The 51,292-nt window shown below is 68.0% G+C and carries 43 protein-coding genes and 6 pseudogenes (1 of these 49 running past the window's edge); 24 read left to right on the plus strand and 25 right to left on the minus strand.

What is annotated here, in order from left to right:
• A protein-coding gene (gene dpgC / locus FNH09_RS02110) for a (3,5-dihydroxyphenyl)acetyl-CoA 1,2-dioxygenase DpgC (RefSeq protein WP_152884454.1) crosses the window boundary here: on the plus strand, window positions 1-1,077 show its 3' portion. The gene continues 267 nt to the left of window position 1, outside the view; 1,077 of the gene's 1,344 nt are visible here — the last part of the coding sequence; its start codon lies off the left edge, out of view; its stop codon occupies window positions 1,075-1,077.
• 256 nt (window positions 1,078-1,333) lie between these two features.
• A complete protein-coding gene (locus FNH09_RS02115) occupies window positions 1,334-2,506 on the plus strand; it encodes an NB-ARC domain-containing protein (protein WP_152884456.1) in 1,173 nt (390 codons plus the stop codon).
• 189 nt (window positions 2,507-2,695) lie between these two features.
• On the opposite strand, the gene FNH09_RS02125 is transcribed toward FNH09_RS02115, so the two are convergent.
• The 6 genes from FNH09_RS02125 to FNH09_RS02150 all read right to left on the minus strand — a co-directional run bounded on the left by FNH09_RS02125 (window position 2,696) and on the right by FNH09_RS02150 (window position 8,548).
• The gene (locus FNH09_RS02125) at window positions 2,696-2,899 is read right to left on the minus strand and encodes a hypothetical protein (RefSeq protein WP_152884461.1); all 204 of its coding nucleotides are present in this window, start codon (window positions 2,897-2,899) and stop codon (window positions 2,696-2,698) included.
• A gap of 15 nt (window positions 2,900-2,914) precedes the next feature.
• On the minus strand, window positions 2,915-3,325 hold the full coding sequence (locus FNH09_RS02130) for a diguanylate cyclase domain-containing protein (RefSeq protein WP_152884464.1): 411 nt from the start codon (window positions 3,323-3,325) through the stop codon (window positions 2,915-2,917).
• A 129-nt stretch (window positions 3,326-3,454) separates the two neighbouring features.
• Window positions 3,455-4,903 carry a GH1 family beta-glucosidase gene (locus FNH09_RS02135; RefSeq protein ID WP_152884467.1) on the minus strand — a complete coding sequence of 483 codons (1,449 nt, stop codon included), beginning with the start codon at window positions 4,901-4,903 and terminating at the stop codon, window positions 3,455-3,457.
• Window positions 4,904-4,964: 61 nt separating this feature from the next.
• Window positions 4,965-5,885 (minus strand): carbohydrate ABC transporter permease, encoded by a 921-nt coding sequence (locus FNH09_RS02140; protein ID WP_152884469.1) that lies wholly within the window; start codon window positions 5,883-5,885, stop codon window positions 4,965-4,967.
• A 14-nt stretch (window positions 5,886-5,899) separates the two neighbouring features.
• Window positions 5,900-6,781, minus strand: a complete 882-nt coding sequence (locus FNH09_RS02145) for a carbohydrate ABC transporter permease (RefSeq protein WP_152884570.1) — start codon at window positions 6,779-6,781, stop codon at window positions 5,900-5,902.
• 444 nt (window positions 6,782-7,225) lie between these two features.
• The gene (locus FNH09_RS02150; RefSeq protein WP_152884472.1) at window positions 7,226-8,548 is read right to left on the minus strand and encodes an ABC transporter substrate-binding protein; all 1,323 of its coding nucleotides are present in this window, start codon (window positions 8,546-8,548) and stop codon (window positions 7,226-7,228) included.
• Between the two features lie 491 nt (window positions 8,549-9,039).
• Here FNH09_RS02150 and FNH09_RS02155 point away from each other — a divergent pair, with 491 nt between their 5' ends.
• A complete protein-coding gene (locus tag FNH09_RS02155; RefSeq protein WP_152884474.1) occupies window positions 9,040-10,083 on the plus strand; it encodes a LacI family DNA-binding transcriptional regulator in 1,044 nt (347 codons plus the stop codon).
• A 1,039-nt stretch (window positions 10,084-11,122) separates the two neighbouring features.
• On the opposite strand, the gene FNH09_RS02160 is transcribed toward FNH09_RS02155, so the two are convergent.
• Entirely contained in the window at window positions 11,123-12,142 is a 1,020-nt protein-coding gene (locus FNH09_RS02160) for an alpha/beta fold hydrolase (protein WP_152884477.1), read from the minus strand.
• Between the two features lie 363 nt (window positions 12,143-12,505).
• Between FNH09_RS02160 and FNH09_RS50005 the strand changes: the two genes are divergently transcribed.
• Complete coding sequence (locus FNH09_RS50005; RefSeq protein WP_420802731.1) at window positions 12,506-12,973, plus strand: transposase family protein; 468 nt, start codon at window positions 12,506-12,508, stop codon at window positions 12,971-12,973.
• Between the two features lie 74 nt (window positions 12,974-13,047).
• On the opposite strand, the gene FNH09_RS02170 is transcribed toward FNH09_RS50005, so the two are convergent.
• Complete coding sequence (locus FNH09_RS02170) at window positions 13,048-14,013, minus strand: ArsR/SmtB family transcription factor (protein ID WP_152884482.1); 966 nt, start codon at window positions 14,011-14,013, stop codon at window positions 13,048-13,050.
• A gap of 71 nt (window positions 14,014-14,084) precedes the next feature.
• Here FNH09_RS02170 and FNH09_RS02175 point away from each other — a divergent pair, with 71 nt between their 5' ends.
• A complete protein-coding gene (locus FNH09_RS02175; RefSeq protein WP_152884485.1) occupies window positions 14,085-14,921 on the plus strand; it encodes an alpha/beta fold hydrolase in 837 nt (278 codons plus the stop codon).
• Between the two features lie 409 nt (window positions 14,922-15,330).
• On the opposite strand, the pseudogene FNH09_RS02180 reads toward FNH09_RS02175, so the two are convergent.
• A pseudogene (locus FNH09_RS02180) lies at window positions 15,331-15,888 on the minus strand (AMP-binding enzyme); the annotation flags it as partial.
• Window positions 15,889-16,199: 311 nt separating this feature from the next.
• Here FNH09_RS02180 and FNH09_RS48110 point away from each other — a divergent pair.
• Both FNH09_RS48110 and FNH09_RS50010 read left to right on the plus strand, forming a co-directional pair.
• Window positions 16,200-16,457, plus strand: a pseudogene (locus FNH09_RS48110) (transposase family protein); the annotation flags it as partial.
• Window positions 16,458-16,517: 60 nt separating this feature from the next.
• A pseudogene (locus tag FNH09_RS50010) lies at window positions 16,518-16,706 on the plus strand (threonine/serine dehydratase); the annotation flags it as partial.
• 79 nt (window positions 16,707-16,785) lie between these two features.
• Here FNH09_RS50010 and FNH09_RS02195 read toward each other — a convergent pair.
• The 6 genes from FNH09_RS02195 to FNH09_RS02220 form a co-directional block, all read right to left on the minus strand.
• Window positions 16,786-17,772: a zinc-dependent alcohol dehydrogenase family protein gene (locus tag FNH09_RS02195; protein WP_152884487.1), complete on the minus strand. Its 987-nt coding sequence runs from the start codon at window positions 17,770-17,772 to the stop codon at window positions 16,786-16,788.
• 303 nt (window positions 17,773-18,075) lie between these two features.
• Window positions 18,076-18,660 carry a TetR/AcrR family transcriptional regulator gene (locus FNH09_RS02200; RefSeq protein ID WP_152884489.1) on the minus strand — a complete coding sequence of 195 codons (585 nt, stop codon included), beginning with the start codon at window positions 18,658-18,660 and terminating at the stop codon, window positions 18,076-18,078.
• Window positions 18,661-18,841: 181 nt separating this feature from the next.
• The gene (locus tag FNH09_RS02205) at window positions 18,842-19,609 is read right to left on the minus strand and encodes a LysE family transporter (RefSeq protein WP_152884491.1); all 768 of its coding nucleotides are present in this window, start codon (window positions 19,607-19,609) and stop codon (window positions 18,842-18,844) included.
• Between the two features lie 30 nt (window positions 19,610-19,639).
• A complete protein-coding gene (locus FNH09_RS02210; protein ID WP_152884493.1) occupies window positions 19,640-20,149 on the minus strand; it encodes a cupin domain-containing protein in 510 nt (169 codons plus the stop codon).
• 483 nt (window positions 20,150-20,632) lie between these two features.
• Complete coding sequence (locus FNH09_RS02215) at window positions 20,633-22,966, minus strand: ATP-binding SpoIIE family protein phosphatase (RefSeq protein ID WP_152884495.1); 2,334 nt, start codon at window positions 22,964-22,966, stop codon at window positions 20,633-20,635.
• Between the two features lie 108 nt (window positions 22,967-23,074).
• The gene (locus FNH09_RS02220; RefSeq protein ID WP_338017441.1) at window positions 23,075-23,830 is read right to left on the minus strand and encodes an SDR family oxidoreductase; all 756 of its coding nucleotides are present in this window, start codon (window positions 23,828-23,830) and stop codon (window positions 23,075-23,077) included.
• 432 nt (window positions 23,831-24,262) lie between these two features.
• Here FNH09_RS02220 and FNH09_RS02225 point away from each other — a divergent pair, with 432 nt between their 5' ends.
• Window positions 24,263-25,201: an AraC family transcriptional regulator gene (locus FNH09_RS02225; protein ID WP_152884498.1), complete on the plus strand. Its 939-nt coding sequence runs from the start codon at window positions 24,263-24,265 to the stop codon at window positions 25,199-25,201.
• 115 nt (window positions 25,202-25,316) lie between these two features.
• Here the strand turns inward: FNH09_RS02225 and FNH09_RS02230 are convergent, their stop codons facing one another.
• On the minus strand, window positions 25,317-26,012 hold the full coding sequence (locus tag FNH09_RS02230) for a class I SAM-dependent methyltransferase (protein WP_338017439.1): 696 nt from the start codon (window positions 26,010-26,012) through the stop codon (window positions 25,317-25,319).
• Window positions 26,013-26,303: 291 nt separating this feature from the next.
• Between FNH09_RS02230 and FNH09_RS02235 the strand changes: the two genes are divergently transcribed.
• Window positions 26,304-27,575, plus strand: coding sequence for a ParA family protein (locus FNH09_RS02235; RefSeq protein ID WP_152884500.1), 1,272 nt, complete (start codon window positions 26,304-26,306; stop codon window positions 27,573-27,575).
• Window positions 27,572-28,708 (plus strand): ParB/RepB/Spo0J family partition protein, encoded by a 1,137-nt coding sequence (locus FNH09_RS02240; RefSeq protein ID WP_152884503.1) that lies wholly within the window; start codon window positions 27,572-27,574, stop codon window positions 28,706-28,708. Before FNH09_RS02235 ends, FNH09_RS02240 begins: the two co-directional genes overlap by 4 nt.
• A gap of 430 nt (window positions 28,709-29,138) precedes the next feature.
• On the opposite strand, the gene FNH09_RS02245 is transcribed toward FNH09_RS02240, so the two are convergent.
• On the minus strand, window positions 29,139-30,026 hold the full coding sequence (locus tag FNH09_RS02245) for a pyridoxamine 5'-phosphate oxidase family protein (protein ID WP_152884506.1): 888 nt from the start codon (window positions 30,024-30,026) through the stop codon (window positions 29,139-29,141).
• A gap of 110 nt (window positions 30,027-30,136) precedes the next feature.
• Window positions 30,137-30,595 (minus strand): VOC family protein, encoded by a 459-nt coding sequence (locus FNH09_RS02250; protein WP_152884508.1) that lies wholly within the window; start codon window positions 30,593-30,595, stop codon window positions 30,137-30,139.
• Between the two features lie 108 nt (window positions 30,596-30,703).
• Between FNH09_RS02250 and FNH09_RS02255 the strand changes: the two genes are divergently transcribed.
• The gene (locus FNH09_RS02255; protein WP_152884510.1) at window positions 30,704-31,240 is read left to right on the plus strand and encodes a CGNR zinc finger domain-containing protein; all 537 of its coding nucleotides are present in this window, start codon (window positions 30,704-30,706) and stop codon (window positions 31,238-31,240) included.
• A 47-nt stretch (window positions 31,241-31,287) separates the two neighbouring features.
• Window positions 31,288-31,440: pseudogene (locus tag FNH09_RS02260) on the plus strand (DUF1348 family protein); the annotation flags it as partial.
• A gap of 504 nt (window positions 31,441-31,944) precedes the next feature.
• Here FNH09_RS02260 and FNH09_RS02265 read toward each other — a convergent pair.
• Window positions 31,945-32,589: a TetR/AcrR family transcriptional regulator gene (locus tag FNH09_RS02265; RefSeq protein WP_152884511.1), complete on the minus strand. Its 645-nt coding sequence runs from the start codon at window positions 32,587-32,589 to the stop codon at window positions 31,945-31,947.
• Between the two features lie 34 nt (window positions 32,590-32,623).
• On the opposite strand from FNH09_RS02265, the gene FNH09_RS02270 reads away from it, so the two are divergent.
• Entirely contained in the window at window positions 32,624-34,006 is a 1,383-nt protein-coding gene (locus FNH09_RS02270) for a dihydrolipoyl dehydrogenase family protein (protein WP_152884512.1), read from the plus strand.
• 242 nt (window positions 34,007-34,248) lie between these two features.
• Here the strand turns inward: FNH09_RS02270 and FNH09_RS02275 are convergent, their stop codons facing one another.
• On the minus strand, window positions 34,249-34,611 hold the full coding sequence (locus tag FNH09_RS02275; protein WP_152884513.1) for a nuclear transport factor 2 family protein: 363 nt from the start codon (window positions 34,609-34,611) through the stop codon (window positions 34,249-34,251).
• A gap of 39 nt (window positions 34,612-34,650) precedes the next feature.
• Window positions 34,651-35,433, minus strand: a complete 783-nt coding sequence (locus FNH09_RS02280) for an SDR family oxidoreductase (protein WP_152884514.1) — start codon at window positions 35,431-35,433, stop codon at window positions 34,651-34,653.
• A gap of 100 nt (window positions 35,434-35,533) precedes the next feature.
• Between FNH09_RS02280 and FNH09_RS02285 the strand changes: the two genes are divergently transcribed.
• Window positions 35,534-36,058 carry a winged helix-turn-helix transcriptional regulator gene (locus FNH09_RS02285; RefSeq protein ID WP_152884518.1) on the plus strand — a complete coding sequence of 175 codons (525 nt, stop codon included), beginning with the start codon at window positions 35,534-35,536 and terminating at the stop codon, window positions 36,056-36,058.
• 318 nt (window positions 36,059-36,376) lie between these two features.
• Here FNH09_RS02285 and FNH09_RS02290 read toward each other — a convergent pair whose 3' ends face one another.
• Window positions 36,377-36,709 (minus strand): hypothetical protein, encoded by a 333-nt coding sequence (locus FNH09_RS02290; protein ID WP_152884519.1) that lies wholly within the window; start codon window positions 36,707-36,709, stop codon window positions 36,377-36,379.
• A gap of 677 nt (window positions 36,710-37,386) precedes the next feature.
• Between FNH09_RS02290 and FNH09_RS50015 the strand changes: the two genes are divergently transcribed.
• Entirely contained in the window at window positions 37,387-37,464 is a 78-nt protein-coding gene (locus FNH09_RS50015; protein ID WP_420802732.1) for a tryptorubin family RiPP precursor, read from the plus strand.
• Between the two features lie 130 nt (window positions 37,465-37,594).
• Entirely contained in the window at window positions 37,595-38,587 is a 993-nt protein-coding gene (locus tag FNH09_RS02295; RefSeq protein ID WP_238426398.1) for a cytochrome P450, read from the plus strand.
• 213 nt (window positions 38,588-38,800) lie between these two features.
• Here FNH09_RS02295 and FNH09_RS47515 read toward each other — a convergent pair whose 3' ends face one another.
• Both FNH09_RS47515 and FNH09_RS02300 read right to left on the minus strand, forming a co-directional pair.
• Complete coding sequence (locus FNH09_RS47515; protein ID WP_202919568.1) at window positions 38,801-38,959, minus strand: hypothetical protein; 159 nt, start codon at window positions 38,957-38,959, stop codon at window positions 38,801-38,803.
• Between the two features lie 795 nt (window positions 38,960-39,754).
• Window positions 39,755-40,861, minus strand: a complete 1,107-nt coding sequence (locus FNH09_RS02300) for a Gfo/Idh/MocA family protein (RefSeq protein WP_152884521.1) — start codon at window positions 40,859-40,861, stop codon at window positions 39,755-39,757.
• Between the two features lie 268 nt (window positions 40,862-41,129).
• Here FNH09_RS02300 and FNH09_RS02305 point away from each other — a divergent pair, with 268 nt between their 5' ends.
• From FNH09_RS02305 to FNH09_RS02335, 7 genes are all read left to right on the plus strand, one after another.
• Window positions 41,130-41,447 carry a winged helix-turn-helix transcriptional regulator gene (locus FNH09_RS02305; protein WP_338017440.1) on the plus strand — a complete coding sequence of 106 codons (318 nt, stop codon included), beginning with the start codon at window positions 41,130-41,132 and terminating at the stop codon, window positions 41,445-41,447.
• A 304-nt stretch (window positions 41,448-41,751) separates the two neighbouring features.
• Window positions 41,752-41,985: a hypothetical protein gene (locus FNH09_RS48120; RefSeq protein WP_152884522.1), complete on the plus strand. Its 234-nt coding sequence runs from the start codon at window positions 41,752-41,754 to the stop codon at window positions 41,983-41,985.
• Between the two features lie 587 nt (window positions 41,986-42,572).
• On the plus strand, window positions 42,573-43,553 hold the full coding sequence (locus FNH09_RS02315; RefSeq protein WP_152884524.1) for a zinc-dependent alcohol dehydrogenase family protein: 981 nt from the start codon (window positions 42,573-42,575) through the stop codon (window positions 43,551-43,553).
• Between the two features lie 876 nt (window positions 43,554-44,429).
• A complete protein-coding gene (locus FNH09_RS02320; protein ID WP_152884526.1) occupies window positions 44,430-45,407 on the plus strand; it encodes an SDR family NAD(P)-dependent oxidoreductase in 978 nt (325 codons plus the stop codon).
• Window positions 45,408-46,297: 890 nt separating this feature from the next.
• Window positions 46,298-47,332: a quinone oxidoreductase family protein gene (locus FNH09_RS02325; protein ID WP_238426400.1), complete on the plus strand. Its 1,035-nt coding sequence runs from the start codon at window positions 46,298-46,300 to the stop codon at window positions 47,330-47,332.
• Between the two features lie 363 nt (window positions 47,333-47,695).
• Window positions 47,696-48,388 (plus strand): alpha/beta hydrolase, encoded by a 693-nt coding sequence (locus tag FNH09_RS02330; protein ID WP_152884531.1) that lies wholly within the window; start codon window positions 47,696-47,698, stop codon window positions 48,386-48,388.
• Between the two features lie 397 nt (window positions 48,389-48,785).
• Window positions 48,786-49,253 carry a hypothetical protein gene (locus FNH09_RS02335; RefSeq protein WP_152884532.1) on the plus strand — a complete coding sequence of 156 codons (468 nt, stop codon included), beginning with the start codon at window positions 48,786-48,788 and terminating at the stop codon, window positions 49,251-49,253.
• Between the two features lie 539 nt (window positions 49,254-49,792).
• Here the strand turns inward: FNH09_RS02335 and FNH09_RS02340 are convergent.
• A pseudogene (locus FNH09_RS02340) lies at window positions 49,793-50,237 on the minus strand (IS701 family transposase); the annotation flags it as partial.
• Between the two features lie 213 nt (window positions 50,238-50,450).
• Here FNH09_RS02340 and FNH09_RS02350 point away from each other — a divergent pair.
• Window positions 50,451-51,204, plus strand: a pseudogene (locus tag FNH09_RS02350) (IS256 family transposase); the annotation flags it as partial.
• Window positions 51,205-51,292 lie beyond the last annotated feature (88 nt).

Genomic DNA, 51,292 nt, shown 5'->3' on the forward strand with positions numbered 1-51,292 from the left:
GCCGAGGCCTTTCCCGGCCTGGTGCCCTCACCGGAACAGCTCGCGCAGGAGGCTCGGCTGGCCCAGCCGGACAAGGAGGGCCGCGAGATCGACCAGGGCATCCTGTTCGGCGCCCTGCTGGCGGCACCGCGGGCAGGCATCCATCTCATGGAGTCCATGCGCCTGCCGACTCCCCGCGCGCTCGAACTGCTCGCAGAGTTCCGGCGTACGGGCGAGATCGTGCTCGACGCGGCTCGCCTCGAACGGCGTGCCGCGGCCGGACACGTGACCATCACCAACGGTCACTGCCTCAACGCCGAGGACAATCAGCACGTCGCGGACATGGAGACACTCGTCGACCTGGTCCTGCTCGACCCACAGGTACGGGTCGGTGTGCTCAGAGGCGGTGTGATGACCCATCCACGCTACGCCGGACGCCGCGTGTTCAGCGCCGGCATCAATCTCAAGGCGTTCAAGGCAGGCGCCATCTCGTTCGTCGACTTTCTGCTCACCAGGGGACTCGGCTACATCAGCAAGCTCATGCGCGGGCTCGCGGCCACGGACGCGATGTGGCCCGCAAGCCCCGTGCAAAAGCCCTGGCTCGCGGCCGTGGACACATTCGCCATCGGCGGCGGCGCCCAGATCCTGCTGGCCTGTGACCAGGTCGTCGCCGCCGCCGACGCCTATTTCAGCCTGCCCGCGGCCAACGAGGGCATCGTGCCGGGCGTGGCCAACCTGCGACTGACCCGTTACCTCGGCGCACGTCCTGCCCGCCAGGTCATCCTGGGCGGACGCGCGATCCGGGCGGAGGAGCCGGACGCGCGGCTGCTGTTCGACGACGTGGTCGACCCCACCGGGATGGACCTCGCCGTCGAAGCGGCGGCGGAGCGGCTGGACAACCCGGCCGTGATCGCGAACCGCCATATGCTCAATCTGGCCGACGAGCCTGAGGACAGCTTCCGCCGCTACCTCGCGGAGTTCGCGGTGCAGCAGGCGATGCGGGCCTACAGCCCCGACGTGCTGGCGAAGATGGCGGCGCCCGCCGATGCAGCGTCCGGCCCCGGGGAGGAACGTGATGGACGTACGTCCGTACAGTGAGATGAATCGGCGCTGATCACCGTGCCCCTGGGCGGGAGTTGGATCTGGGGCAGAACCGCACCGCCAACCGCTCTCCCCGCGACGCCGGTATGTCTGTCTTCTTCGCGGAATTCAGCACGAGGGTCTGGAACGGCCTGACGCCGACCTGCCGGGAGTCTGCCTGATATCAGCGCATTCGGCGTGGGGTATGTGTTCGCCCTACTACGGTCGAGGCGTTGGGCTCGGCTATGTCGTGGGGGATGCAGTGGTGAGAGGAATGGATCGGGAAGAGGTTGAGGGCGGGCGCGGGGACCACATCGATTTCCGCGGCGGCCACTTCCACGGCCCGGTTGTCGGCGTCCAGCGCAGCCAGCAGGCCGCGCCTGTGCGGCCGCCCGCCGAGGTGGACGCGCCCGTTGGCCTGGACGATCTGCCGTACCGGCCGGGGTACTTCGTCGGTCGCAGCGAAGAGATGGACTGTCTGGACGCCGCTTTGAATGTTCCCGGGGTAGTGCTGGTGCAGGCGGTGCACGGGCTGGGAGGGATCGGCAAGAGCACCCTGGCCGCGCACTGGGCGGCCACCCGCTCCCACGGCCGGGCCCCGGTCCGGTGGATCACCGCCGACACTCCCGCCGGTATCCAGCAGGGCTTGGCCGGCCTGGCCACCGCGCTGCAACCCGACCTGGACCGGACACTGACCGCCGAGGCCCTAGCCGAGTACGGTCTGCAGTGGCTGGCCAGTCACACCGGCTGGCTGATCATCCTGGACAACGTCAACGACCCCGCCGACATCGCCCCGCTGATCGCCCGGGCCCGAAACGGCCGGTTCCTGATCACCAGCCGTCTCGCCACCGCATGGACCGACGGCAATACCCTCATCCGCCTCGACACCCTCGACCCGGCCGAATCCCTCGCCCTACTCACCCGCACCATCACCGCAGCCGGCCCCCGCGACCTCGACGGCGCAGCCGAACTCTGCGAAGAACTAGGTCACCTGCCCCTGGCCGTCGAACAGGTTGCTGCCTACCTCTCACAAAACCTGTTCACCAGCCCTCGCGCCTACCTCGCCCTGCTCGCCGAATACCCAGCGGGCATGTACCGCGCGGGCGCGGTCACCACCCCCGCCGAGCGCACCATCGCCCGGGTCTGGACCATCACCCTCGACCGCATCACGGCCCTCCAGCCTCAGGCCGTGGACCTGCTGCGTACCCTGGCCTGGTACGCCCCGGACAGCATCCCCCTCGCCCCGGTCGACGTCGAACGTACGCGGCCCTTGTTGGCACGCGGTCCGGGTCGGAGGCACAGGGAACGGGATGCTCGGAGCGTGGTGGCCGGCGGGGCTCATAGGGTCTCCAGTCCGGGTGTCAGGCATGGTCGTCGTTGCTGTCGCGCTTGGGCTGGATGTCGGGGGCGAACCGTCCGAGGCGGGCCTCGGTCGGGTGGGCGGTGATCCAGTTCTCCGCGCAGGCTTTGTGGGCGGGCTCGCCGCGGTGGGAGCGCATCGGCGTAGGCCTGGCGCAGAGCGCGCATGGTCGGTCTTGCCGGTGGTCGAAGTGGCGGCCGTCGCGCCAGTCCATGAGAGCGCCGGCTGCCGGGATCTCGCCCGGCTCCCATAACGGCTTCTTGCGGGCCCGGCTGGTCATGCGAGGGGCAGGTGGGTGCCGGGCCGTCCGGGGCGGCGCCCGTGGACCGAGGGCGTGTAAGCGTCGTGACGGGTGGCCAGGTAACCGGGCTGCTGCTCGCGGGTCTTGACGCGGTACATGGCCATGTCCGCGCCACGCAGAAGCCGGGCGGGTCCGGCTGTGTCGGGCAGGTCGGCGGCGCGTGCGGTGCCGATGGACACGGCCGGGCGCAGGGTCTACCCGTCGTGGTCGGCGGGCTGTTCCAGCAGCTCGTGTAGCCCGGCGAGCTCCTGGGTGGTCTCGGCCGGGGGCAGCAGCAGGACGGCGCCGAATTCGTCGCCTCCGAGGCGTGCGGCGAGTCCACTGCGGGCGGTGGCCCATGCCCCAAGGCGGTGGCCGATGGCGGCAATGAGGGTGTCGCCGGCGGCGTGCCCGAGGGTGTCGTTGACCCTCTTCAGTCCGTCGGCGTCGGCGACCAGGACGTGCAGCTGCTCGCGGCGGGTGCGGGCGAGCCGGTCGGTGCGGGCCATGAGGGCGTCGCGGCCGGGCAGTCCGGTCAGGGGGTCGCGGCGGGCGGTGTCGAGCCGGCGGCGCACCCGCAGGTCGTCGGCCGCGAGGGCGGCCAGGGCGAGCGGCCCAGCCTCCACGCCTTCGTCAAGGGGCTCGAAAGCGAACGCGGCGGTGCTGTGAAGAACCCGTTGGCGGCGGACGCCGGGGACGGGTCCAGGTCTGTCGCCGGGGCCTGGTGCCGGATCGGAGCCAGGCCCCGGGCGTTGTCAGACTGCGTCCGGCAGTGCGTTGTTGCGGATCACGTCCGAGTACCAGTGGGCGCTGGCCTTGGGGATGCGGCGCTGCGTCAGGTAGTCGACGTAGACGGCGCCGAAGCGCTTCGAGTAGCCGTAGGACCATTCGAAGTTGTCCAGCAGCGACCACAGGAAGTAGCCGCGGACATCGGCGCCGTCGGCGATGGCCCGGCGCACCGCGTCCAGATGGGCGTGGAGGTAGGCGACGCGCTGCGGGTCGTTGACCTTGCCCTCGGGCGAGACGTAGTCGTCGAAGGCGGCGCCGTTCTCGGTGACCATCAGGGGCAGCCGGGGGTGGGAGGCCGCGAGGTCCGTCAGCAGTGTGTGCAGACCGCTCGGGTCGATGGCCCAGTTCATGGCGGTGAGGTTGTCGTTGGCGAGGTGGAAGGCCACGTGGTCCGAACCCGTCCACGGCGAGTGGTCGCTCGCGCCGTGGCCGTCGTTCTTGGTGGTGCCGGCACCTTCGGCGGGGTGGGAGACCACGGTGGGCGAGTAGTAGTTGACGCCCAGCACGTCGATGGGGCGGGAGATCTCCGCCAGGTCGCCGTCGTGGACCAGCTCGTTCCAGTCGACGATGTGCGCGGTGTCCTGGAGGAGGTCGGCGGGGTAGGCGCCGTCGAGGATCGGACCGGTGAAGACCCTGTTGCCCACGGCATCGATGCGACGCGCGGCATCGGCGTCCTGCGCGCTCGAGGTGAGCGGTCGCACCTGGTGCAGGTTGAGGGTGATGGAGGTCTGCGCGGACGACGGGAGCGCCGCACGCAGTGCGCCGATCGCCAGGCCGTGGCCCAGGTTGAGGTGGTGGGCCGCGCGCAGGGTGGCTGCCGGTTCGGTGCGCCCCGGGGCGTGCACGCCGGATCCGTAGCCGAGGAAGGCCGAGCACCACGGCTCGTTCAGGGTGGTCCACACGCCGACGCGGTCGCCCAGGGCGTGGGCCATGATGTCGGCGTAGTCGGCGAAGCGCTGCGCGGTCTCGCGGTGCGGCCACCCGCCCGCGTCCTCGAGCTCCTGGGGCAGGTCCCAGTGGTAGAGGGTGGCGACGGGGGTGATCCCCGCCTCCAGCAGCTCGTCGGTGAGACGGCGGTAGAAGTCCAGACCGCGCTCGACGGCGGGGCCGCGTCCGGTGGGCTGGACCCGCGACCAGGAGATGGAGAACCGGTATGCCTTGAGACCGAGGTCCTTCATCAGGGCGACGTCGTCGCGGTACAGGTGGTAATGGTCGGCGGCGATGTCACCGGTGTCCCCGTTGCGGACCTTTCCGGGGGTGTGGCTGAAGGTGTCCCAGATCGACGGGGTGCGCCCGTCCACGGCGGCGGCACCCTCCACCTGGTAGGCGGCTGTGGCCGCGCCCCAGACGAAGTCCGTGGGGAAAGCGGTGACCGAAGCCGGGTCGGTGTGGGTCTCGGGCTGTACGGCGGTCATGGTGAACGGCTCCAAAAAAGGTACGGATGGTGGACCGAGGGTTCGGTCGATGGCCCCGGTGTCAGCCCTTGACGGCGCCGGCCATGATGCCCCCGACGATCTGCTTGCCGAAGATCACGAAGACCAGGAGCAGCGGCAGCGTGCTGATCAGCGCGCCAGCCATGACGATGCTCTGGTCGGGGGTGTACGAGGCACTGAGCTGGCCGAGCGCCACCTGGATGGTGGGGTTCTCCTGGTTGAGGGCGAGGAAGGGCCAGAAGAAGTCGTTCCATGCCTGCACGAAGGTGAGCATGCCCAGCACCATCATCGCGGGCCGGGCCACCGGCAGGACGACGCTCCACACGATGCGGAAGTTGTTGGCGCCGTCCACCTTGGCCGCTTCGATGAGCTCGTAGGGCAGGGCTTCCAGCAGGTACTGGCGCATGAAGAAGACGCCGAAGGCCCCGACGAGCGTCGGGAAGATCACCGACTCCAGCCTTCCGCCCCAGCCGATGTTCGACATCATCATGAACAGCGGTACCACGCTGAGCTGCGGCGGGATGGTCAGGGTCGCGATGACCGCGGTCATCAGGAAACCGCGTCCCCTGAAGCGCATCTTGGCGAAGGCGTAGCCGGCGAGCGTGCAGAAGAACAGCGTCGCGACGGTGATGCAGCCCGCCACGACGGCGGTGTTGACGATGGCCTTGCCCAGGTGCGCCTGTTCCCACGCCGCCTGGAGGTTGCTCCACAGACGGCCGCCCGGGACGAGCGGGGGTGGGTTGTCGAGGACTCTTTGCTGGTCGTGCGAGGCGGCGACCAGGGTCCAGTACAGCGGGAGCACCGATCCCAGACCCACGATGATCAGAGAGACGTAGGTGAAAGGACCGCCCTTGAGATGCTGGCCGGCGCCGAGCCTGAGACGACGGCCGCGTCCCGTGCCGCCGTGTGTGGGCGAGGAGGACGGTGCAAGGCCGAGGTCGCTGGTGAGACTTGTCGTGGTCATCGAATTCACTCCCATCAGACCGCGCTCTTGCGCATGAACCGGCCGATGATCCAGTTGATCAAGGCGATGAGCAGTAGCAGCGCGAGCATCGTCCAGGCCACGGCTGCGGCCGGACCCAGGTGCCCGAGCTTCCAGCCGTAGTTGTAGAGGTAGATGCTCAACGTCTCGTACTGGTGCTCGCTGCCTCCGATGGAGCCGAGCGTTCCGCCCTGCAGCAGCAGCGGTTCACCGAACAGCTGCATGGACCCGATGGTGGAGATGACGATGGTGAACAGGATCGTGGGCCGCAGCGAGGGAATGGTCACCTTGCGGAACTGCTGCCACCGCGTCGCTCCGTCGATCGAGGCCGCCTCGTACAACTCGGTCGGCACGGACTGCATGGCTGCCAGGTAGATGAGCGCGTTGTATCCGGTCCACCGCCAGATCACGATCACCGAGATGGCGATCTTCGACGTCCATTCCCCGTTGCCCCAGTCGGTGTTGCCGAAGCCGACGAAGTGCAGCACCCAGTTCAGCAGGCCGCCGTCGGCCCGGAAGACCAGGGCGAACACCAGAGCTGCGGTCGCCACCGAGGTGGCGTACGGGGTGAGGATCAGCGTTCGCCAGAACGTGCTGGCGCGCAGCTTGTAGTTGAGCAGATGCGCCAGCCCCAGGGCCACCAGCAGCTGCGGCACGGTCGAGATCACACCGATCACGAACGTGTTGAAGACGGCCGTCCAGAACTCGGAGTCCTGGAGGATCTTCGAGAAGTTCTCCCAACCCACCCACTCGGACTGGTCGAGGCCTGTCATCTCCACCCGGTGCAGGGCGATCCAGCCCGTGTAGAGGAGTGGATAGAGCCCGAAGGCGCCGAAGATGAGGAAGAAGGGGGCGATGTACGCGTACGGCGATGCCATGTCGTCGAAGCGCCACAACCGGGAACGCCAGGCCGAGCGACCCTGTCCCGTCGGTGTCGAGCCGGAGCCACCGGTTGCGGAGGCGTAGACACCCGGTGAGGAGGGCGTTGTTGCCACAGGGGGAGTCCTTCCCTGGAGGTTAAGCCAAGTGCGGAGCACGGGCGGGCGGTCGGCCCGGGCACCTGCTGTGTGGAGTCGTCGGACGATCGGGCCCGTGCTGCGGACCTCGCGGTCCGCGGCGCGGGGTGGCCTGCGGCCGGCGCCGGGCTGCGCGGCCCGGCCGCTCACTCGGATGCGGGCCGGACACGGGCCGGAACCAACCGTCAGCGCCTGGCGTCGGATGCGCGGAGCGCCTGACGCCGTCTCAGAGATGACCGGTGTCGGGCCGGCCGTGGACGGTCTCCCGTCTGCGGCCGGCCCGGGGCACCGGGGCCGCGGCGAGGGTCAGCCGATGGCCTTGTCGATCGTCTCGGTCGCGGCCTTCCACGCGTCGGCGGACTTGGTGCCGCGCTGCTCCATGTTGTTGATCTGCGTGGAGATCGTGTCCTTGATCACGCCGTCCTTCGCGCCCAGCACGGCCTGAGGGATGGCCTTGGCCTCCTCGGCGTAGATCTGGCCGATCGGGGCGTCGTTGAAGTACGGAAGCTTCGCGTCCTTCACGTCGGTGAGCTGGTAGGCACCCTGGTTGGACGGGAAGACACCGATCGCCTTGAAGACGGCCGCCTGCTGCTCGGGCGCCGTCAGCCACTTGACGAGGTCGGCGGCCTCCTTGACGTGCTGGCCGTTCTTGGGGACGGACAGGAACGAGCCTCCCCAGTTGGCCGCGGTCGACCCCGGCGCGTGGGCGATGTCCCACTTGCCCTTGTAGGCGTCACCGGAGTTGGTGGAGATCTGGCCGGCCATCCACGCCGGGCACGCCACGGTGGCGACGGTGCCCTTGCGCAGTGCCGCCGTCCAGGCGTCGGTGAACTGGGGCAGGCCCTGGGTCAGCTTCTTCGACGCCGCCTCGGCGGCCAGGTCCCAGCCCTGCTTCACCGCGGGGCTGTTCTTGTAGATCGCGTCGCCCTTGGCGTCGTAATACTGCTGCGAGCCGGAACTGACGACTGCGTTGAACATGGCACTCGCGGAGTCCATGAAGTAGGTGTCCGAAGGGGCACTCTTCTTGTACTTCTCGCCGAGCTTGAGGTAGTCCTCCCAGCCGCCGGCGACAGCCTTGGCTACAGCGTCACGTTCCGTGGGCAGTCCTGCCTTCTGGAACAGGTCCTTGCGGTAGCACAGCGACATGGGGCCGATGTCGGTGCCGGCGCCGATGACCGTGCCGTCCTTGGCCGTGGCCTGCTTCTCCTTCCACGGCACCCAGTCGGCGACATTGATCGTCTTGCTCAGGTCGGCGAACTTGCCCGCCTGGGTGTCGACGACCTCCTTGATGCGGCCGACCTCGATACCGGTCACGTCCGCGAGACCGCTGCCCGTGTTCAACTGCTGAAGGAGCTTGGGGTAGTAGTCCTGCTCGTTGGCAGTGACTTCTTCCTTCACCGTGATGTTCGGGTGGAGTTCGTGGTACTTGGCGAACAGGCCGGCCTCCTTGTAGCCGAACTGCCCGTAGTCGGCCACCGTGAGGGTGATCTTCCCGTCGCTGCCCGAGGCGTTCGAGCTGCCACCGCCGTTGCCGCAGGCCGTGAGCAACAGGGCCGAGGTGGCCAGGACCGTGATGGCCAGCGGGGCGGTTATGCGGCCGCGGCCGTCAGCAGTGCTGGTGATGCGCATTCCACTACTCCTTGTCCCAGTTTGTACAGGCCTCGGGCAGCAGGTCGCCATGGTTTGCGACCCGGACTGCCCTCCGGGTGCGGGCAGGCGGACAGCGCTCTGTCCAGCACGAGGCGTGCGGGGAGAACGTGTCGGCCGCAGACGTGCCGCACGACGCGGAGGGAAAGGCCGTTGATGCTCTTGAGTCGCCGGGGAAGAGTTCCGGCGAAGCGTGGAACCGCTCCCATGCGGCCTGGCGGAAGACTTCCCTCCGTTACGCTCAGATGTCAAGACTTGAAGTCTCCGCCGTTGCCTCAATGTGTCCGAGGCCACGCCCAGCTGCCCCGGCAAGGCCCGTCACCCGGCGGGCATCTGCTGTCCATGTGGAGTATTTACGCAGTTCAGAGGCGTGGCATCGCGGCTGGAGCCCGCGCCCGACGGATTAGTCAACGGCGTTGCTAAATTGTTGCGCCACAATGAATCGTCATCCATTAGCATCCGGAAGGTGAACGATGCCCGCTGCCGAATCTCCGTCCCGAGCCGCCGCCGGGCGGCGTCCGACGCTGACGGAAGTCGCGGCACGGGCCGGCGTCGGACGGGGCACGGTTTCACGGGTCATCAACGGCTCGCCCAATGTCAGCGATCACTCGCGCACCGTCGTCGAGAGGGCGATAGCCGAGCTCGGCTATGTCCCCAACCTCGCGGCCCGCTCACTGGTCACCCGACGCACCGACTCGGTCGCCCTGGTCGTGCCCGAGGCGGAGACCCGCCTGTTCTCCGAGCCGTACTTCTCGGCGATCATCCGGGGCGTCTCAGCCAGGCTCACCGCCGCCGGCATGCAGCTGCTGCTGGTACTGGTACGTGAGGACGAAGACCACGCAAAGCTCGCGTCGTACCTGACCTCACACCGCGTGGACGGCGTCCTGATGGTCGCGGTCCATTCCGGCGACACGCTTCCCGACCTGCTCGAAGACCTCTCCGTACCGACCGTGCTGGCCGGTCGGCGCAACGACATCGAGCATGTCGGACACGTCCGCGCCGACAACAGCGGCGGAGCCCGGCTCGCGGTCCGCCACCTTCTGGACAAGGGCCGCCGCACCATCGCCACCATCACCGGGCCTCTGGACATGGACGTCGCCCGCGCCCGCCTCGACGGCTACCGCGAAGCGCTGGACAGCGCAGGCGTCACCGTGGATGAGGACCTCATCGCGTACGGCGACTTCACCGAAGAGGGCGGGCGCGCGGCTATGCGCGGTCTCCTCCAGCGCCATCCCCACCTCGACGCGGTCTTCGCCGCTTCCGACGTGACAGCCTCGGGAGCCGTGCTCGAACTGCGCGCCCACGGACGGCGGGTACCCGACGACGTCGCGGTCGTCGGCTTCGACGACTCGATCGTGGCCCGGCACACCGATCCTCCGCTCACCAGCGTCCGTCAGCCGATCGAGGAGATGGGCCACACCATGGCAGGCCTTCTACTGGACGAGATCGATCGACGAGGGAAGGGCCATCGGGAAGTGATCCTGCCGACCGAGCTGGTCGTGCGCGAGTCGGCCTGACCGGGATGCCGAGCCCGAGCGGCTGAGCAGCCGCGTCCGGCCCCCGGCGGGCCGCATGCGTCGGCACAGCCGGGCGGCGGGACGGCGCCGACCTGGATCGCGATCGGCCGTGGCCGGCTGGCCGGCCCGGTACTGGAACGGCGGTAGCGCGCGGAGAGCCCTGGCACTTGCTCGATGGACGTCGTGCGGGTACGGCTTCTTCCAAGAAGAAGCGGACGACGATCGCGGACAGGACCGCGCCGCTCTCACCGGACCTGATCATGCGCGACTTCACCGCGGACACGTCCGCACGAGATCTTCCGTACGGCGCTCTCCACGGTTGACGGCGCTCGCATGCAGGAAGTCCGCCCGCCCCTGACCGGCCGACCGTGATCGACCTCCAGGACGTGCCGAAGGCGGACCGGGAACACGTACCGACGAAGCCCCCCGACTGTCGGCGTGTTGAGTGAGATCACCACACCGACGACGAGGGGCTTCGCCACGCCGCCACCATGCCGGCCGGCCTGGATCAGCCCTCAGGAGCGCGCGGAGTGCTGACACGGGCACGAGCTCTCCACCTCCTCGGCCAGATGCTGGCCAGGGTCGGAGCCGGGCTCACCCGCCCAGCGCCCGCCGGGCAGTGACGCCCCGCCGACGCTGCTGATTCTCGTGAGCATTCACGGGCCTCAAGATCCGCAACTGCTGCCCGAACCCGCGGACAAACGCTGCTTCTGGAAGTGGACAAAGCCAGCCGTGGCGGGGGAATGCGGAGCGCTCTGTCTCCGTTGTGGAGGGTGTGGTTGTGGAAGGGACAGCTCACGACCACACGCACGTCTGCGGCTCCGGCGCTGGCTTCGTGGCCTTGGCCTTCCGGCCGGGGCCGCACGTGTGTCTGCTGTCGTGCACCCGCCGTCAGATCCCGAAGACTCGCGAAGCGGTCCGGAGAGACGGTGAATTGCGCGAGGAGGACGCGGGAGAGTCCGGCGGACTCAGGAAGTCCGCCGAACCCGGCGCGTCGCCCGACGCGCGGGGAGTCCCGTGAGGCACGGCCGCTGTCACGTCAGTGGCCGCAGCCGGCGTCCGACCGGCGTCGCCGGCCGAGAACGACGAGGGCGGAGCCTACGGCCATCGAGCCGACCGCCGCGCCGCCGCCGACGAGGGCCTGCCGGACCTGCCGTCCGGAACCGGTGCTTGCCAGACCCGGGGCGGAGGAGTCGGCGGAGGAATCGGCAGAGGCGGCCGTCCCGGTGGTCGCCCGGGCCGCCTGTTCGACCAGTCGGGCGACCGCGCCGGGCTGGGACACCGCGACGGCGTGCGACGCCTTGATCTCGACGGCATTCGCGTGGGCGCGCTGGGCCATGAAGCGTTGCGAGGCCGGCGGGATGTTGCGGTCCTCCGTGGTGATCAGGGCCCAGGAGGGGATGGTCTTCCAGGCGGCCTTCGTGGCCTTCTCCTGCAGGGCAGAGGCTGCCACGGGACGCTGGGTGGCGGCCATCTGGTCCGTCACCGACATGGGCACGTCGGCGGCGAACTGGTCGTGGAACTTATCGACCTTGATGTACTCGTCGGTCCCGGTGCCACCTCCCGGAAGCGGGAACGACACGCTGCGCAGGGTGGGGCCGAGCGTGCTCCCGGGGAACTTGTTGGAGAGGTCCAGAGCGCTCTCCCCCGCCGCGGGAGCGAACGCAGCGACGTAGACCAGAGCCTTGACCTGGGGGTCACCGACCGCGGCCTCGCTGATCACGGCGCCGCCGTACGAGTGGCCGACGAGCACGACAGGCCCCTGGATGCTCTCCAGCACGCTGTGGATGTACTCGGCGTCACTGGCCAGCCCCCGCAGCGGATTGGCCGGAGCGATCACCGGATAGCCCGCCTGCCGCAGCCGCGTGACCACACCGTTCCAGCTGGATCCGTCGGCGAACGCGCCGTGCACCAGCACGACGGTGGGCTTGCCGCTGCGCGTGTCGCCGTCGGCCGCGGCCGACGAGGCCGGGACCCCGCACAAGGCGACGACGGCACATCCCGCGGCCGCGATACGGAGCCGCCGAGTGCGGGGACGTATGCCGTGTAGCGCTCTCATCACATTCTCGCCTTTCGTCGGGCCATACCCCATTCAGCCTCACCCGGTCGTGGCGACCGACCACCCCGGCCAGGGCAAACGGGTGAATCCGGTACGGCAGACGGGGCAACTGCCGCCACATCAGGCGTGACAAGCGCAACGGGGGGACCGTAGGACGGTCGGCTCTTCCAAGATTTTCGTAGCTGTTGATCCTTCCGGTGATCCGGATCCGGTGATGCGGCGAGGGCGTCGGCGGCAGGCTTGGGTTGTGCTGTCGTACTTGGCGAGCTGTTCCCGCAGCTGGCCTCGGTACAGGTTGAACAGGTGGAGGCCAGCGGGGGCATAGTGCGTATTACGGCTCTGACCAGGGATGACGCGCCCAAAATGTGTCCGGGGTGCCGGCAGGTGTCGGACCGGGTGCACTCCCGGTATGTGCGGCACGTTGCGGACGAGGCAGTGGGCGGCCGCCCTGTGGTGATCGATTTGTCGGTGCGGCGCCTGTACTGCGAGTGGCCGGACTGCCCGAAGACGACGTCTGTCGAGCAGGTCGAGGGACTGACGGAGCGATACCAACGGCGCACCCCGGCGCTGCGGCGGGTGGTCAGGGCCGTTGGCGAGTTCGGCCGGAGCTCGTCTTCTCTCCTTCCTGCACTACACGTTGTCCTGGGCGACCGTGCTGAACTGCCTGATGCGTGTCCCCGATTTCCGCGGCGGACACTTCAACGGCCCGGTTGTCGGCGTCCAGCACAACCACGCGGCGCCCGTGCGTGTGCGGCCTCCTGCCGAGGTGGACGCGCCCGCCGGCCTGGACGATCTGCCGTACCGGCCGGTCGAGGGCCGTCTGGTTTGTAGTGATCTCTTGTCTGGAGATCCTCAATCTTGGGGGGGTGTCGGATGACTGAGGCTTGGGCACTCTGCCAGCGGCGCTACGGAGAGGTGGTGCCCAACAGATGGGTCGCTCGTTCCGTGCGTAGGTGGAGCGCGGTGCGGCCATTGCGTTGTGTCGCTACCAGGCCGGCGCCTCGTAGCGCGCGCAGGTGTTGCGAGACCGCGCTGGGGGTGACGCCCAGGCGTGTGGCCAGGGCCGCGGTCGTCAAGGGTTCGGCCAAAGCGGCCAGCAGCGCCGTCCTCGTGTGGCCCAGCACTGGGGCCAGGCCCGCCAGTGGGGGCGGGGACGGCTCCCAGAGGAGTCCGACGCCCGTGACCGGATAGCGGATCGACGCGGCGGCGACCGGGGACTTGTCGACACCCACGTTCGGCCAGTTGAAGACGCTGGGCAGCACGACCAGGCCATGTCTGCCGGTGTCCACCGTGTAGACGGAGCGCGGGGTCCGTCGGCCGTGCACCACCAGCTGGCCACCGTCCCAAGCGATATCCCGGTGCAACGCGCCAAACAGTGCCTGCACCCCGCCGTCCACCAGGGTCAGCGCTCGCCTGCCGATGTCGGCCTCCAGCACCGCGAACATCCGGCCCCAGTGCGGAGCGATCATCAGCTCGTAGCAGCGGAGGAGCGCCTCCGCCAGCCGCGGCAGCACCGCCGCCGGCTCAGGGGCCTCCTCGGCCGGTACACGCAGGACCGCGCCGTACTCACGCCGGAAGAAGTCCTCCTCTGTCTCCCGCAGCAGGTCCAACTCCGCCGCCATCGACGGCAGCCGCTCTCCCGGTACCGGGAAGAGGAACGACGGCAACGGTCCCGCGATCAGTGCACGCAGCAGCGGCAGTTCTCGTTCGTCCGCCAGCAGCGGCCGCGCCTGGCGCACCCATGGCTGGTGGACCGCGTGCCCGCCGGTGCCCAGCAGGATCCGCAGTGCCAGTACCGTCTCGCCCAGCGGTGAGATGGCGAACCGCACCTTGGCGACGGACGCCGCGGTGAACCTGATCTCGACCGCCATTCGGGCGCCCCTATCGTGTAGCTGTGGCTAAACGATAGCCAACGCTCATCGCCTCCCCCAGGCTGCCGGGCATGGACTTCTTCACCGCGCACGACGGCACCAAGCTCGCCTACCACGTAGTCGGCGACGGCCCGCCTGTGGTCTGTTTGCCAGGAGGGCCGACGGCCTCCGCCTACCTCGGCGACCTCGGCGGGCTGTCCGCGCACCGGCAGTTGATCAGGCTGGATCTGCGCGGCACCGGTCAGTCCGCGGTGCCGGAGGACGCCGCCAGCTACCGCTGCGATCGCCTGGTCGATGACGTGGAGGCCCTGCGTGCGCACCTGCGCCTGGAGCGGATGGATCTGCTCGCGCATTGCGCTGGCGCGAATCTTGCTGCGCTGTATGCGGCCCGCCATGCGGAGCACGTGAGCACGCTTTCGCTGATCACGGCGAGCGTCCGAGCCGTCGGTATCGCGATCCCGGGCGAGCTCCGGCGCGAGACCGCACAGCTGCGCCGGGACGAGCCGTGGTTCCCGGTGGCGTTCGCGGCTCTGGAGGCAATCGTCGCGGGCCAGGCGACCGCCGAGAGCTGGCAGGCCATCGCGCCTTTCTCCTACGGGCGTTGGGACGCGGCGGCACAGGCACATCAGGCGGCTGACCAAGAGCAGCAGGACCTGGAGGTCGTGGCGGCCTATAGCGCCGAAGGCGCTTTCGATCAGGACGCGACTCGTGCCGCTCTCGCCCGGTTTGCACCGCCGGTGCTCGTGCTGGCCGGTGAGGTCGACCTCGGTGCCCCGCCGCGCACCATGGCCGAGCTCGCCAGACTGTTCCCGAACGCCCGGCTCGTTGTCCAGCCCGGAGCCGGGCACTTCCCCTGGCTCGACGACGCGGACCGGTTCGTGGCCACCACCGCGGCGTTCCTTGGATAGGTGACAGCCCCGCTGTTCCTCAGCCGTTGAAGAGCTGTGGCGGCGCCTGGAAGTGTGACAGGCACGGGCTTCCAAGATCATGGAGTTCTCGACGCCCCGTGATTCGAGTGGAAGACCGTGCCTGTTGACGCTTCATCGCTGATCCCGCCTGCTGGGGAGCGGTCGCAGTCTGGACACGCCGCGCTGGCCGTTCGGCCTCTCGCTACCACCCGGAATGAGCGTACGCGTCTCGGACGGACCCGGACCTCCGCATTCGAACATCACGCCAGCCCGGCGTGACGGCTCCCCAATGCTGGAATCCCCTTGAGACCGACGCAGTTGTCCCCCTTCTCCCCTGAATCGGCGTCTGGGCCGGTGATCGTACGCCTCGGGGCGGCGCACAGACGCTGGCGGGGTGTCCGCCCTCAGCTCAGCGGCTCTCCGGGGCGGTGATCTGACGTTTGAGGATCTTGCCGGTGGGGCCCTTGGGTAGAGCGTCGACGAGCCAGACCTCACGCGGGTACTTGTAGGCCGCCACCCGCTCGCGGACGAACTCCCGCAGCTCGTCCGGGCCGGCCGCGCTGCCGTGGCGCAGCGCGACCACGGCGGCGACCTCCTCGCCGAGCGTGACGTGTGGTAGGCCGATCACTGCGGCCTCCGCCACGGCGGGGTGCTCGTACAGCACCTCCTCGATCTCGCGCGGGTAGACGTTGTAGCCGCCGCGGATGATGAGATCCTTCTTACGGTCGACGATGAAGTAGTAGCCGTCCTCGTCGACGCGGGCGAGGTCGCCGGTGCGCAGCCAGCCGTGGACGATGGTCTCGGCGGTCGCCTCGGGGCGGTTCCAGTAGCCGGCCATCACGTTGTGGCCGCGGACACAGAGCTCGCCGACGCCGTCCTGCGGGTCGAGGATGCGCATCTCGACGCCCTCGATGGGCGTGCCGACGGAGCCGGCCCGGCGGGGCCGGTCGGGGTGATTGAAGGAGGCTGCCGTCGTGATCGCCGGGGACGGGGATCACGACGGCGCCGGCGTGATCGGAGACCGCCGGGGTGGACGGCGCCGATGGTCCAAGAGGAACCAGGCACGCGTGGCTTCCGAGCCCGTTCTCTTGGGCTTGGCGGTCCTGGCCGCCTGCAACCGCGTCAAACGCCGACCCAGCACTCGCACGGCCGGCAGCGGCCGCAACAACCGCCCAACGCTGAAACAACCGGCGTGCCCCGAACCGCCACGCACGGAAGACTCCGTCGAGCCGCTCGCATCGTTCAAGGGTGGCCTGGCTGGCCTGGTCGGAGACGGTCGTGGCCAATCGGGCGGTGTTGGCACATCGGCTGTTCACGGGGCTCTGCCGGCATCATCTCGCGGAATCGGTGCAGGAGCTGGCCGTACCGTGGCAGGCCGGGTTCGAGGGTTGCCGCCATGCTGCGCGAGGTGATGTCCGGAAGAGGGCCGAAGGTGCTGGCGCCCGCCATCAGCTGGTTAGCGTCGACCGACTGGTGGCCCCGCTGATCCATCTGCGGCACGACCTGCCGCACTCACCTACGGCGCCGACGTCCGGCTGATCGGCACCGAGTACGCAGAGGCGCCGACGGCGTGTGAGTCCTTCGTCGCCGACAGCGGTGCCTTCGGCGGCCGCCGACTCCCTGGGCGCCCGTCGTACTTCTGCCATGGCGGTGCATGCCGCCCAACAATACGGCGCGCGCTCGGTACTTGTGCCCGATGCTGAGATCGTCCGAGCCCGCCGCGCGTTGTGCGGGGCCAACGCCGACCCCGGTGACCTGGTGCACGACAGGCCGGACCTTGGGTAGGGGGTCAGGCCTGTCGTTGTGGTCGACGTCGGTTTCGCGGGCCGATCAGGTGGATCGCTGCACGGCAGGTGCGGCGGCTCTAGTGGTTGATGGTGACGACGACCTTGCCGGTGGCGCTGCCGTCGGCCACTGCCGTGTGTGCCTGCGCGATCTCGGCGAGAGTGAAGTGGCGGGGGTCCAGCGTCGGCTTCACCTTGCCGGTGTCGACCAGGCCGGCGATATTGCGCAGGATGTCGCCGTGGTGCTCGCGACCGCGACCGGTGAGCATGGGGGCCAGGGTGAACACACCCGAGTAGGTTGCACCGCGGAAGGACAGCGGAGCGATGCTGTGGGTCCCCCAGCCCAGGGAGCTGAGCACATGACCGGTGTAGGTCCGGGCGATGGCGAAGGACGCGTCGAGGACCGGGCCGCCCACCGTGTCGTAGACGACATCGAATCCTTCACCGTCAGTGAGACGGCCGACGTAGTCCTCCGGAGTCTCGGAGGTGTAGTCGATCGCGGTCGCCCCGAGAGCCTCGACAGCCTTGAGGCGGTGCGGGGCGTCGGTCGCGAAGACCTCGGCGCCACGCGCACGCGCTATCTGGATACTCACGTGACCGACACCGCCGGCGCCGCCGTGGATCAGGACCTTCTGGCCGCTGCGCACCTGCGCCCTGTCGACGAGGCCCTCCCATGCCGTGATCGTGACGAGCGGCAGCGCGGCCGCCTCGCGCATGTCCAAGGTCTTGGGCTTGTGCGCCAGCAGACGGGCGTCGACCGACGCGTACTGAGCCAGTGAGCCCTGCAGATCGCCGACACCGCCGGTCATTCCGTAGACCTCGTCGCCCGGGGCGAACTCACTGACTCCCTGGCCCACTTCCTCGACCACGCCGGCCATGTCCAGACCGAGCACCGCCGGAGGGACGCGCTTGGCGTGCGCTGCCTGGCCTGCAGCGATCTTGATGTCGAGCGGATTGACACCGCTTGCCTCGATCCGCACCAGTACCTGACCGGCGCCGACGGCGGGCTTCTCGATCTCCTTCAGCACCATGGGGGCGCCGAACTGTTCCAGGACTACTGCATGCATGGTGCCACCTTCGGATGTGCGTTGTTGAACCACGTAGGCATGGGTCCAGTACGACCGAACCCGCTTAATCAAACAGACTAGTCCGTTCGATTAAGAGCGGCAAGCGGAGCGCGACACGGGGAGCGAGGCGCCGTGCGGGGAGCTGAATCGCTCGTTGCCGCCAGCCTGACCTGCCCACTTCCTGTAATGTTAGGTACATGACAAATCAATGTCACGGATAGCGACGCGGGATCCGCCGACGGGTTGTTCGCGCTCGCTCATGCCCCGTGTCGGACAGCACGAGCACGGTCTCGGCCGGAGCGGTCAGGCGGCCGTACCGGTATGCGCAGCGACCAGAAGCCTTGCCGCGGCCTTGGCTTCGGCCACGACGCCGCCGTCCTGCAGCAGTCGCCCTGATGTCAGAGCGCCGTCGATCAGGAGCCCGAGGTGCCGGGCGAGTGCCGCGGCGTCCGCCGCCCCTGCCCGTCGGCAGAGTTCCGTCAGCCATGTCTGCCGCCGCAACGCGTGCTCCACGGTCACGGCGTGCGCCTCCGAGTCGGCTTCGGCCTCCACCGCTGCGCTCACGAACGGGCAGCCGAAGAAGCCGTGGCGGTCAAAGGCGTCCGACAGGGCGTCGAACATGCCCACCAGTTGCTCGCGAGGATCGTCGCCCGCCTGCTCGGCGGCTGCCGACAACTGCGCCCTCCAGGAGGTGTCCGTCCTGCGGAGGTATTCCGCCACGAGCTGTTCCTTCGTGCGGAAATGCGCGTAGAGGGTGGACTTCGCGACCCCGGACCTCTCGATGACCTGGTCGATCCCGACCCCACGCAGGCCGTGGGTGTAGAACAAGTCCGCCGCCGCGGTGAGAATCCTGTCCTCGGACTTCGTTCTGCGGAACTTCGTAGCCATGGCCGGCCCTCCCTAATCGGACAGACTAGTACGTCTTTTCCCTGGGAGGCAATCAGGATGCCGGTCGGGTGATCCGTGCGGTGCGGCGCCGAACCCTACCCGTCGCGGACGGCGGGGTCCGCGACCCCAGGCCCGCGCCGAACGGCTCACAGCAGTCTCCAATGCTCTGCCGGCGGGAGGTTCAGCCTTCGAGGCCGATACGGACGGCCAGCCCGGCGAGCATCACGCCGGTCACGCTGTCGATGTACCGGCGCGCACGGCGGTATGCCGCCGCGATCTTCGGGAGGGAGAAGACTCGGGCGACCACGACGGAGAACCAGACACCCGCAATGAAGACGAGGGCGAGACCTGCGCCTGTGCGCTGCCCCCAGCCGAGGTGGGCGGGCAGTATCGCCGCGAAGACACTCGTGAAGAAGACCGCAACCTTGGGGTTGCCCAGGTTGGTCAGGGCCCCGATGCGCCAGGCTGCCACCCGTGAACGGGACTCGGCCTTGACCACGGCGACCTGCGCGGATTCCCCCGGCTGCCTGATCGAGCGCAGCATCTGGAAACTCAGGTAGAGCAGGTAGAGAGCACCGGCGATGCGGATGGTGTCGTAGACGACCTGCACCCGCGTCAGGAGCACGGTGACGCCTGCGAGGCTGGAGAAGATCCATAGGGCGTTCGCAGTCGTCACGCCCAGGCCCACCCACATGGCGTCCCGCCGCGACCTGGCCATCGCCGAGTGCGTGACCGCCAGAAAGTCAGGTCCCGGGCTGGCGAGCGCTAGGAGCCATACAGCCAGAAGAGCAATCATCGATGACACAGGCATGCCTGCCTGAGCACCTGGGTGCCGGGCGTTGTTCCCGGCGTCGGCGACGTGATGTGGCAGAAGGGCGGCCCTGCTCACACGGGGCCGCGGCGGTGACCCGGCCGAAGGGGCCCACCGCCGCGGAAGGCCCCTTCTCATGTGCTCGTTGACGCGCCTGCTCGTCCCCGTTCAGGCAGTCGGTGGCGGGCCGAGGATCTCGATGCCGAACGAGGCCGCTGCCTTGGCCAGCTCGGCGGGATCCAGCGGAGGAAGGTCGCTGGGCATGACGAGGTACGGGGGCGCGGCAGGGGAGCCGGCCTGAAGGGTGAAGGTGTCGAAACCGCCGGGAGTGTGCAGGGTGAGGAAGCGTGCGGTCGGACTCGTCACGACGAAGGCGTGAGGCAGGGCCTTCGGCAGGACGACAATGCTGCCCGGGCCCGCGCTGCGCTTCTCTCCACCGACCTCCACCCGCAGCTCGCCGTCCAGGACGAGGAAGGTCTCGTCGTCATCGTCATGCCGGTGCAGGGGGCTGCTGTAGCCGCGCTCGCCGCGATGCTCCAGGACCGCGAGGGCACCGCCCGTGCTTTCGGAGGACACGCGCTGCGTGACCAGAGCTCCCAGGAACCACACGGCCTTCTGCTCCTCAGGGGCCAGTACGGTCGGCGAAATGAATTCGGCCGGCGTGGAGAACGCTGTCATGAAGAACCTCCATAGGGGAATACCAAGGATGGGGGTGGGTCTCAACGGGCTATTCCCTGTTGCGCTAGCAGTGCTGTATCGTGCGGCCCCGGTCCGGTTCGTAGAATACGGTGGAAGATTTAACGGGAAACCATTCTTGGACTCTCGCGCAAGAAGAGAGGATCCCGAATAAATGGAGAGCGGCCTGCCCGAAGTCCGAGCTGCCGCGGTTCAAGTCCGTGAGCGAATCCGTTGTGCCGCTCTGAGCTGCTCGAACAGCTGCTCTGCCGCACGAGGACGCGCATCGGCGAACGGAGTGCTGTGGAGGTGGCGGAGGTCACACAGGACGAGAGCGGTCGGCGTCCTCGGGAGTTCTGTCTCGCAGAGAGCATTCCGCAGGAGCAGGTACTAGCTAGTACAGTGCGAAGGCGTAGGGTATGTCGTTTCGGCATTCTCTGATGTGTCACAGAAAATTATCCGGGGCCTCTCCTGGCCTCCTGCCGGTCAGGGCGGGCCGGATCCCGTGTCTTTGCCGTCCTCTCTGTCTGCTTCTTTTCTCGGGTTCTGCAGTTCCATCCATACGGTCTTCCCGCGGCCATGAGGCGAACTGCCCCATGTCGTGGCCAGACTGTCGACGATCTGCAGCCCGCGACCGTGCTCGGCCTGGCTCTGCTCGGCCTCGTCGGTGACCGACATGGCCGACGGCAAGGGGGGGTGGGCGTCGGAGTCCCGTACCTCCAGCCGGATGTGGTCCTCGTACTCACGCATACGGATGTCGACGGCGCTGTCTGCGTGGGTGAGGGCGTTGGTCACCGCTTCCGAGGCGATCACTTCCAGTGTGTCCGTGAGTTCCGCGGCGTCCCACCGCCGCAGGCATCCGCGGACGAAGCGACGTGCCGCTGCCACGCCCGCGAGGTCATGCCGCGGTATCTCGAAACGCTCGATGCGCCGGCTGGCCCCCGCGACGCCGCCCTCGAAGCGGGCCAGCAGCAGACTCAGGTCGTCGTGGCCATCGGCAGCGGCTTCCGTCAACTGGTCCGCGAGTTCCTCCAGGTCCCCGTCCGCCTCCGTCAGAAGTTTGAGGACGGACGGCGACAACTCTCCGGTCTTCGCTGCGTACATGCCGTCGGTGTAGAGCATCAGCGTGGATCCGGGCGGGACGATGGTGGACGTGTTCGTCACCGCGCTCTCGCCGACGCCCAGCGGTACGCCGACCACGGTGTCCAGGTGGTGGAGCTGTCCGTCCGGACGGCGCAGCAGGGGAGCGGGGTGACCTGCGCGGGCGACTTCGACCACCCCGTCCGAGAGACTGAGAAAGGCGATGCAGCAGGTGGCGATGAGCTCGGTGTCCAGTTCGGACAACAGTCGCCCGGTCCGGTTGAGGACTGCCGCAGGATCATGGCCCTCTCTGGCGTAGGCCATCACTGCGCTGCGCAGCTGGCCCATGACGATGGCGCTGTCCGTGCTGTGGCCCTCCACATCGCCGACGATCAGCGCGACACGCCCATCCGGAAGCTGCAGCACGTCGTACCAGTCGCCGCCCAGACCGGCTTCTCCTCGCGCGGGGACATAGCGCGCAGTGGTGATCACTCCCGGCAGCGCGGTCAGTGAACGTGGCAGCAGTGTCCGCTGAAGGCTCTCGGCCAGAGTGTGCTCGTAGGCCGAGAGCCTCGCCCGCTCCACCGCCGAGGCGAGCAGGTCCGCGAGCATCATCAGCGCGGCCCGTTCCTCGGTGGTGAGGACCCGTTCGTCGTCGAAGGTGAGACAGCACACCCCCACGTGACGGCTGCCCACCCCGAGAGGCAGGAAGGCCCAGCTGCGTACCGTGTCGTCGGCCTCGTAGACGTCGGGATAGTGGCTCTGGAGCCCGGAGGGACTGTCGAAGAAATAAGGGAAGTGCGCCAGAACCGCGTCGGCCCAAGGACTGCCCGGCGTGAGGTTCGTGGCATGCATCCCCCTGATCAGGGCCGCGCTCACGCCGCTGCTGCCCACGATCCACAGCCGGTCGTCCTTGACGTGTCCCATCATGATCCCGCTCGCGCCGAACGGGACCATCATGTGGGCCCGTGCCGCAGGAAGGATTTCGTCGAGGCTCGTGAGCTGCGTCAGCCGGGTGCTCAGATGGTGCACGTGGTACATGAGCGACAGGCCCGCGGATTCCGGCGCGCCCGGCGCGCCCCACCTGGAAACGTCATGGCCGCCCTGGTCGCCCGGGCTCGGCACCAGAATCGCGCTCGGACCGGGCGCCACGGTCACCCCCCGCGCCGACAGCACGGCAAGTTCCGCCGAGAGACGGCTTGCGACGCCCGACAGCACGTCCCGCTCGTCGGCGTCGAACGCCCAGGCAGGGCCCTGCATCAGTGGACGCACCAGAGTCAAAGCGCCGAACCGTGTGCCGTCCTCGGCCACCAGCGGCACAGAGGCCGCGGAGTAAGGAAAGGGAATCAAGCGGAACGCCTCTTCGGAGCCCGGCCGTGGAGCGGGTGCGCTGGCGACCGTGAAAGCGCCCGTCCGCCACGCCCTCGCGGATGCGTGGTCGGCGTCGACGGATATGACGTCGGGCATGCCGAAGAGGAAGGGAACCGAGCCCTGGATCACTGCCGCCCGCAACCGTGACCGGTCCGCATCGATCAGAAAGAGGATGCCGGCGGGGGCCTCACGGGTGGCCAACGCTTCGGCCAAGGACGACACCAGCACCTTGCGGAGCTCAATGGCGTCGGCTGTGTCCGGCCGGGCTTCCTGCTTCTTCGGAAGGTTTTCCATGACGCCTTCCGCCCTGTCGACACGCCCACGCGGCTGCGACCGCCAGCGAGCCGCTTGCGCTGGGCGGGCGCTCATGCCATCGACACTACCTCCGGCCACCCTGCCCCGCCGTGCGGAAGCGGAGTGGCCTCTGAGGACGGATCCGGAGACTCACCGAATGCCGGACGCCCACTCACGGCTGGCTCAGACCGGTCGGGCGCCGCCGTCCACGTGCACCACGGTGCCGGTCACGAACGGGTTGGTGATGGTGAACGGCACGGCCTGCACCAGGTCGTCGACGGCGCCCACGCGCCGTGTCAGGTTGCTCTCGGCCACGTCACGGAGAAATGCCTGCTCGTTGTCGAGCTTGTCCCAGGCACCGCTGTCGACGATGCCCGGGGAGATCGCGTTGACCCGCACCGGGGCGATCTCCACGGCGAGGGCCTGCACCAGATGGGCCAGCGCTCCGTTGGCCGTGGCCATCACCGTGCGCCCAGGAGCGGGACGCCATCCGACGAAGCCCGAGAAGAAGGTGAACGAACCGCCGTCCCGTACCTGATCCGCGATGTGCTTGGCCAGCAGCAGCGGACCGATCACCTTGGCCGCGAAAGCGCGCTGGACGGCGCCGAGCTCCAGTTCGGCCAGCGGACCGTTGGCGGGTACGGCGGCAGTGGAGACCAGATGATCGAAAGCACCGGCCCGTTCGGCGAGAGCCGCGATCGACTCCTCGTCGGTGATGTCCAGCGGAACGACCTCCGCGGGGCCGGTCAGGCTTTCCGCGGTGCGTTCGACCTTCTGCGGGTCGGGGCCCGCAGAAGGAGCTCGGCGCCGGCGGAGGACGCTGTCCGGGCCAGTTGCCGACCGGTGTGCGAACCGGCCCCGATGACGACCAGACGCTGGCCATCGAATGCTCGGGCCGCGGACGCGACAGACATGAGAAACCCTCCGAAAGAATGTCAGACGGCAGGCCGACGCCTGATTGTGTGCGGCCGCACCTCAGCGTCCACGCTGAATCATCATGACATCTGCATTTACTTGATGCCGTCAGATCCATATATGCCTCCCGGGTGTTCTGTTTCAGGCCTTCGGGAGGCGGCACGCCTACGAGGCTTGAATCGGGATGAACGAACTCGGACGATGGCGCACACATCGTGGAGCCCCGCGCATTGTTCGGAGAGTTTTTCCCGATCAGAATACGAACGGTACGGTTGAGGGGTGTGATTTCCAGGAGGGACTTACGCGGCCGTAAGGATCCGGCCTCGCATCGGCGTGCCCACGCATCCTCCCCCGGATCGCCTGGAGCCGCTACTGGCATATCCTGTCCGACTGTCACTGTTCACTTCGTCCGAAGTCTCACCGTCGAGGCTCCGCCTCAAGCTGACAAGGGAGCCGATGGATCCCCTCAACGATGTTCTCGCTCTTCTGGACATGCGCAGCGCCAATTTCGCGCGCCTGGAAGGGGTAGGTGCGTGGGCGATCTCCTTTGCCGGATATCAGCACATCAAGCTGGGTGCCGTTCTTGAGGGCGAGTGCTGGGTGGAGACCGAAGGTGCTGCACCCGTCCGGGCCGTGGCGGGCGACTGCTATCTGCTGGGCAATGGCCGTCCGTACCGGCTTTCCAGTGATCCAAGGGTCCCCGCCCAGCCCAGCAGTGAGATCTTCACGGGCTTCGTCGAAGGCGGCACCGTCCGTGTCGGACCCTCAGACGGGCCTGTGGACTCGGTCGTTGTCGGCTGCGGGTTCCACCTCGACACCGCGAACGCCGCAGTCCTCCTCGATGTGCTGCCCCCACTGGTGCACGTTCCCGCGGGCTCGGACGAGGCCGGCGCCATCCGCACCGCGCTGAACATGCTGCGCCAGGAGACTGCCACCCCTGAGATCGGCAGTGGCCTGATCGTCGAGCGGCTGGCACACATCGTTCTGGTCCAGGTGCTGCGCAGCTACGTCGCTGCCCAGGGTTCCACCGGACATGCCTGGTTGACCGCCCTGGCCGATCCCGCCATCGGCACCGCGCTCTCCCTCATGCACCAGTTCCCCGCCCACGTGTGGACGGTGGCCGAACTGGCCGCCAAATCCGGTATGTCCCGGTCGCACTTCGCGGCTCGTTTCAACGAGCTCGTCGGCACCCCGCCCCTCGAATACCTCGCCACCTGGAGGATCCGCTCGGCCGCACGAGAGCTGCGCACGGGAAACCGGACGATCTCCTCCATCGCCACGCAGTACGGCTACGGCTCGGAGAGCGCCTTCAGCCACGCCTTCAAGCGGGTCATCGGGCTCGCCCCGGGCCGCTACCGCAGGCAGTCGCGGTCTGCCGTGACTTCCGATCGGTGACGTCACGACGGGTCGGCACGGATCGCCCGCTCGTGCCACGACGGACGGCGTCGGACTCGTAGCGCCCGGCCCGGCAGGGCTGTCACCGGGCCCGTTGTGCCGGCGGGGGACGCGGTCAGCGGCGATGCCCGTGGCGGGCCAGGATCTGGATTCCTTCTGCCTCGTGTCCGTTCATGGTGGCGACGGCGATGCGGCGCGCGCCGGTGATCTCGAAGTCCGCGAGCAGGGAGGTGAACCAGTCGATCGGGTGGTGGCGGCAGACTGCGCCGTCGCCGGTCTCGAAGACTCCGTAGGTGCCATAACGTTCCGCGAATCTGGCGTAGCGGTCACGGTTGCGCTCGTCGTTCTGGAGCAACAGGTCGCTGAGGTAGAGGATTCCGCCCGGTCTGAGAACGCGGCTCAGCTCGCTGGCCAGCCGCCGCTGTGCGTCGTCGCCGGGTATGCAGGTCAGCACCGCGAAGAGGATGACCATGTCGATGCTCGCGTCCGGGTGGGCCAGTGTCGGCGGTGAGTCCAGCACGGTGAAGCGCATCGTGGGATGCAGGGCGCGTGCCCGGGAGATCATTCCCGGTGAGGTGTCGACGCCGCAGACACTGGTGAAGCCCTGCTGTCGCAGGGCGTGCATGGTCCGGCCGTATCCGCAGCCGTAGTCCAGGACTGCGGCCTGCCGGTCGACGTCGTCCAGCCACGGCAAGTGCAGTGGATGCGTGAACGTCTTGGTGGTAGCAGCGGCGTCCCAGTAGGCGGGCTGGCTGTCGAGGTGGGGCATGGCGGACATCTCCAGCGCGTTCGGGAACAGCGGTCGCGCCACCAGGATCTCGGATCCCGTGGCAGACCCGTCGCGTCTGAGTCGACTTCGGACAGGGTGGCGCCCGGTCCTCACCGAACCGGTTTGTGAGTGCCCGGAGTTCGGCGGGCCTGATGGACGGCTCGCTGCGCGCAGCGAGTCCGACCGTCTCGATGGGAACCCCTGGCTGTCGGTGGTGCGAAGGCCCGTTCCCGGCACTGAACGGGACAACTAGTGTCGTTGAGACAGGAAACAACTCTGTCAAACTAACGTGTCAATACGGCGATTGATCATGGACGTTAGTAAGGTGTCCTCATGAGTTCTCCAGCTACTTCCGGCGACCGCGAGAAGGTCGTCTCCAAGCTGCCGGGATGGCTCCGGCAGAACCTGAAAATCAGGGCAGCCCAGCACGGTATCGAGATCCAGGCAGCCGTCGAGCAGGGCATCACCGCCTGGTGCAGGCTGGCTTCGGCAACGGCCGACGTCGACACGGCCGGCGCCGACTCCTTCTCCACCTTCCTTCCTCCCGGCCAGTGGGAGGAGTTCCGCCGCACCGCGAGCGACCGGCGCGCCTCCCTCATCCAGGGACTGGCCCAGTCCGTACAGCTCTGGCTGGACACCAACCCGGCACCGGACATCGAACGCCCCACCGTCACGCGGCGCATCATCGTCTGCAACCAGAAGGGCGGCGTGGGCAAGACCGCGATCACTGCCGGCGTGGGCGAGGCACTCGCCGAAGACCCCAACAGGCTCCACGCCGTGCGTGTCGCCAAGGCACTGACGAAGGCCCTGCGCGCCAGCGAAACCCATGCCGGCGACGACGAACCGAACGAGCAGAACGACCCCCTGGACATCGAGAACCTGCCCGGCCTCGGCCTGCGTGTCCTCCTTGTCGATTTCGACCCCCAGTGCCACCTCACCAACCAACTGGGCGCCTCCCCGCTGGCGATGAACGGTGACAGCCTCACCAACCACATGGCAGGCGACCCGAAGGGCGACCTGCGCGACCTCATCGTGTCCGTCGACGACGACACCTTCGACGGCCGCCTGCACCTCCTGCCCGCCTGCAACGACGCCTTCCTCCTCGACGTCCGCCTGTCCGCCGTGCGAGCCCGCGAAGCCGCTCTCGAACGAGCCCTGACCCCCCTCGAAGCGGACTACGACGTCATCCTGGTCGACTGCCCGCCCAGCCTCGGTCTCAGCATGGACGCAGCCGCCTACTACGGCCGCCGCCGTGACGGGGAGAAGCCCGGCCAGTCCGGCGCCCTGGTCGTCGTGCAGGCCGAGGACAGCTCCGCCGACGCCTACGAACTGCTCACCACGCAGATCGAAGACCTGCGCAACGACCTGCAGGTCGACATCGACTACCTCGGCATCGTCGTCAACCTCTACGACTCGCGCCGCGGGTTCATCGCCACCTCCTCACTACAGGGGTGGGTCGACATAAAGGATCCGCGAGTCGTCGGCCTCATCGGCGACCTCAAGGAACAGAAGGAAGCCGTCCGGATGAAGGAGCCGCTGCTGTCCTACGCCCCCAAATCGCAGCAGGCGATCGGCATGCGCGCGCTCGCACGGGAGATCGCATGAGCAAGGCCCATCAACTGGGTGCCGGCCGTTTCGGCGGGGGAGCGCGCCCCGTCAGCGCCCGCCGTCAGGCCGTAGCCGCGGCCACCGGGGTCCCTACCGACGGTGTCGCCCCGCCCGGCGAACTGTCCCCGGACAGCGTCAGTCTCAACCCGGACAATCCCCGCTCAAGCCTGGGCGACCTCACCGATCTGGCGGGCAGCCTGAAAACGCACGGCCAGAAAGTGGCGATCACGGTCATGAACCGCGACGCGTACATCAAGGCCAACCCGGACCGCGAAGCGGATCTCGAGCCCGACACCACCCACGTCGTCATCGACGGCAGCAGCCGGCTTGCCGCGTCGCGCGAAGCCGGGCTCCCCACGATCAAGATCATGGTCAGCGACGACCAGGGCACCACGTCCGAGGAACTCCTCGAGTCCGCCCTTGTCGCCAACATCCATCGCCAGGACCTCGAGGAGCTCGACGAAGCCCGCGCCCTGCAACGTCTCCTCGCCCTCTACGGCAGTCAGACGGCTCTCGCCAAGAGGCTCCACCGTTCCCAGGGCTGGGTGTCGCAACGCCTGGCTCTGCTCAACCTCACCCCGGAACTTCAGGCCCGGATCGGTGAGGACCCCATCGATCTGCTGCGCGCCGTGGGCAACAAGCCGGCGGAACAGCAAGAGTCGGTTCTGGAACAGCTCAAGGCCGAGCGTGCCAGGAAGGGAGAGAAGAAGCAGCAGCGCACGAGCGAACAGGATCAGCCGGGCCTGCCCACGCCCGCACCCACTCCGGTCGGTTCGCCTCAGCCGGCGGCCGACAGTCAAGGCAGCACGGCCGAGGGCGGGATCACGCCCGGTCTCCCAGCCGTCGAGACCGCAGCGGTGGCAGATCACGACGAGGGCGGCTTCGAACAGGCCGTGCCGGAACCGCGGGCCGCGAGCGAGGCACCCGCTCCGCAGGGAGTGACCAGGCCGGCACCCAAACTGCCCTATGACGATCCGACCTTCATCGCCATGCATCTCCAGGTGAAGATGACCGAACCGGATTTCTTCACGCTGTTTCGTCTGATCAGTGACATGGCCTTCGACCGCAACCCGGCGGAGTTCAACAAGATCGTGCAACGGCAGACCGATTCGGAAGCCCCGGCAAGCTGAGCCGCCCGCTTCATCGTCCAGGCGAGTCGCACTCGCACTCAGCCCCGTGCGACCGCAGGCCGCAGGTCACCAACCTTGGGCCCGCGACCTTGTCCGGCTGCCTTCCGCCGACGAACAGCCCTGGGCGAGGCAGCTGGAGACTGCGTGTTTCACCGTCGAGCCCGGTTACCGCTTCTGACGTACGGCGGGTTCGGTGTCACCACGGCACCGGACCCGCTGGACACGGTGGATTGCGACAGATGCGACGGACTCACACCGGGGACACACCGGCAAGGGGCTGTCGGCGCCGTTCTCGAACTCCACCGTGGTGAACACCGAGGTGGTGGTTCCGATGTTCTCCAGATCGTGCAGGAGATACTGCCCACTGCCGAACGTGTAGTGGCGGGCTGCGTGAGCCGTCCGTCCTCAACGTCCGCCGGACATGCGGCCATCACTCCGTCGGGGCGGGGTTGGCAGGTGAGAATTCCGGCTCGGCCCAGCGCAGCGGCACGGCGCCGGACGTCTCCACGGCGTGTTCGACGCTGAAGCGGACCGTGCGTGTGCCGTCGGCGGCGGACTCTGTCCGGGCACGGCCGGTGAGCTGCAGGATCGTGCCGTCCGCCCAGTCGAGGAACAGCAGTCCTGCCCGGGGATCGAGGGCCAGGTTGCCGAGGCTGAGGAACATGGCGTTGCCCGGGTAGTCGGGCCAGCTCAGTTCAGTGGGTGACATGACCTGCACGAAACCCGGGTTGCCGCCACGATGGCTGGCTTCGACACCCGAAGGGCCTGCGGTGGCGAGGAAGAAGGTGTCCGCTCCGGCGACGAACGCTGCCTGCCTGCCGCTGAGTTCGTGGCCATGACGGGACGGACCGGGCCGGCGGTGCGGATCCCACCAGTACTCCGCCCGGCGCTGGATGTACTTGGGGCAGTTGGCGAACACCCGCTCCGCTGTGACCGAGAAGCCCCCGCGGGTGGGGCCCGACCTGCCGTTGAGGCGCATCCGGCGGCGGGTGCGGGGATCGAGGGCGATCGTGGCGACCGGCACGTCCGGCCGGGCCAGGGCGCCCGCGAGCGGGTCACCGGGGGCGGGCCCGCCGGTGACGGAGATCTGCCGGGGGCCGGTGGCGCGGACGAACCCCGGCTCCCCGCTCAGCGGTGACGCCCATATCCGGCCGGTCGCGGGATCGGCGGCGCCGATCACCAGGAGCGGCTGGAGTTCCAGAAAGGCCGCGGCCACCGGTTTGATGCCGTCGCCGACGGCCCGGCCCACATGGTCTGCGGCCTCGCGCAACCCGGCCTGCTCCTGCAGGGCCCGTGAACCGGCGTGGTAGACACTCATGATCAAGGACTTTCTTCCCGGTGGGGCGGGTGGCGGATGGCGGTGCCTTCTCGTCGGCCCGGGCAGGGTCCGCCGCGGCCGTGGGGCGATTCCTGGCCGCAGCGCGATTCCTAGAAGAAACCGCAGGTCGGCGCGGACTCGTGAGGAGCAGGCGCGCCCTTGACGCCGTGACCGACGAAGATCTCCAGGCGCGTGCCGTCCGGGTCGTGGAAGAACAGGCCGCCCGAGTCTGCGCCCTCACTGTGGGCCACCACGCCTTCGTGGGCGAAGGTGACGCCGTGCGCGCGCAGGGCCGACTCGTACTCCCGGACCCGCTCGACGGAGTCGGAGCTGAACGCAAGGTGGTGCAGTCCGGCAGCCGCTTCTTCGTACGACTGCCCGGCCTGCTGCCAGAGGGTGAGGACCGGGCGGTCGCTGTCACCGTCCCCGAGGAAGGCGTACCGCCGTTCGTCCTGCATGCCCTGGGCGAGGAGCGCGAAGCCGAGGACGTCCCGGTAGAAGGCGAGCGAACGGTCGAGGTCGGTGACGTTCAGACCGACATGGCCGGTGCGCAGGGTCGTGGTCGGCATGATTGCTCCTTCGAGGGTGTCTAACTTCCTTAATCGACTTTAAAGGTTAGATTTGATCGAGTCAACCTGTCACGTAAGCTTCAGTGGTTAGCAGTGAAGGAGCCGCACATGTCTGCCGACCCCCGCCCCCTCACCGGCGAGCCGCTCGCCCTCGACCTGCTCAATACACGCTGGATGCAGGACGGGGCGGAGCAGGATCTGCTCACCGGGACCGGCGGCCTCGCCGTCTGGCTGGCCGAGACCGGGCTGGACCGGCGGTTCACGGCCGACGCGCCGACCCTGCGGCACACCCTTGAGGCCCGCGACGCCCTGGCAGCGGCTGTGGACGGGCCGCCAGGCGCGGGCGTGGCACCGGTCGACGCCGTACTCGCGCACGGCCGCATCCGCGCCACCCTGACCGCCGAGGGTCCCGGCGAGCGGCCGGAGTTCGACGATTCCTCCTGGGGTCCCGCCTGGCTTGCCGCCCGTGACTACCTGGGCCTGCTCGCCGCGGCTCCCGACCGGATCCGGGGCTGCGCACACGAGTCGTGCGTCCTGCACTTCTTCGACACCTCGCGCAACGGCACCCGCCGCTGGTGCTCGATGGCGTCCTGCGGCAACCGGGCCAAGGCGTCCCGCCATTACGCCCGTTCGAAGGAGAACTGAGCACTTCGCTCGCGCGGCCCGTGCCACGCTCCTCCTGAGCAGATCGCATGAGCCGACGCCCTCCGCTGCCGCCTTTCACACGGGAGACAGCCCTGGAGAAGGTCCGCATGGCCGAGGACGGGTGGAACACCCGGGATCCGGAGAAGGTGTCCCTGGCGCACACCGAGGACTCCCGCCGGCGAGACCGAGCCGAATTCGTCATGGAAGCGTGAGCGCGGCGATCACGACGTGCGGAGGCCTTCCAGGAGGCCGGCACCGAGAATCACCACGAAGTCCACGTCACGCCGGACGGGCAGCCTTCCGCGCAGGCACGCGCAGCCGAGGAGGCGGAGAGACAGGAATTGGCCGCGCTCCGTCCATTCCTGTCCTGCTGTCCGACGTCCATGGGGTCGGCTCTGCTCTGTACTTGCCGGGTGCCGGCCCGGGAATCGCGGCTGCCCGGCGGAGTGGTTGCCGCCACGGTCGTGACAACTTTCGTATTTCGCCCACTCTCCCTCGCCGGGCGTCGCCCGCGAAGGCGCCCGCCAATAGCACCCCGCTCATTTGGTCATGGCCTGTCGCAGGGCTGTCGGTTCCCCGCTCGGGGACACATGGCATTCAGGCCCGCCGGAACCGCCCCCGCACTCGTTGCGGCCGGGGCGGCCGGTTCGGGCGCAGTGCGCCGGTCGGCGGGCCCCGCCGAATCCTCCGGCACATCCGGCGGGTCAAGCCGAGGGGAGACGGTCCGCGGGCAGTGCCTGCCGCAGTACGTCGAGCGCCATCCGTCTGGCCCGTGCGACAGGTTCGGCCGAGCGGACACTCTTGCATCCGGCGAGGCCACCGTCGTACAAAAGTTCGAGCTTTGCGGAGGTTGTCTCGGGATCGGCGGCTCCCGCGGCGGCCAGTTCGTCGCGCCAGATGCCCGTGAGCCAGGTCCGGTGCCGCTCGACGGCCGCGCGCGCCGGGTGCCGGGTCTCGGGGAACTCGGTGAGGGCTTTGAGGAAGAGACAGCCGCGGAAACCGCGGCGCCGCGCGTCCTTCGCCGACAGGTCGAAGGGCGCCAGGATGCGCTCCACGGGGTCGGTCAGCCGGGCCGTGGCGCGAGCATGGCCGGCGCGAACGGTCTCGTGCTGCCGGTCCAGATATGCGGCGACGAGAGCGTCCTTCGACCCGAAATTCTGATACAGGCTCGCCCTAGCGACATCCGCCTCGGTCAGGATCCGCTCGATCCCGACCGCGCGAATCCCTTCCTTGGCGAAGAGGACGGATGCGGTGTCCAGGAGACGCTGGGCCGGTGAAGTGGTGCTCTTGGAGGACCAAGCGCGCGGGCATCGCTCCGCGGATCTCTCCGGCGGTCCGGCGGGCGTCATCCGTTCGACTGGAGCCACTGATGGGAGCAACGACATGAGCGACAGGGCCGAGGAATACGACCTTCTGGTCGTCGGTGGAGGCAAGGCGGGCAAGACCCTCGCCATGGACTGGGCGAAGGCCGGCAAACGCGTCGCCATGGTCGAACGGGGCATGATCGGCGGCACCTGCATCAACGTCGCCTGCATCCCCACGAAGGCCCTCGTCACCAGTGCCCGCGCGGTGAAGACCCTGCGCCGGGCTCAGCAGCTCGGACTCGTCTCCGACGCACCGCAGGTGGATGTCGATCTGCTGCGGACGCACAAGTCGGACGTGGTCGACGGTATGTCCGCCGGCAACCAAAAGCAGTTCCTCGACTCCGGCATGGACCTGGTGCTCGGGCAGGCGCGCTTCGTCGCCGAACGCACGGTGGAAGTGATGCTCAGCGGCGGTGGCACGCGAGTCATCCGCGGCGCCGAGACAGTCATCAACACCGGTACCCAGCCGCTCGTCCCGGACATCCCCGGACTGGCCGACTCCGGAGCTCTCACCAGCGACAGCCTGCTGCAGCTGGAGCGGCTGCCGGAGCGGCTCACCGTCGTCGGCGGTGGGGTCGTGGGGCTTGAATTCGCGCACATGTTCGCGGCCTTCGGAAGTCGCGTCACCCTGATCGAATCCCACTCACGGCTCCTGCCACGTGAGGACGAGGACATCGCGAAGGCCGTCACCGACCTTCTGATCGCGGACGGCGTCGAGGTCGTCATCGGCTCCTCGGCCACCGCGGTGCGGCGCGAAGCCGATGGAGCGATCACCACTGTTCTCGCCGACGGGACCCGCATCGTCGGCGACGACGTCCTCGTCGCAGTCGGCAGAAAGCCCGTGACCTCCGAGCTGGACCTGGACAAGGCGGGCGTGAAGACCGACCGGGCGGGCTTCGTCGTCGTCGACGAGCACCTCGCCACGTCCGCGCCGCACACCTGGGCGGCGGGCGACGTGGCGGGGAGCCCTCAGTTCACGCACGTGTCACTGGACGACTACCGCATCCTCAAGGCCAACCTCGCCGGTGGCCGGCGCTCGACCCGTGACCGCCTCATCCCCTACACCATCTTCCTCACCCCGGAGCTGGCCCGGGTGGGTCTGACCGAGCGGCAGGCGCGCGCTGCCGGACACCAGGTGCGCGTGGCCAAGCTGCCGGTCGCCGCCATTCCGCGCGCCCGCACCATGCGTGAGACGGAGGGAGTCTTCAAGGCCGTCGTCGATGCCACGAACGACCGCATCCTGGGTGTCTCGCTGCTGGGACCGGAGGCAGGAGAGGTGGTCACCGTCGTGCAGAGTGCCATGCTGGCCGATCAGCCGTACACGGCGCTCCGGGACATGATCATCACGCACCCCTCCATGGGGGAGGCGCTCAACCTGCTGTTCGCCGCATTCCAGGACTGACCGGCCCCCGGTCCCTGACCCGAGCGCGACCGCGCCCGAAGGACCGAGCATCTCAACGGTGGAAGCGGGCGAGGTGCGACAGCGCGACCCAGCGATCCTGGGCCATCGGGCCATCGGGCCATCGGGGCAACGGGCCCCACGCTTCTGGCCGGTTCGACCGGCGGAGGCATGCGGCGTGGGCACTGCGGGCCGCGCCACCGATGCGGCCCGCAGCACTTCCCCGGCGGACCGGGCGGACGGGGTCAGGGAGCGATGACCAGTCGGCTGATCAGGCCGCCGTCGAGTGTGAAGGCGTAGCGCAGGTCGATCGTGCCGCCCGGGAAGTCGCCGTCGAGCCGCTGGGTGACGGTCCAGCGGTCCGGTCCGTCCTGCGCGGCTCCCAGACAGGTGGTCGCGTACGTGTACTCCGACGCCGCACGATCGAGCCACCGCTCGATGGCAGGCAGGCCGCCGTACGTCTTGCCGTCGTCGGTGACATGGGCGTCCGGTGTCATGAGCGACGCCGACGCCGAGGCGTCCCCCCTGTTGTGCACCGTGAGGTAGCGGCGGATCACCTCGGGCAGGCCGTCGTGCTCGACCGGGGTCGAGGAGGACGATTCGGACATGGCTGTCTCGCTTTCCACGGATCAGAAGCGTTGCAGGGGTCAGAGGGTGGGGATGGTGCCGCCGTCCACGACGTGCTCCGCGCCGACGATGGCCGATGCGCGATCGGAGACGAGGAACGCCACCAACTCCGCCACCTCCTCGGGCTGGTTGGGGCGGCCGAGGGGGATGCCACCGAGGGAGTCCATCAGGGACGCCAGGGCGGAGTCGCGGTCGCCGGTCCGCTCGGCGATGCGGTCGATGAGGTGGTCCGCCGCCTCGGTGCGGATGAAGCCGGGCGAAACCGTGTTGACGCGCACGCCGTGCGGTGCGACCTGGGTGGCCAGGCCCTTGCTGTAGGTGGTCAGTGCGCCCTTGGCCGCCGCGTAGCCCAGGGTCCCGTCCCACAACGGCATGCGGCGCTGGATGGAGGAGATGTGGACGACGGCCCCACGGCCCTGCTCGAGCATGCCGGGGATCAAGGCCCGGTCCAGGCGGACCGCGGCGAGCAGGTTCCAGTTGAGCTCCTGTTGCCAGACCTCTTCCGTCAGCACCTGGAACCCGCCGGAGGGCGCGGCCGAGCCGCCCAGCGTGTGCACCAGGATGTCCACGCCGCCCAGTCGCCGCTGCGTCTCGGCAGCGACCAGTTCGCTGCCGTCGGGTGTGGTCAGGTCGGCGCCGACGAAGTCCTCCTCGGCCAGATCGGTCGGCTTGGTGCGGGCCGTGACCAGCACTGTCGCCCCGGCTGCGCGCAGGCGCGCGGCGATCGCCGCGCCCGTGCCTTTGCTGCCGCCGGTGACCAGGGCGCGGCGGCCTTCGAGTGACGCGTCGATGACAGAGGGCATGGTGCGTCCGTTCCGGGGCATGCCGATGGCACACCCCTAGTTACTGCTAAAATAGAACCTAGTAACTTTCACTTTAGCAGTGACTAGGGAGGGTGCCGTCATGGCGAGCCGGATCAGGCTGGAAGACAGGGAGTGCCCGCTGTCGACGACGGTGCAGCACGCCGGCGAGTGGTGGACCCTGTTGATCCTCCACGACGCCTTCGACGGATACACGCGGTTCGACCAGTTCCAGCAGAGCCTCAACATCTCCACGAGCATGCTCACCGCACGGCTGAAGACCCTGGTGACGGACGGCCTGCTGGAGCGGCGGCCCTACCAGACGAACCCGTTGCGTCACGAGTACGTGCTCACCGAGCGCGGACGCTCCCTGCGCCCGGTGATCGTGGCTCTGGCCGCCTGGGGCAACCAGCACCTGGCGCCGGAGGAGCGGTCGATGGTCCTGGTCGACGCCGCGACCGGTGAGGAGGCCGAACCGGTCGTCGTCGACGCGCGCACCGGTCGGCGACTGGACGACAGCGACGCCTTCGTCTTCGCGGCGGGCCCGGCCGCAGGGCCGGAGATGCGCGCCCGCTACACCGAACTCGGGCGCGACCGGCACGAGCGGGCGACGACGCCGCGCGCCTGAACCACGGCGTGGAGTCCGCCCTTGGTGTGCACCGACGCCCGGAACATGAAGGACCCCAGTGCGTGGTTCGGGCATTCGGACTGAAGTGACCTCCGGGTCCGACACGGACCGCAGCGCCGCGGAGCTCTTCAGGGGGGCCGAACCGCACCCGTGCGGTTCGGCCCCACTGGCTCTTCGCTGTTGTGCGCAGGGACGGCGGCGCGTCATGTGCCTTCATGGCCGCGACGAAGACGTGTCGAAGAGAGTCATGAGAACACCGCGCACATGTGGCCCACCGATGTCGGTGGGCCACATTCCTGAACGGATGGAACGCTCTGACTATCCCTCGTGCCAGAAGTTGCTCTCGGTTCCGTACGTCGAGACCGTGAAGGTGCCGGTGTTGTATTCGGTACCGATTTCCTTGACTCCGTCCCAGAAGGCGGCGTACACGGTCACAGTGGTGTGCGCGGCCGACGAGGAGGCGCACTTTCCGGGCTCGGCCCAGATGTACGTGCTCGAATTGACCCGAATGCCGGATGTATAGTCCCCGCGCGCACAGATCGTGACGGTGCCACTGGCCGTGCTCGCGGACGCAGCACCTCCACCCGCGACAACGAGAGCAGCGGCGATTCCCGCGCCCGCCACGGTCTTCTTGATTCGTGCCGACAACATGAGGTGAAACTCTCCTAATGTACGTGATGTGCGAGCCGGCCGTCATGAGACGTGCCCTGCCTGGCGCGGAAATCGGAAACGATGAAATCGCCATTTCGGAATGGTAGATGCATCGTTGCGCACCAATTCCCGGTGGGGCGCCACCCGGCCTGCCCGGAATTTGCGACGATTAATGATCACCATGGTGTGTCGTGGGATGTCAAGCCAGAGAACAAGCCACCTCAAATTGCGCCACCCGCGTGCCAGAAATGTGTTGCAGGGTCTTCGGAGATTGTTCGAGGGTACAGTTGTGCAGTGCAATTCACGTTCACTTCACTCTCTCTGCGCATCTGCCCGTCTGCGTGATTTCCCCCTGTCGAGACATCCGTGTCTCCCCTGGTCACTGACGGCCTTCAGTCCGCTGGGCTGCGGCCTTCTCGTCCAGTCCTGCCTTCAAGAGGAATGATCAACAAGGGTGGATCCTGGGGCATCAACATTCGGAGGATCCTTCGAGATGCTCAAGGTTTTTGGCGAAAGACGAGCCTGGTGGCAATGTGTAAAGACTTCACCGAATCGAAGTAGCCCCTTGACGGGCGGGCCGGCGTGAAGATTGAATCCCTTCTTGTCACGGGGTGGCCGAGAAGAATCGGTTCGACATCCGTGAGAGTTTTCAATCCCGTTGCAATGGAGGTGCACAGATGGCTCTCGTCCGTCTCGTCAAGAAGGCCATGCCCGAGAAGAGCCTCAAGGCTTACGCCTGGTACGGCTGGATCTGATTTCGGTATGACTCGTGGCCCGCGTTCGACTCGGAATACCGAGGTCGGCGCGGGCCGCCTCATTGATGGAGTTCACGTGACGGTGGTTCATACGGACGGCAGGAAGCGGTTCACGCAGTTCGCCCCGCGCATGGCCAACCTGCTGCAGGAGCACACAGGTGACGCGCTATTCCGGCTGGAATCCGACACGATCGGCGTTGCCGACCCCGAGCTGCTCGACGCTCTGCTGCGCGCCAGGCCGGCGAACGCCGAGGAACGACCGACGTTCAAGCCGGTGCGCGGCAGAACGGTTCCCAGGTCGGACGCCTCGACCTATATGCAGGCGGTCGGGGCGGACGTGCGCACCGCGTTGAAGAAGCCCGTCGACGACACCGTCGACCTGACGGGAATCTGGCCGAAGGTGCCGCACGACTACCTGCACCGCCTCGTGTTCGGCGACATGCAACTGCGCTTCAGGACCCTGGTCGACCGCCGGCTGGAGCTCACCCCCAAGCTCACGTGGTCCGCGGTGACCGCCGGAGCCGCTCTCCTGGGGAAGCCGCGCAAGGACACGTCCATGTCCAGCCTGGCGAATCTCGTGCTGAGCGCCGAGTCGTACGACGACAGGCGCTATGCGATGTATCTGTACCGGCGCGTCGCCGCACCTGTCTGTTTCACCGTCGCCGCGCTCGTCACGAACGCTGTTTGGCTCGGCGCCCCGTTCCGTGAGGACGTGTCCAACCGGGAGATCATCTGGGAGTCCCTGCGGCTGCTGCCGGTGTCCTGGAACATCCTGCGCATGGCCTCTCCGGAATTCGGTGCGGTCGACCGGCGGATTGGAGATGGCGACGACGTTCTGCTGCTGCCCATCCTCAGCCACCGCGACCCCAAGCTCTGGGACGATCCGAACGAGTTTATCCCCGAACGCTGGCGGGAGCTCGACCCGGAGAGTCATCCCGGGTACCTGCCCTTCGGGCATTCCGACGAGCGCTGCTGGGGACGCCACATGGTTCTCCCTCTCGCCGAGCGCCTGCTGGACGTCGTGCGCCGGGACGGCCTGACCGTGAGCCCCGAGCAGACCGTCGGCCGCGTCGAGTTGGACGGTCTCCTCGAGATCGCCCGGGTGCGCGTGACCCGTGCTTGAGGGGCACAAGTGAGCCAATCGCGGCGCGGAAGAAGGTGAGGTGTCCACCGGATGCCGACCGGTGCCTCGCCGACAGACCATGACTCGTGCCGAAGTCCCGCCGCTCACTGGAAGGCGTGCAGCGACAGTCACCACCTCGGCTGACGGGCTCCGCGCCAGTACGGACCCTGGCCCCCCGAGGGTCCGTACCGATGCGGGCGACTCTCGCCGAACTCAACGGCCTTGGTTCCGCCGGACGTTGTTGTAGATGCGCAGAAGGTGCTTGGCGGCCGGGCAGGCGACGCCGTTGTGCCCACACTGTCGACAGGTGCGCATGTGACTGTCGTAGGTGGCGCGCGCCTGCTCGATGGATGGGTCCTGCGAAGAGGTCATGACGGTCCTCGTGCTCGAGGGAAGGGGATACAAGAAAAGATGATGATCTTGTTACTTGCGGTAGTGGAAGCGCATTCCACAGGATCATGAGCGAGCGGAGGTTCGCGCCGCATCGGGCTGAGGAGCGGGCGGGCCCTGATGGTCCCTTCGGCAGTGGGCCGACAGGGGGTACGCGGGTGTCGAGTTGACCGGTTGAAAGCGGCGCACGACAGGTGGCTGGGCGAGTGAATGCGCAGCCTGCCCTGCGGATGGCCTCGCGCCGAGCGCCTCCCGCCGCGCAACTCGGGGCTGAGCCGCAGACAGCGGAGGAACTGCGCGCTGTTCACCCGGAAGAGGATCGCCGCCCGACACCGCACCGGCCCGCGGAGTTCAGGTCATCAAGGCTGCAGGCGCCCCCGGTGGCTGTTTACGGCTCCAGGTGCCCGGACGCCTCCGAGTGCCCCTCGGGCCTGTCCGCTCGACCCAGTTCCCTGAGCATGTGCACCGCAGCGGAGTTCCTTCCCACGGTCGACCTGTGGCCCGGGGTTGTGCCGCCGGTGCCGTAGCGGTCGGTGTGTGGAGGAGGCCGGGGGCGGGGGAGTCGGCATGGCGGGTCCTGTTCCGGGTGGCGCGTACCGGTCGCCCGTACAGGATGCTCGAAAAATAGAACGCACATTCGAAATATGGCGTTGGGGAGCGCCGGGTACAAGGCGGGACGGGCGGCGGAAGATGTCCGCACCTATGCCCCGAGTCGGCGCAGCGCCTGTGGGCCCACTGGATCGGTGGGCCCCGCAGGCATGTCTCGGCGAGGTGCTGTCAGCTGGTGAGCGACCGCCCGGCGCGGGACCGTGATGCCTGCTTGATGGTGTCGAGCAGGCGGTGCTGCGCGAGCGCGTGGTCGAAACCCGGCACTGTCCCGGTTCCCTCGCGGAGATCGATGGCGAGAGCGGCATAGACCTGCGCGACGTTGTGCGCGGGGCCCACGAGGTCGCGGGGCACCCCGTCGAAGTAGCGGCCGGGAATGTCGATCGGCGTGACGACGGCATCGCTGCCGCGCGCACCTTCCAGGCGCAGGTCGGCCACTTGCAGGTTGCCGTTGATGCCGGGAGCGGTCAGCACCAGATCGCCCTCGGTGCCGTTGATCTCCCAGCGCAGGTTGTCTCCGCGCGAGTGGGCTCCCCTGTAGAAGATCGAGGCGGCCGCGCCGCTGCGCAGTGTGCCGGTGACGGACACCTGGTCGGGCGCGGTGACCGGAATCGTGACGTTCTCGTCGGTGAGGCGGACTTCGGTACGGCCCCGGACCAGATGGGCAGACACTTCGTCGAATTCCCCGAGCACGGAGTTCACGGCGTCCAGGGCGTGCATGACCGGAACCTCGAGGGTGGCGGCGCCGCTGGCATCGTCGAAGATGTACGCGTGTGAGCGGTCCGTCTCACCGCCCCAGGCGACACCCGATCCGACCAGTGTCGTGCCCAGCACCTTGCCCACGTAGCCGTCGGCGATCAGATGGGCGGCGTGACGGACGGCGGGAGCGAAGCGCCCCTGCAGTCCGATGGTCGTGTGCACCCCGGCTGCGCGGGCAAGGTCCGCCAGAGCCGTGGCCTCGTCCATGTCGACTCCGAGCGGCCACTCGCTGTAGACGGCCTTTCCCGCCTCCAGGGCTGCGGACACCAGGGCGTTGTGGTGGCTGACCTTCACCGCCACGACCACCAGATCCACGCCGGGGTGGGCGATCAGGTCGTGGTGGTTGTCGAAGGCGTCCGCGACGCCGAACTTTCTGGCCGCTGCTTCTGCGGACTCGCGCCTGGTGGTGCTGATCGCACGGAGCTCGTAGTCGGACAATGCCTGAAGGGCGGGCACGTGACCGATCGCCGCCCAGCCGTGGGGGCTGGCTCCGATGATGCCGACGCCGATCTTTGTCATGGTTCTCCTCATGTGAGGGGGGGCAGTCCGCCACGCCTCCGATGCTCTCGCCGAGCTCATACAGTGGGGGGAGAGGCAGGTGATTCGCCTGGCACTCGCTGCAGGCGTTACCGAGCTTCACATAGGGGGAGAAGCCGTACAAGAAGGCACTTTCAGGTGCTCAGGTATCCCGGAGGGAACCGTGGCAGTGACGGTCGTGCAAGAGCCTCGTGTCCATGCGGCTGGGTCGCCGAACTGCCGAGAGGAATCCCGCCCCCTGATCCGCAGTGTGCTGGAACGGGTCGGTGACAAGTGGAGCGTCGCCGTGGTGTGCCAGTTGGGCGAATCGACCTACCGGTTCAACGAGTTGCGGCGGTTGGTCAGCCCCATCACTCAGCGGATGCTCAGCGCCACGCTGCGCGGTCTGGAGCGGGACGGACTGGTGAGCCGTACCGTGCACCCCACCTCTCCGCCGCGCGTCGACTACGCGCTGACCGGGCGCGGGCGGTCGCTGCTGGTGGTGCTCCGCGATCTCGCAGGGTGGGCCGAAGCTCACGCGGAGGAGATCGGCTCGTCGCGTGCGGAGTTCGACCAGCGGGAGGCGTGAGCTGATCGGGAACTGCCTCGCCGGTACGCACGGGTGACTCCACGGAGCGGTCGGAACGGCTGTTCCTGAGGAGGAGACCGAGTCTCTGCATCCAGGTGCCCCCGTCGCCTTCGATGTTCGGGGCGGGGACCGGTACGCGGGCAAGCCCCGCAGATGGACCATCCCGACGAGCGCCCCGGTCGTCCGGGCGCACGGTGAATCGTCCGGCCACGGAGACTTCGGGCTCGCTGCCACTTCCCAGTCCCTCCCCACGGATGCATTGTCCGGACCTGGGGCGGACATGCTCGTACGGACGAACCCCCACGTGCGTGATGCGATCGAGTACGTCCGTGACGTCGTGACCGCCACGGACGTCGCCGCGGTCACGATGCCGCGATACGGAGTCCAGGAGGAGCCTGCCTTCGCCCAGGTGCGCCGCGCGCTGTTCGTGGGGCCGGCCTCACGCTGGTTCTCATCGGTACTGGCCTGCTTGTGTCGACTCCGGCGCAGTTGCGGTCGCTCGGTGCTTGCCTGGTCGGTGCTGTGGCAGACCGCGTGACGCTGCTCAGCCTGCCGGCGCTGTGGCGACTCACGCGGCCCGATGGTCTGCGCACCGGGTGATGGGACGCGGGAGGAGACCGGTTCGAGCCCTGGAGGACACGTGCACCGAGTGAGCGCATGATCTTGAGAGCCTCGATCATTTGTATGGTCAGGGCGCAGGGATACCTTCCCTTCAGGGGCCGGCCCTGAGGTTCGCCGACGGATAACTGTGCATTCGTCGGCGAGGCCATCCGCCGTGCTGCTGCGGCCTTTCCCCCGAAGGGTGCAGCAGATAGTGGATACGGGTGTCCTGGTCGGCAGACAGTCCAGGGCACCCCTCCGGCCACTTCAACATGGCGGCGAGTGCCATTCCGGTCGCCATCCTCTCGCACGCGGTGCGTCGCCGTGGCCGTACCTGCAGAGGCGCCGAAGATCGCGGGTGCGGCCGATGCGTCGACTCGCCGGTTTCGTAGTCGCTCGGCACACGGCCTGTTCCGGGCTATCCGAGGTGAAGAACAGCGACGATGAGACGACAGTGGATTCCGATGCCGCCGATGGGGAGCCCGCTCCTGCGGCGGCCGTCACGTAGAGCGAGAAGGATCCGTGATGCGAGCGCTCGTCCTGAAGGAATACGACACGCCCCTGGAACTGACGGAGGTCGACACTCCGAAAGCCGGACCGGGACAGGTCCTGGTGAGAATCGCCGCCAGCGGCGTGAACCCGCTGGACATCAAGATCCGGACCGGTAACGCGGCCCATGCCGAGCGGATCCTGCCCGCCGTGCTGGGACTCGACCTCGCCGGTGTGGTCGAGGCGGTGGGGGAGGGCGTCACCGGATTCGCGCCCGGCGACGAAGTGTACGGACTCACGGGTGGCGTCGGCGATCTTCAAGGCTCTCTCGCGGAGTATGCGGCCGTGGACGCGCGGCTCCTGGCGCACAAGCCGTCCGCGCTCACCCTCCGTGAGGCGGCGGCCCTGCCTCTGGTCACCATCACCGCTTGGGAGGGCCTGGTCGACCGCGCCGACGTCGGGGTCGGCGAAAAGGTTCTCGTGCACGGTGGCGCGGGTGGCATCGGCCACGTGGCGATCCAGATCGCCCGCTCCCGTGGCGCCGAGGTGTTCGCCACCGGCTCGCCCTCGAAGCTCGACAGGATTCGGGAACTGGGGGCCACGCCGATCGACTACACAGCCGAAGACGTGCAGGAATACACCGCCTTGCACACTCACGGGCAGGGCTTCGACGTCGTGTTCGACACAGCCGGTGGCGCGACGCTGGACGCCTCCTTCGCCGCGGTCCGTACCTACACGGGTCGGGTCGTGAGTGCGCTCGGCTGGGGCACTCACTCCCTGGCGCCCCTGTCGTTCCGCGGAGCCACGTACTCAGGCATCTTCAGCCTCCTGCCGCTGCTCACCGGCCGCGGACGGGCCCACCACGGGGAGATCATGGCGAAAGCCACGACTCTCGTCGACCAGGGCGTTCTGAAGCCGCTGGTAGATCCCCGCCGCTTCACTTTCGAGACGGTCGCCGACGCCCACGCTCTCGTGGCGAGTGGCAACGCCCAGGGCAAAGTGGTGGTCGACGTGTGACAAGGCCGGTGAGCGCCTCGAACAGGAGACAGGACAGGTCACTGAGGCGCCGACGACCGCGCTGGGCAAGGTGATGTCGATCGACCTCGACCCCCGGGCCGGGCTCATCAGGCCCGACGAGCGACTGCTCGCAAGTGGTGATGAAGCCACCCGCTTCTGCGAGTTGACCCTCGGCGGGGATCCGAGCCACGTTGTGTGACGGTCGTCGTTCCGCGGCCCCGGCGCAGCGACGCCGGGGCCGCGGAATCGGCCGGGAACCTGGGTAACTGCCCTCGCTGTGCGGGAAACGGGATGGCGCGGACACGGTCCGGGAACCTCGGCTCACCAGCTGTCAGGGGCGTGTCATGGGAGCAGCGGACCCCTGAGGAAGAGGGCCACAATCGCGGAATGTCGGGGACGCCCTGGGGTGCCTTCGGTGCGGCGGAAAATTCAGTCCGGCCTTCCGCAGACGCTGGGGAGAGCGCCTCCGGAAGGTGTCCGAATTTCCCTGACTGAGTGCGTGGGGTTGCCAGAAAAATACCCGCGGGGCCGGGTCCCCGCAGTCAATTTGGCCATGTCTGGGATGCGGTAAACGATCGAGAGTCCAGAGAACGTGCGCAGACGTCGGCACGGGGACCGCCGACGTGACGGAGCGCCGTGCGTGGCGTCAGGTTGGTGTCCGCCGCAGGAGTGCCGTACCAGGCGGCGTGCCGATGGCTTGGCGTCGTGTTTTTTTGATGCGAATCTGTCCCTTGACGGTAGACGAAAGATCCTGTGAGCGCGGCATGCCTATGATTTTCGAGGTCTCGATCATATTTTCTGGACTCCATCACAATAGGTGACCGTCGTCACTTTTTAACTGCGAATAAAGTTCTATCGAGTTTCGTTTCTCGCGGCATGAAACTCATTTCCACGCCCTTCGGCGCGCGCGCCACGGCGGCAGAAGTTCTCGACGGAGTCGACCTGACCGGGCGCCGAATGATCGTCACGGGAGGGGCCTCGGGGCTGGGAGCGGAGACGGCCCGAGCCCTGGCCGGCGCCGGTGCGCATGTCACCATCGCCACACGCAACCCCGCCCTCGCGGCGCCCATCACGGATCAGTATGCGAACACCCGGGCTGTCGCTCTGGACCTCGCCGACCTGGGCTCGGTCCGGGCATTCTCTGAAAGCTGGGACGGCCCGGTCGACACGATCGTGGCCAACGCCGGAGTGATGATGCTCCCCATCCGCCAGATCAACGCGCAGGGCTGGGAATTGCAGCTCGCCACCAACTTCCTCGGACACTTCGCCCTGGTGACCGGCCTGCGTGCCGCACTCCGCGCGGCCGCCGATCCTCGCGTGGTCGTCGTCAGCTCCGGTGCCCAGCTGCGCGCAGGCTTCGACTTCGACGATCCGCAGTTCGAACGACGCCCCTACGACCCGTTCATCGCCTACGCCCAGTCCAAGACGGCCGACGTGCTGCTCGCCGTCGGGATAAGCCGCCACTGGGCCGAGGACGGTATAGCCGCCAACGCGTGCGCACCCGGGTGGATACACACCAATCTGGCGCGCCATCTGGACGAGGACACCCTGCGGGCCATGGGCGTCATGGACGACGAGGGGCGCATTCTCACTCCCCTCCACTTCAAGACTCTGGAACAAGGAGCGGCAACCAGCAGCCTGCTCGCCGCGTCGCCCCTTCTCTCCGGTGTGAGCGGCCGCTACTTCGAGGACAACCAAGAGGCCGAGACCGTCGACGGTGGGCCCGACGTGCCCGCGGGGGTCGCCCGATGGGCCACCGACTCCGAGGCCGCGGACCGGCTGTGGGATTACGCGTTCCCCGTCGTGGACGAGGCCCTCAGGCCGGTCGCTGACAGCCTGCCGTCCCACTCCTGATTCCCATTCGACCTGGCGGTTCCTGATCACATGGCCCGCGGGCTGTTGCGTGATGGCGCACGGCCTGCAGGCCATGTGTGAACCCCCGTAGTGAAGCCCGTACTTCGGGCTTGCGTCGCCATCGACGACCGGGGGACATCTCATGACACGACGCCTGCACAAGCCCGTGCCTCCGTGAGGCCGGTCATGGGAACTGCCGCGCAAGCCCATAGGGGGATCTGTGTGCCACAACGCAGCTCGGTGAAGGTGTCGACGGGCCCCGCGGCGAGTCGGCCGGAGGAGACGAACAGGTGCTCGGTGGTGCCGGTCGTGTGCGGCACGCCGTCCAGGTGTGTCTCGGGGGTATCCGCAGGCGCCGGATCTCCTCTGTGCACCCACCGCGACCGCGGTGCTGCTCGCTGGCGGTCGCCGGACGGCGGGGCGTCATCACCGTTCCCGGTGTGCGGCGGTGTAGGAGACGCGGATACGGCCTCCTTGGACAGATCCCGTGCGATGACCTTGGCGACCTCCGTACGCGGTGCCTCCGTGGCCTCCCTCGGCCCTCCGGCGTGTCCAGCCGGACATCGGGATGCGGCGCGGTGAACTCGATCCGGGCCTGGCCGGCAAGTGACTCTTGGCGGCCAGGTCCCAGCCCTGAGCCCGGCCGGCGGCCTTCGATCAGGTGGCCCGCGGTGTGGAGGGCGGTATGCGCGATGCGGGTCGGCAGATCTATGGACCTGGTCGAGCATGAGTCGGAAGGGTGAGGAACGGCCGCGGCCGCCGGAAGCCGGAGGTGGTGAGTGCTGGCAACGATCTTCCCGGACATGCTTGCCGCTCCGGTTCTCATGTCTGCGCGTCCAGATATTTGACTTTACGAATGGAATTGGTGAAGAAGGTATCGGCGGCGTGTGATGCTGACGCCGGAAGAGTCGATAAAAAGGGATGATCGCGAAATGTATTCTGGTCGAGCATGGCGGCTGGTGAGGTTCGGTTCGCCGGTGGACTCCATCGAACTCCAGCAGATGATCTGGCCCGAGCCCGAACCAGGGCAGGTGCTGATCCGTGTGCGAGCGGCCGGGGCGGGATATCCGGACGCAATGATGGCCGCAGGCCATTTCCCGCTGCTGGGCGATCCGCCCTTCGGTCTCGGCGAGGAGGCCGCCGGTGAGGTTGTCGCCGTGCCGTCCGGCTCGCGGTTCTCCGTGGGGGATCAAGTGACCGGAATCACCGGATTTCTCGAGGGGTGGGGCGGCTACGCCGAATACACGTACCTGCGCGAGGAATCCACCATCCGGATCCCGGCGCGGATGACCACCGAGGAGGCCGGCGGATTCCCGATCGCGTTCCGCACGGCATACGCCGGTCTGATCGACCGCGCTCCGCTCGAAGCCGATCAGGTGCTCCTGGTGCTGGGAGCCGCCGGCAGCAGTGGTGGAGCCGCCGTGCAGCTCGGCAAGGCGCTCGGGGCAACAGTGATCGCCGTCGCCGGCAGCCGGGAGAAGCTGGACTTCTGCACGCGTCATGGTGCCGACCACGTCGTGAATCACCGGTCCGACGATCTTCCCGTGCGCGTCAAGGAAATCACCAGTGACCGGGGAGCGGACGTCATCTTCGACCCGGTGGGCGGTGACACGGCCTCCACGGCGCTGCAAGCGATCGCGCGCAACGGGCGAGTGGTGCTCATCGGTGTAGCCAGCGGGAAGCCCGTGGCGCTGGACCCCATGGACATGCTGCTCCGCAACTACTCGGCCGTGGGCGTCCTGGCCACCCCCGGCAGCGCGGCAGCCGAAGCGGTCGTATGGGAGCGGCTGGCGGATCTGGCGGACAGAGGTGCGCTCAGCACACCGGTGGGCCGTGTCTACGAGTTCTGGGAGGTGCCCGAGATGATCGCTCAGCAGACGGCACCGGCCGCGGGAAAGTCCGTCGTGCGGATCACCTCGGAATGACGGAGTTCACTCGGTGGGCGTCGGGAAACCTGCGCCGTATTCCTTTGGTGATCTTTCCACCCGCCATGCGGCGCCCGTCCGGTCGTCACGATCCTGTCGAGCCGACTTCTTCAGGCCAGCAGAACGGTAAGTCTGATCAGTGGATGCATTCGCCGAACCGGGCGGAACATGCACGCACGTTTCGTGGACTCCTGAGCATGTAATTTGCGCGTGTAACCCCCTAGCATGGTCAATGTTGGAAGGGTGCCCGACCGATATGGCGCAGCATTTACTCCGTGAAGCCTGCCGGACGATGACTGATGCGGATCCTTTCAGTCGAATTCATGGAATTCGTCAGGTAATGACGACGCGAGGGGAAGACGCATGTCTGCTGACAAATACAGTCAGCCCACCATTCTGCTGGTTCATGGGGCCTGGCACGGTGCCTGGTGCTGGGACAAGCTGGTTCCGGAACTCAAGGCACGAGGGTGGGACGTGGCGACAGTGGACCTCCCGAGTGCTTCGGCGGAGGCCGAGCAGACCGCCGGCATGTACGACGATGCCCGCGTCATCCGCGAGAAGCTCGCCGCGATCCCCGGGCCCGTGGCCGTTGTCGCGCATTCCTACGGAGGAATCCCCGCGACGGAGGCGGCCGCCGGCGCGGACAACGTCTCCCGCCTGATCTACCTGGCCGCGTTCCAGCTGGAGGAGGGCGACTCGCTGGCCAACCAGTCCGGCGGCGCCCTTCCGGTCGGTGACACCGGCACCCTGCCCCCGAACCCCGAGCACCGGGAGTACTTCTACAACGGGGTGACGGACGAGGACGCCGCCTGGGCGGCCGAGCGGCTCGTGCCGCAGAGCATCAAGTCCTTCAGCGAGCCGCTGACCGCCACGTCCTGGAAGAACGTGGAATCCAGCTACATCGCCTGCGAACTGGACAACGCACTCCCGCTGGCATTCCAGCAGGGGATGGCGGCGCGGTCGGGCAAGACCTACCAGCTGCCGTCGGGGCACTCGGCGTTCCTGTCGATGCCGGACGAGCTGGCGGAGACGATCGCCCTCGCCATCCTCGACTGATCCGGCTGGAACGCCCCCTGCCGCCGACATCGAGAGAACCGTGTCCGGCGGCAGGGGGCGTTCCAGCTTCCACGCAGCGCCGCTGCGGTGCGGTACCCATCCTGAGACGGCCAGTCTCTCCATGGTGGATGCGCCGCAGCAGCGCCGTATCAGCGCTGCGTGGTGACGCCGCGGCCCCAGGGACGATTCCCAGGCGTGTTCCACACCGAGCGCCTTCCCCGAGCATCAGCGAGATGATCCACTTCGGAGACGGCCGGACTCATCGAGCTGAGCAGGTCCACCGCGCCTGCCCACCGGACCCTCGCGCAGGAAGACCGGATTCCTGGATGTTTTCAGGACCGGCGGACTCTGGTGGGATCGATGCATGCTGCAAGAGTCCCGGAAACCATCATCCCGGGTGAAGCGGGTTGTCCGGCGGCTCTCGCTGGACCTTGCGGTGGCCGGCTGCGGTGTGCTCGGGGCGGCAGCCGTCCTGGTCACCGATCATGCGAGGGACGCGTCGAGCCACGAGTGGCCGACCGTCCGAGTAGGGCAGACATGCCGCTCCACGTTCGACTTCGCCACAGAGGTGTCCTGTGAGTACCTGGGCATCGACGACGTGCGGTACAACTGCACCGCCGTCCGGTTGGGCCCCTGTCCGCCCACCGAGGAGATCGTCCTGAAGAACGTGGGCCGTGACACGGTAATCGTGGAATCCTTCAGCGGCCCGCCCACCGGCGGCAGGACACCGCACCTGTCATCGCCGGTGCACTCGGGAGAGTCGGTCGTCGTGCGTCCCGCCGCCGCGGGCCACCTGCTGGTCGACATCGACATCCATGTCTCCGGCCGAGCCCCCGCCGCGCTGAAGATCACAAAGGTCGCCTGAGCCAGGCGAGACCGGCTCGCTGCTTCCTGAAGTGTTCCGGTTACGGCGGAGGCTGCAATGTGTCCAGAGGCTACGATCTGTCCAGACGCGGAGCGAAACCGCTGAGCGCCCGCGGGGACCCCGTCGCCGCGCCGGTCGCCGGCGTTGCGTGGCGCTGTGCGCGAGTCCCGGGCCGACGGTACCCGCATTCACTTGTGGTCCTGTGCCGGCACGGACAACCAGAAGTGGTCCACCGCATGAGCGGCGGGACCACCCGGCCGCCACGACAGGCCGAGCAAGACCGGTGTCCGTTGTGACTGCGAATGGCGCGGTCACTCCCGTGACTGGTGCGAGAGCATTTGTACGAGCACTGCGCGATGCACCGGCTGCGCCGCGCCGTACACCTCGCGTCCCTGAGCGGGTCTGTACAACGAGCGGTCCGCCTCGACCTGGACCGTGATGGACGCGGCGCGCAGACTCCGTTGGATGTTGTCCCGGATGCCACGACCGATGTTCCGCGTGTGGCCCCGGTTCAGCGCCCGCTCGAGGGCGGCACCGATGGACTTGGGCAGATACAGCTCGTGGTCCACCAGGGCGCATGCGCGGGTGGTGGCGTAGGCGGCGAAGACGCCGATCTGGCAGTTCTAGGTGCGGCCGGCGGTGCCGGAGTACTGGTGCTGCTGCACGCCTGCGGAGGTGGTGCCATTCCTGACGAAGCCGGTGTCGTCCAGGATGAGCACCCCGCCGTCCTCGCCGAGCTTCTCGGCGGCGTATGCCTGCAGGTCGTCGCGGACACTGTCGGCATCCCAGGTGGCCCTGTCCAACAGCCGCTGCAGGCCGTCGGGGGTGCGGTGGCCTGCGTATTCGGCCAGCTGCCAGCTGTTCTTGGCCGACTGGGCCGAGTAGGGCGCGGAGATAGTCACGCATGCGAAGTCGTAGGTCAGCACGGCCGAAACGGTGGACGATGCGCCGGAAGAGGTCGTCAAGTTCACGGTCCCAGGTCACGTCCGCAAGGTCGTCGATCACGCCGAGACACTGCCCGGATCACCATTCAGACAGTTTTCGAGGCCACTCGTTGGAGGGGCGGTCCGGCAAGACCGCCCCTGCCGTGCCCTCCGCCAACTGCACTCCCGACGATGCCTCTGACCAGGCCAGATAGCGAAGCGCTGCTGGAGTACTAAGCGGAGGGAAGGTCCGTCTTTTCAATCCTGCAGCTGCGGAATCAAGCTCACCGGCGAGGGCGGGCTGCTGCAACAGCTGACGAAGAGGATCCTCGAGGCCGCCCTCGAAGGCGAGATCACTGACCATCTCGGCCATGAGAAGCACGAGAAGACGGCCTCAAGCAACACCCGCAACGGCATCCGTTCCAAGACCGTGGTGACCGAGGTCGGCCCGGTCCGACTCGATGTGCCCCTCGATCGCGAGGGCAGTTTCGAGCCGCAGATCGTGAAGAAGCGCCAGCGGCGGCTGACCAGGGTCGACGAGCTGGTGCTGTCGTTGTCCGCCCGCGGACTCACTCACGGCGAGATCTCCGCCCATCTGGCCGAGGTATATGGCGCCGAGGTCTCCAAGACCACCATCTCCACGATCACTGACAAGGTGCTCGAGGGCATGCACGAATGGCAGAACCGGCCTCTCGACTCGGTCTATCCGGTCTTGTTCATCGACTGCGTCCATGTGAAGCTGCGCGACGGCAAGGTTGCCGACAGACCGATCTACATCGTGCTCGCGGTCACGGTCGAAGGCACCCGGGAGATCCTCGGTCGGTGGGCCGGCGACGGCGGCGAAGGCGCCAAGTACCTGGCTCCAGGTGCTGACAGAGATCAAGAAACGCGGGACGGACGACGTCTGCATGGTCGTCTGCGACGGCCTCAAGGGCCTTCCCGACGCGATTGAGACGGTCTGGCCCCAAGCGATCACGCAGACCTGCGTGGCGAGGCCGGCCTGGCCTACGTGGTCGCGCTCAAGCCGCACCGCGGCACCTGGGCCCTGGCCGACCAGCCGCACACTCCTGTCGAAGCGGCCCGCGCCTTGACCTGGCGCGATGCCAAGCGTCCAGG

The organism is Streptomyces adustus (assembly GCF_009377175.1).
Lineage (GTDB): Bacteria > Actinomycetota > Actinomycetes > Streptomycetales > Streptomycetaceae > Streptomyces > Streptomyces adustus.

Bases quoted from the DNA above. Each gene is read 5' to 3' on its own strand.
- FNH09_RS02115 (WP_152884456.1), top strand. From the start codon at position 1,334: ATGGATCGGGAAGAGGTTGAGGGCGGGCGCGGGGACCACATCGATTTC.
- FNH09_RS02135 (WP_152884467.1), bottom strand. From the start codon at position 4,903: ATGACCGCCGTACAGCCCGAGACCCACACCGACCCGGCTTCGGTCACC.
- FNH09_RS02140 (WP_152884469.1), bottom strand. From the start codon at position 5,885: ATGACCACGACAAGTCTCACCAGCGACCTCGGCCTTGCACCGTCCTCC.
- FNH09_RS02145 (WP_152884570.1), bottom strand. From the start codon at position 6,781: ATGGCATCGCCGTACGCGTACATCGCCCCCTTCTTCCTCATCTTCGGC.
- FNH09_RS02150 (WP_152884472.1), bottom strand. From the start codon at position 8,548: ATGCGCATCACCAGCACTGCTGACGGCCGCGGCCGCATAACCGCCCCG.
- FNH09_RS02155 (WP_152884474.1), top strand. From the start codon at position 9,040: ATGCCCGCTGCCGAATCTCCGTCCCGAGCCGCCGCCGGGCGGCGTCCG.
- FNH09_RS02160 (WP_152884477.1), bottom strand. From the start codon at position 12,142: ATGAGAGCGCTACACGGCATACGTCCCCGCACTCGGCGGCTCCGTATC.
- FNH09_RS50005 (WP_420802731.1), top strand. From the start codon at position 12,506: ATGTGTCCGGGGTGCCGGCAGGTGTCGGACCGGGTGCACTCCCGGTAT.
- FNH09_RS02170 (WP_152884482.1), bottom strand. From the start codon at position 14,013: ATGGCGGTCGAGATCAGGTTCACCGCGGCGTCCGTCGCCAAGGTGCGG.
- FNH09_RS02175 (WP_152884485.1), top strand. From the start codon at position 14,085: ATGGACTTCTTCACCGCGCACGACGGCACCAAGCTCGCCTACCACGTA.
- FNH09_RS02195 (WP_152884487.1), bottom strand. From the start codon at position 17,772: ATGCATGCAGTAGTCCTGGAACAGTTCGGCGCCCCCATGGTGCTGAAG.
- FNH09_RS02200 (WP_152884489.1), bottom strand. From the start codon at position 18,660: ATGGCTACGAAGTTCCGCAGAACGAAGTCCGAGGACAGGATTCTCACC.
- FNH09_RS02205 (WP_152884491.1), bottom strand. From the start codon at position 19,609: ATGAGAAGGGGCCTTCCGCGGCGGTGGGCCCCTTCGGCCGGGTCACCG.
- FNH09_RS02210 (WP_152884493.1), bottom strand. From the start codon at position 20,149: ATGACAGCGTTCTCCACGCCGGCCGAATTCATTTCGCCGACCGTACTG.
- FNH09_RS02215 (WP_152884495.1), bottom strand. From the start codon at position 22,966: ATGAGCGCCCGCCCAGCGCAAGCGGCTCGCTGGCGGTCGCAGCCGCGT.
- FNH09_RS02225 (WP_152884498.1), top strand. From the start codon at position 24,263: ATGGATCCCCTCAACGATGTTCTCGCTCTTCTGGACATGCGCAGCGCC.
- FNH09_RS02235 (WP_152884500.1), top strand. From the start codon at position 26,304: ATGAGTTCTCCAGCTACTTCCGGCGACCGCGAGAAGGTCGTCTCCAAG.
- FNH09_RS02240 (WP_152884503.1), top strand. From the start codon at position 27,572: ATGAGCAAGGCCCATCAACTGGGTGCCGGCCGTTTCGGCGGGGGAGCG.
- FNH09_RS02245 (WP_152884506.1), bottom strand. From the start codon at position 30,026: ATGAGTGTCTACCACGCCGGTTCACGGGCCCTGCAGGAGCAGGCCGGG.
- FNH09_RS02250 (WP_152884508.1), bottom strand. From the start codon at position 30,595: ATGCCGACCACGACCCTGCGCACCGGCCATGTCGGTCTGAACGTCACC.
- FNH09_RS02255 (WP_152884510.1), top strand. From the start codon at position 30,704: ATGTCTGCCGACCCCCGCCCCCTCACCGGCGAGCCGCTCGCCCTCGAC.
- FNH09_RS02265 (WP_152884511.1), bottom strand. From the start codon at position 32,589: ATGACGCCCGCCGGACCGCCGGAGAGATCCGCGGAGCGATGCCCGCGC.
- FNH09_RS02270 (WP_152884512.1), top strand. From the start codon at position 32,624: ATGAGCGACAGGGCCGAGGAATACGACCTTCTGGTCGTCGGTGGAGGC.
- FNH09_RS02275 (WP_152884513.1), bottom strand. From the start codon at position 34,611: ATGTCCGAATCGTCCTCCTCGACCCCGGTCGAGCACGACGGCCTGCCC.
- FNH09_RS02280 (WP_152884514.1), bottom strand. From the start codon at position 35,433: ATGCCCTCTGTCATCGACGCGTCACTCGAAGGCCGCCGCGCCCTGGTC.
- FNH09_RS02285 (WP_152884518.1), top strand. From the start codon at position 35,534: ATGGCGAGCCGGATCAGGCTGGAAGACAGGGAGTGCCCGCTGTCGACG.
- FNH09_RS02290 (WP_152884519.1), bottom strand. From the start codon at position 36,709: ATGTTGTCGGCACGAATCAAGAAGACCGTGGCGGGCGCGGGAATCGCC.
- FNH09_RS50015 (WP_420802732.1), top strand. From the start codon at position 37,387: ATGGCTCTCGTCCGTCTCGTCAAGAAGGCCATGCCCGAGAAGAGCCTC.
- FNH09_RS02295 (WP_238426398.1), top strand. From the start codon at position 37,595: ATGGCCAACCTGCTGCAGGAGCACACAGGTGACGCGCTATTCCGGCTG.
- FNH09_RS47515 (WP_202919568.1), bottom strand. From the start codon at position 38,959: ATGACCTCTTCGCAGGACCCATCCATCGAGCAGGCGCGCGCCACCTAC.
- FNH09_RS02300 (WP_152884521.1), bottom strand. From the start codon at position 40,861: ATGACAAAGATCGGCGTCGGCATCATCGGAGCCAGCCCCCACGGCTGG.
- FNH09_RS02315 (WP_152884524.1), top strand. From the start codon at position 42,573: ATGCGAGCGCTCGTCCTGAAGGAATACGACACGCCCCTGGAACTGACG.
- FNH09_RS02320 (WP_152884526.1), top strand. From the start codon at position 44,430: ATGAAACTCATTTCCACGCCCTTCGGCGCGCGCGCCACGGCGGCAGAA.
- FNH09_RS02325 (WP_238426400.1), top strand. From the start codon at position 46,298: ATGCTGACGCCGGAAGAGTCGATAAAAAGGGATGATCGCGAAATGTAT.
- FNH09_RS02330 (WP_152884531.1), top strand. From the start codon at position 47,696: ATGTCTGCTGACAAATACAGTCAGCCCACCATTCTGCTGGTTCATGGG.